Origin of the sequence: Micromonospora sp. URMC 107, assembly GCF_051386315.1 — a bacterium.
Classification (GTDB): Bacteria; Actinomycetota; Actinomycetes; order Mycobacteriales; family Micromonosporaceae; genus Micromonospora.
Map to the genome: position 1 here is coordinate 1 of NZ_JBPQTK010000021.1, position 56,289 is coordinate 56,289.

A 56,289-nucleotide genomic window follows, 5' to 3' on the forward strand; every position below is an offset into this window, starting at 1 on the left:
GGCCCGCCGTGCCCGGCGCAGGGATCAAGCCTGACCGCCCGGAGCCGGGTACGGCGGGCCACACCCCCACCACGACGACCCGCACACGACCCCATCGACCACGCAAGCGGGCACCACGACGACCACGCAACCCACCAGCGGGCACACCGCAACCGGCGGGCGCTGACATCATCTCCCGGTGCACGTGAAGATCCCCCGCGTTCCGCTGGTCGCGACCCTCACCGCCGTGGTCGCCGCCGCGGCCCTCCTCGCCGCCCCCACCCCGCTGCGCACGTCGGCCAACGCCGGCATCGTCCGCATCGCGGGAGTGGGCCGGGCTTCGCAGGCCCCGACAGCACCAGACGCCTCGGCGCCGGCCCCGACAGCACCGGACGCCCCGGAGGCGACGCCCCCCGCCGCGCCCCCGGTGACGGTCCCCGGCGCGACCCCGCCCGGAACCAGGCCACCCGTCGTCGACCACGGTCCGCGTACGGGGAACAAGGTGGCGCTCACCTTCGACGCCGACATGACGGACGCGATGCGGTACCAGCTGCGCAGCGGCGCGGTGCGGTCGTACGCGAACCTGAAGATCATCGACCTGCTGGAACGGGAGGGGGTGCCGGCCACCTTCTTCCTCACCGGCAAGTGGGTGGAGCAGTACCCGGACGTGACCCGCCGGATCGCCGGGAACCCGCGCTTCGAGCTGGCCAACCACACGTACGGGCACCTGGCCTTCACCCCGGACTGCTACGGCCTGCCCCGCATCGCGGAGCGGGAGATGACCTCCGACGTGGCCCGGACGTTCGACGTGGTGGCCCCGTACGGGGGGCGGCAGACCCGGTACTTCCGCTTTCCCGGGTTGTGCCACGACCGGAAGGCCCTGGCCGCGTTGGCTCCGCTGGGGGTGACCGTGGTGGACGGCGACGTGGTCAGCGGCGACCCGTTCGCCAAGTCCTGGCGGCCGGTGGTCCGAGCCTCGCTGGCCGGGGTGCGTCCCGGCTCGGTGATCGTCCTGCACGTGACGGAGGCGAACGCGCCGATGACGGACGAGGCGCTGCCGCACATCCTCGCCGGGCTGGCCGAGCGCGGTCTTGAGCCGGCCCCGCTCTCGGAGGTGCTCGGACTGGAGTGAACCAGGCTCGACAAAAACTACAAAAGCCTAAAATCGGGGCAAGACTCTATAGGAGGTCACCATGACCGCAGCAGTGGAGATGCCCCGCGTCCAGGAATGTGTCGTGGCGGCGTGCTCGTACAACCACACCAACGACTGCCACGCCTTCGCCATCACCATCGGCAGCCCGGACCATGCGCACTGCCACACCTTCGTCGAGATGCCGGCGGTCCGTGGCGGGGTCGACGGCGGCATGACCGCGCAGGTCGGTGCCTGTCAGCGCGCGGACTGCCGACACAACGAGCAGCTGGAGTGCCACGCGCCGTCGATCAGGGTCGGCCCGGACAACGACATGGCCGACTGCATGACCTACGACCAGCGCTGACGGCGCCCGGGGCACGCCGCCGCCGGAGCGCCCCGGGCCGGGGCCGGAGCGCGCCGATGCCGGAGCGCCCGGGGCCGGGGCCGGAGCGCGCCGATACCGGAGCGCCCCGGCCGAGGTCGGAACCGGGAGGAAGGCCCCTCGTCGCGGAGGGGCCTTCCTTTCATCGCAGTCCGTTGGCCTCCCGGACCACGGTGACCAGCTCGTCGATGATCCCGGTCAGGGCGAAGTCCTTCGGCGTGAAGACCCGGGCCACCCCGGCGGCGCGCAGCTGCTCGGCGTCGCCGGCGGGGATGATCCCGCCGACCACCACCGGCAGGTCCGCCCGGCCGGCGGCGCGCAGGCCGGCCAGCACCGCCGGCACCGCGGCCAGGTGTGAGCCGGAGAGCACCGAGAGGCCGACCAGGTCCACGTCCTCCTCCACGGCGGCGGCGACGATCTGCCCGGCGGTCAGCCGGATGCCCTGGTAGACCACCTCGAAGCCGGCGTCGCGGGCGCGTACCGCGATCTGCTCCGCGCCGTTGGAGTGCCCGTCGAGGCCGGGCTTGCCGACGAGCAGCCGCAGCCGGCCGCTGCCCAGCTCGCGGGCGGTGGCGGCGACCCGCTCCCGGACCGCGGCCAGGGTGGCGTCGCCGCCGGCCCCGGCGGCGCCGGCCAGGCCGGTGGGCGCGCGGTACTCGCCGAAGACCTGGCGCAGCGCGCCGGCCCACTCGCCGGTGGTCACCCCGGCCCGCACGCATTCCAGCGTCGCCGGCATCAGGTTCGCCGTGGTCGCGGCGTCCGCGCGCAGCCGGGCCAGCGCCGCGCCGACCGCCGCGTCGTCCCGACCGGCCCGCCAGCGCCGTACGGAGGCCGTGGCCGCCGCCTCGACGGCCGGGTCGACCTGCTCGACGGCCTCGGCACCGGCGGCCGTCAGCGGCGACGGCTCGGTCTCGGTGAACCGGTTGACGCCGACCACCACGTCGGCGCCGGACTCCATCCGGCGGCGCCGCTCGGCCAGCGAGGCGACCAGCGCGCTCTTGAGGTAGCCGGTCTCCACGGCGGCGACCACGCCGCCCATCTCCAGCACCGTCCCCAGCTCGTCCCGGGCCCCGGTGACGATCTCGTCGACCAGCGCGGTCATCACGTGCGAGCCGGCGAAGAGGTCCGGGTACTCCAGCAGGTCCGACTCGTACGCGAGCACCTGCTGCATCCGCAGCGACCACTGCTGGTCCCACGGCCGGGGCAGGCCGAGCGCCTCGTTCCAGGCGGGCAGCTGGACGGCGCGGGCCCGGGCGTCCCGGGACAGGGTCACGCCGAGCATCTCCAGCACGATGCGTTGGATGTTGTTCTCCGGCTGCGCCTCCGTCAGGCCCAGCGAGTTGACCTGCACGCCGTAGCGGAAGCGGCGCTGCTTCGGGTTCTCCACCCCGTAGCGCTCGCGGGTGATCTCGTCCCAGAGCGCGCCGAAGGCCCGCATCTTGGCGATCTCCTCGACGAAGCGCACCCCGGCGTTGACGAAGAAGGAGATCCGCTGCACGACGTCGCCCATCCGCTCGGCGGGCACCTGCCCCGAGTCACGGACCGCGTCGAGCACCGCGACGGCGGTGGAGAGCGCGAAGCCGACCTCCTGCACCGGGGTCGCGCCGGCCTCCTGGAGGTGGTACGAGCAGATGTTCACCGGGTTCCACTTCGGCATCGTGGTCAGCGTGTGCGCGATGACGTCGGCCGTAAGACGCAGCGACGCGGCCGGCGGGAAGATGTGGGTGCCCCGGGAGAGGTACTCCTTGATGATGTCGTTCTGGGTGGTGCCGGAGAGCATCGAGGCCGTCCAGCCCTGCTCCATCGCCACCGTGCCGTAGAGGGCGAGCAGCCACATCGCCGGCGCGTTGATGGTCATGGACGTGTTCATGTCGGCCAGCGGGATGCCGTCGAAGAGGGCCCGCATGTCGCCGAGGTGCGCCACGGGGACGCCCACCCGGCCCACCTCGCCGGCGGCGAGCTCGTGGTCGGGGTCGTAGCCGGTCTGCGTCGGCAGGTCGAAGGCGACCGAGAGCCCGGTCTGTCCCTTCGCCAGGTTGCGGCGGAAGAGCGCGTTGGTCGCCGCGGCCGAGCTGTGCCCGGCGTAGGTGCGCATCACCCAGGGGCGGTCGCGCTCGGGCAGCCGGCCGGGGAGAGCCTTCTCGTCCATGGCGGGAGTCTAAGTTACCGTTCAGTCACCGAAGCTGTGGAAAACCACACAGCTCCATGGAGCGGAAACCCGGGTGCGAAGCGCCCGACATGGGCGCGACCACCACACCCCGGCGGGCCCGCCGCTGCGGCCAGGTCGCACACTTGACGCATGCATGACGAGCTGGCGATCTCCGTCCGGGGGCTGCGCAAGGCGTACGGCGACAACGTCGCCGTGGCGGGCGTGGACCTGGACGTCCACCGCGGCGAGGTCTTCGCCCTCCTCGGCCCCAACGGCGCCGGCAAGACCACCACCGTGGAAATCCTGGAGGGCTACCGGCGGCGCGACGCCGGCGACGTCGACGTCCTCGGCAGCGACCCGGCGAGGCCCGCCGCCGACTGGCGGTCGCGGGTGGGCATCGTGCTCCAGGGCACCGGCGAGTTCGACGAGCTGACGGTCGCCGAGGTGGTGCGCCACTTCTCCGGTTTCTACGCCGACGCGGACGACCCCGACAAGGTCATCGAGCGGGTCGGGCTGGCCGGCAAGGCGAAGGCCCGCACGCACACCCTCTCCGGCGGGCAGAAGCGCCGGCTCGACGTGGCGCTCGGCATCATCGGCCGCCCCGAGCTGCTCTTCCTGGACGAGCCGACCACCGGCTTCGACCCGGAGGCGCGCCGGGAGTTCTGGGAGCTGATCCGGGACCTGGCCGCCGCCGGCACCACCATCGTGCTCACCACCCACTACCTCGACGAGGCCGAGTCCCTCGCCGACCGGGTCGGCGTGATCGCGGGCGGCCGGGTCATCGAGGTGGCCCCGCCCGACCGGCTGGGCAACCGGCGGGAGGCCCTCGCGACGGTCTCCTGGCGTACGCCGGAGGGGTCGCTGGAGACGGCGCAGAGCGCGACGCCGACGGCGCTGGTGGCCGAGCTGGCGGCGCGCTTCGGCGGCGAGGTCCCGGGCCTGACGGTGACCCGGCCGACCCTGGAGGACATCTACCTGACGATGATCGGACACCGATGACCACCACGACGAGGCCGGCCGCGCCGGCCACCACGGCACCGGCCCGGCGGCCCGGCCCGGTCGCCCTCGGCCTGCGTCAGAGCCGGCTGGAGATCACCCAGTTCCTGCGCAGCCGGGAGTCCGTCGTCTTCACGATGGGCTTCCCGGTGATCATGATCCTGATCTTCGCGGCGATCTTCAGCGACGAGATCGCGCCCGGCGTCAAGTACACCCAGTACTTCATCACCGGCATGATCGCCACCGGTTTGATGACGGTCAGCTTCCAGAACCTCGGCATCTGGATCCCGATCGAGCGGGACCGCGGGGTGCTCAAGCGCTACCGGGGCACGCCGATGCCGAAGTGGGTCTGGTTCGCCGGCAAGGTGATCATGGTGGTGGCGATCGGCGTCGCCGAGACCGCGCTGCTGCTCGCCGTCTCGGTCGCGCTGTTCGACCTGGAGCTGCCCGGCACCGCCGCCAGGTGGCTGACCTTCGGCTGGGTGTCGGTGCTCGGCGTGACCGCCTGCACGCTCTGCGGCATCGCCATCTCGTCGCTGGCCCGCACCGCCCGCAGCGGCTCGGCGGTGGTCACCCCGGTCGCGCTGGTGCTCCAGTTCATCTCCGGGGTGTTCTTCGTCTTCACCGAGCTGCCCGCGTGGATGCAGCAGGTGGCGGCGCTCTTCCCGCTGAAGTGGATGTGCCAGGGCCTGCGTTCGGTCTTCCTGCCGGAGAGCTTCGGCGCCCGCGAGCCGGGCGGCTCGTTCGAGCTGGACCGGGTCGCCCTGGTGCTCCTCGCGTGGTGCGTGATCGGCCTGGTGCTCTGCCTCACCACGTTCCGCTGGACGACCAAGCGCGACGGCTGACCCGGACGGGGGCGGGTCACCGCCCCCGTCCGGCACCCGACCTCAGTACGTGTAGAAGCCCTTGCCGCTCTTGCGACCCAGGTCGCCCGCGGTGACCATGCGCTGGAGCAGCTCCGGCGGGAAGAACTTCTCGTCCGCCGTGTCGGTGTAGATGTTCTTCGAGGCGTGCAGCAGCACGTCCACACCGGTCAGGTCCGTGGTGGCCAGCGGGCCCATGGCGTGACCGAAGCCGAGCCTGCAGGCGGTGTCCAGGTCCTCGGCCGACACCACGCCCGACTCGACGAGCTTGACCGCCTCGACGACCAGGGCCGCGATCAGCCGGGTGGTGACGAAGCCCGCGATGTCCCGGTTGACCACCACGACGGTCTTGCCGATCTCCTCGGCGAACGACTTCGCCGTGGCCAGGGTCTCGTCGCTGGTCTTGTAGCCGCGCACCAGCTCGCAGAGCTTCATCATCGGCACCGGCGAGAAGAAGTGGGTGCCGACGACCGCCTCCGGCCGCTCCGTCACCGCGGCGATCTGCGTCACCGGGATGGCCGAGGTGTTGGTCGCGAGCACCGCGTCGGCCTTGCAGATCTTGTCCAGCGCGCGGAACACCTCGTGCTTGATCTCCAGCCGCTCGAAGACCGCCTCGACCACGATGTCCGCGTCGGCCGCCGCCTCCAGGTCGGTGGTCGGGGTGATCCGACCCAGCGTGGCCTCGACCTCGGACGTCTCGATCTTGCCCTTCTCGGCGAACCTGGTCAGCGACTTCCGGATGCCGTCCATGCCCCGCCCGGTGGCCGCGTCGTCCAGGTCCCGCAGCGTCACCTGCCAGCCCGCCTGCGCCGCCACCTGGGCGATGCCCGAGCCCATCAGCCCGGCCCCGACGACCGCGAGTCGACCCGCCATCTGCTTCTCCCTCGCCTGATTGAGTGTCTGTCAGCACCCTAGTCGGCGAGCCTGAACGGATGCTAAGGCGTCTGGCCGAAGGCGACGGCCCTGGCGGGGTCCCGGAGCCTCGGGGGCCGAGGCCCCGGGCAGGCGCCGCGGGCTCAGATGGTCAGGTCCGGTTCCTCCGGTGCGGTGCCCCGCTCCACCTCGACCCCGAGCGCGCGCAGGTCGGCCGCGAAGTCCGGGTAGCCCCGGTCCACGTGGTGCACGTGGGAGACCTCGGTGACCCCCTCGGCGCAGAGCCCGGCGATGATCAACCCAGCCCCGGCCCGGATGTCGGTGGCGCGGACGGGCGCGCCGGAGAGCCGGTCCCGGCCCCGGACCACCGCGTGGTGGCCGTCGGTCTTGATGTCCGCGCCCAGCCGCATCATCTCGTTGGCGAACATGAACCGACCGTCGAAGATGTTCTCGGTGATCAGGGAGGCGCCGTCGCTGACCGCGGCGAGCCCGATCGCCATCGGCAGCAGGTCGGTGGCGAAGCCCGGGTACGGCAGCGTGACGACGTCCACCGCCTTCGGCCGGTCGTCCATCCGGATCCGGAACGTGTCGCCCCGGGTCTCCACCAGGCCCCCGGCGGAGACCAGCTTGTCGAGCGCGACCTCCAGGAAGGTCGGCTCCACCCCGGTGACGGTGACGTCCCCCCGGGTCATCGCCGCGCCGAACGCCCAGGTGCCGGCCACGATCCGGTCCCCCACCGTGGCGTGCCGCACCGGCCGCAGCCCGGGCACCCCCTCGATGTGCAGGGTGGAGGTGCCGGCGCCGGAGATCCGGGCGCCCATCTGGTTCAGCATGGTGCAGATGTCGACGATCTCCGGCTCCCGGGCGGCGTTGTCGATGATGCTCGGCCCCCGCGCCAGCACCGCCGCCATGACCAGGTTCTCCGTCGCCCCGACGCTGGGGAAGTCGAGCACGATCTCCGCGCCGTGCAGCCCGTGCGGCGCCGACGCGATCACGAAGCCGTGTTCGCCGGAGATCTCGGCACCCATCCGGGTCAGCCCGGAGACGTGCATGTCCAAACCCCGCGAGCCGATGGCGTCCCCGCCCGGATGGGCCACCCGCACGTACCCCCGGCGGGCCAGCAGCGGGCCCAGCACGCAGATCGAGGCGCGCAGCCGGCGTACGAGGTCGTAGTCCGCCTCGGCGCCGGGCCGCTCGGGCACGTCGATGGCGACCGACCGGGACCGGGCCACCCCGCCGTACGTGACCATGGGGTCGACCGGGTCGTCGGCGTCGAAGTGGACGCCGCAGCCGAGCCGGCGGAGCACCTCCCCCATGATCGCGATGTCGGTGATCCGCGGCACGTTGGTGATCACGCTGCGGCCCGGGGCGAGCAGCGCGGCGGCCATCAGCTTCAACGCCGAGTTCTTCGCGCCGACGACGTGCACCGTGCCGGTCAGGCGCGCGTCACCGCGCACCCGGATGACGTCGAGGTCGTGGACCGCCGGGTCACCGGCGGCGCCGGGACCCACCCCCGCCGTGCGGACGGCGGTGCCGCCCGGGCGCTCCGGGATCGTCAGGTCCGGTATCCGTAGGCTGTGCGTCATGGCCGTCCACCTCACGCGCATCTACACCAAGGCCGGCGACGCCGGCATGACCAGGCTGAGCAACAACGAGCAGGTGCCGAAGACCGATCCGCGCATCTCCGCGTACGCGGATGTCGACGAGTGCAACGCCGCGATCGGTGTGGCGCTCGCGCTGGGGCAGCTCGACGACGAGCTGCGGACCGTCCTGGCGTCGATCCAGAACGACATGTTCGACGTGGGCGCCGACCTGGCCACCCCGGTCGAACCCGATCCGAAGTACCCGCCGCTGCGGGTCACCGAGGCGTACGTCGAGCGTCTGGAGGGCTGGTGCGACGAGTACAACGCACGCCTGAGCAAGCTCGACTCCTTCATCCTCCCCGGCGGCACCGCGGGTGCGGCGCTGCTGCACGTGGCGCGGACGGTCGCCCGACGCGCCGAGCGGGCGGCGTGGGCCCTGGTCGCGCACGACCCCGATCGGACCAGCTCGCTCCCGGCAAAGTATCTCAACCGGCTCTCTGATCTGCTCTTTATCCTGTCAAGAACGGCAAATCCGGACGGAGATGTGCTATGGGTGCCCGGCGGTAACCGCTGACCACGCGGCCCTCGTGCCCGCCGGAGTCCCCGGTGGGCACGCTGCACCACGTCGAGGTCTGGGTGCCCGATCTGAGCGCCGCCACACGCGGCTGGGGCTGGCTGCTCGGCGAGCTGGGCTGGACGCCGTTCCAGGAATGGCCGGCCGGCCGCTCCTGGCGGCTCGGCCCGACGTACCTGGTGCTGGAGCAGTCGCCGGCGCTGCGCGGGCGGCGGCACGACCGGTCGGCTCCCGGCCTCAACCACCTGGCCTTTCACGCAGGCCCGCCGACGGCCGTGGACCGGCTGGTCGAGGCCGCGCCGGCACACGGGTGGACGCTGCTCTTCCCCGACCGCCATCCGCACGCCGGCGGCCCCGACACGTACGCCGCCTACCTCACCGACAACCAGGGGTACGAGGTCGAACTGGTCGCCTCCCCGAACCGGTAACGGTGCAAGCTCGAACCCCGCCCGTCCGACGGACCGCAACACGGGGAGGGTTTCCGCCGGGGCCCGCCCGCGGAGGGATCAAGCCTGACCGCCCGGAGCGAGTGGGCCCCGGCGGAAACCCCGACGGCGAGGCATGGTCAGGCGGCGGGCCAGTCCTGGGAGGCCATACGCGGCGAGACCGCCCCCGGAGGGGCGGCCTCGAGCCAGGAGAGGAATCCGGTGACGGTGGACCGGGCCATGGCGATCTCCACCGGGGCGTGGTCACTCGTACAGCGGAGGATGACCCAGTCGGCGGGCATCGAGAGGCGCTCCTGCCCCTCGGGGAGCCGCCGCCGCTCGACGGCCAGCGCCTTGCGGGAGAGCACCCGGGTGGGTCGGATGGCAAAGCTGAACAGCCGGTACCAGCGGAGTTCGTCGCCGACGAAGCGGCCGAAGCCGGGAGACCAGCCGCGGCCGTCGAGCATGGTGGAGGTCCGGACACCGAGCCGGATGATGCCCCCGCTACGGGTGACGACGGCCCGCCGGGCGAAGAGGATCAGAAGTGCGCCGAGGATGACGGCGACGCCGATTCCGATCCCTTCGACGATCTCCATCGGCGTTTCGGCTCAGCGGCTCTGCGCGGCGGAGGTCGGGGTGGCGCTCTCGGCCAGGACGGTGACGCCCTCGCCGGTCACCGACAGGAAGCCACCGGCCACCTCGTAGGAGACCTGCTCGCCGCCGGGAAGCTTGATGCGCACCTGGCCGGGCTCGGCAAGCTGGCCGAGCAGGGGCGCGTGCCCCGCCAGCACACCCAGCTCGCCCTCGGTCGTGCGGGCGACGACCATCTCGGCCTCGCCGGACCAGACCTTCTCCTCGACGGCTACGAGCTCGACGTGAAGCTGCTTTGCCACGCTGTCTCCTTGCTGCGGCGGCGGATTGTCGAAAGTCTAGTCGTGCCGCCGACCTGCCCCCAACGCGGGTGGCGAGACCTGCGCCACGGCTACTTCGTCTTGTTCTGGAAGTCGGGGTGCTCCACCAGGAACGCGTCCAGCTGCCCCTGCCGCAGGGCGGCGAAGAAGTCGTCCACGGCGGGCTGGAACCGCTCGCCCCGGTACGCCCCGTTCTCGGTGACCGAGCCGCCCGGCAGCTTGATCATCTGGATCGTCTCCGGCCGGATGTTCTTGAGCGCCAGGCCGAAGTCGATCACGCTGTTGCCCCGGCCGCTGAAGATCAGCGACTGCCCGGCCGCCCGCAGCACCCGGTCCAGCTTGACCGGGTTGGTCACCACGTCGGCGCTGAGCGCCTGGCCGGCCATCGCCTTGACGAACTGCTGCTGGTGCCGCTGCCGTCCATAGTCGCCGTCGGGCACGCCGTTCTTCGGGTAGCGCTGGCGGACGTAGTCGAGCGCCTGCCAGCCGCTGAGGTGCTGGTTGCCCTTCTTGTAGACCGCCTGCGGGCCGACGTAGCCCTCCCCGTTCGGGTTGCCCTTGCGGTGCTTGCCGTCCGGCTCGCGGTGCTCGGAGCGCACCTCGCGCTCGATGTACATGTCGACGCCGCCCATCGCGTCGACGATCTTCTTGAAGCCGTTGAAGTTGATGATCGCGCCGGCGTCGAAGCGCTCGATGCCGGTGACGTTCTGCACCGTCGTGGCCAGCAGCTCGAAGCCGCGGGCCGCGTCCGGGTTGCCGCCGGGCACCCGGCTGCCGTACGACATCGCCGCGTTGAGCTTGTCGGTGCCGCCCTTGAACTCCGCCCGGCTGAACTCGGGGATCTCCACGATGAGGTCGCGCGGCATCGAGAAGAGGTAGGCCCGGTCCATCTCCACCGGCACGTGCAGCACCATGACCGAGTCGGCCAGCGGCGGCATCTCCGGGTTGCGCGGGTCGATGCCCACCAGCAGGATGTTGAGCGGGCCCTTGATGTCGCTCCTGCGCTCCTTCGCCCCGGCGGCCTGGTCGCCGAAGAGGTCGGCCTTGCCGACGGCGCCCTCGTAGCGGGCCATCAGCGCCTCGGCGCCGACCAGCACCGCACCGCTGAGCAGCATCAGGACGGCACCGAACACGGTGCAGACCCGGGCCCAGCGCGGCACCCCCGACCACCTGGACGACTTGCCGCCGCCCTTGTCGGCCTTACCCACGATCATCTCCGTTCGTCACGCCCACGATCAGGAGACGGGCGCATGCAGCCGATTCGTTGCAGATCGACGCCCACGCGGTGCGTGGGCGGGTCGACGGTACCTCGCGTACGACATGATCGCCGAGCGGGCGGAACCGGGCAGTGGCGATCTCACGGCCTGAAGACGGACGAAAGGCCGCCCCGGCGTTGCCGGGACGGCCTTCGTTCAGGACCGACAGGTCAGCCCTTCATCAGCTCCGCTGCCTTGCGCTCCAGGTCCTCCAGACCACCGCACATGAAGAAGGCCTGCTCGGGGAAGTGGTCGTACTCGCCCTCGCTGATCTTCTTGAAGGCCTCGATGGTCTCCTGGATCGGGACCGTCGAGCCCGGCACGCCGGTGAACTGCTCCGCCGCGTAGGTGTTCTGCGACAGGAAGCGCTCGATCCGCCGCGCGCGCTGCACGGTGATCTTGTCTTCCTCGGAGAGCTCCTCGATACCGAGGATGGCGATGATGTCCTGCAGGTCCTTGTACTTCTGCAGGATCCGCTTCACCTCGGTCGCCACCGCGAAGTGCTCGGCGCCGACGAACTCCGGGGCGAGGATCCGGGACGAGGACGCCAGCGGGTCCACGGCCGGGTAGATGCCCTTGTCGGAGATCGACCGCTCCAGGTTGGTGGTCGCGTCGAGGTGGGCGAACGTGGTGGCCGGGGCGGGGTCGGTGTAGTCGTCCGCCGGCACGTAGATCGCCTGCATCGAGGTGATGGCCTGGCCCCGGACGGAGGTGATCCGCTCCTGGAGCTCGCCCATCTCGTCGGCCAGGGTCGGCTGGTAGCCCACCGCGCTCGGCATCCGGCCGAGCAGGGTGGAGACCTCCGAACCGGCCTGGGTGAAGCGGAAGATGTTGTCGATGAAGAGCAGCACCTCCTGCTTCTTGACGTCGCGGAAGTACTCCGCCATGGTCAGCGCGGAGAGGGCGACCCGCAGCCGGGTGCCCGGCGGCTCGTCCATCTGGCCGTAGACCAGCGCGGTCTTGTCGATGACGCCGGACTCGGTCATCTCGGCGATGAGGTCGTTGCCCTCGCGGGTGCGCTCACCCACGCCGGCGAAGACCGAGGTACCACCGAAGTTCCGGGCGACGCGGGTGATCATCTCCTGGATGAGCACCGTCTTGCCCACGCCGGCGCCACCGAACAGGCCGATCTTTCCGCCCTTGACGTACGGGGCGAGCAGGTCGATGACCTTGATGCCGGTCTCCAGCATCTCGGTCTTCGGCTCCAGGTCCGCGAAGGCCGGGGCCTTGCGGTGGATGCCCCAGTGGTCGTCCGGCTGGAGCGTCTCGCCCTCGGTCAGGTTGAGGCACTCGCCGATCGCGTTGAACACGTGGCCCTTGACCGTGTCGCCCACCGGAACGGTGATCGGCGAGCCGGTGTCGCGCACCTCGGTGCCGCGGACCAGGCCGTCGGTCGGCTGCATCGAGATGGCGCGGACCATGTTGTCACCCAGGTGCTGGGCGACCTCCAGGGTCAGCGTCTTCTCACCACCGGAGAGCGTCACGTTGACGTGCAGGGCGTTGAACAGAGCCGGCATGGCGTCGCGCGGGAACTCGGCGTCGACGACCGGGCCGATGACCCGGACCACGCGACCCGTGGCCGTCTTGGTCTCTACTGGGGCAGTCATCACACTTCACTTCCCGACGCGGCCAGCGCGTTCGCGCCGCCGACGATCTCACTGATCTCCTGGGTGATCCCGGCCTGGCGGGCCGAGTTCATCTCACGCGTGTACTTCTCGATCATGTCTTCGGCGTTGTCGGTGGCGCTCTTCATCGCCCGCCGACGGGCCGCCGACTCGCTCGCCGCCGACTCCAGCAACGCCGCGTAGATCCGCGTGTTGATGTACTTCGGCAGCAGCGCGTCGAGCAGCGCCTCCGCGTCCGGCTCGAAGTCGTAGGCCGGCAGCGCGCCCTCGGCGCGCGGCCGGTCCTCGACCTGCATCGGGCCGATGACCTTGGTGACCGGGGTCTGGGTCATCAGGGAGTGGAACTCGGTGTAGACGATGTGCAGCTCGTCGACGCCGAGCACCCCGTCCGCCCCGGCGCCGCCGTCGACGTCGTCCGCACCGGCGGTGAACGCCTTGATCAGCGTCTCGCCCACGGTGCGGGCGTCGGCGAAGGTCGGCTGCTCCGAGAACCCGGTCCAGTTGGCCTCGATCGGCCGGTCGCGGAACCGGAAGAACCCGACGCCCTTGCGCCCGATGACGTAGAGCACCGGCTCCTTGCCGTCGGCCCGGAGCCGGGCGATCAGCGACTCGGCCATCTTGATGGCGTTGGAGCTGTAGCCACCGGCGAGGCCACGGTCGGAGGTGACCAGCAGGACGCCCGCCCGCCGCACCCGCGGACGCGGGGTGAGCAGCGGGTGGTCGATCCGCGCGTTGGACGCCAACGCCGTGAGCACACCGGTGACCGCCTGGGCGTACGGCAGGGACGCCTCCACCCGGGCCTGGGCCTTGGCGATCCGGCTCGTCGCCACGAGCTCCATCGCCTTGGTGATCTTCTTCATCCCCTTCGCCGAGCGGATCCGTTGACGAAGAACGCGTACCTGGGCCGCCATGAATCAGCCCTTACTGGTTCTCGACCGGGCGGTCGCTCGTGCCGTCACGGAAGCGGGTCACCGTCTCGCGGTTCTCCTCGCCCTCCAGCGGCGCGGCCGGGGCCTCGTTGATCCGCCGCTCGTCGGCCTTGCCGAGGAAGACCTGCTTGAAGTCGGCGATGGCGGCGTCGAGCGAGCCGATGATCTCGTCGTTCCACTTGTGGTCGGCGATGCCGGCCAGGACGCCCTCGTGCTTGTGGCGGAGGTACTGGAGGAACTCCGACTCGAAGCGGCGGATCTCCCCGACCGGGATGTCGTCCAGCTTGCCCTCGGTGCCGGCCCAGACCGAGACGACCTGCTCCTGCACCGGGTACGGCGAGTAGTTCGGCTGCTTGAGCAGCTCGACCAGGCGGGAGCCGCGGTCCAGCTGGGCGCGGGATGCCTTGTCCAGGTCGGAGGCGAAGGCGGCGAACGCCTCCAGCTCGCGGTACTGGGCCAGGTTGAGCCGCAGCGAGCCGGCGACCTTCTTCATCGGCTTCACCTGCGCGGCGCCACCGACCCGGGAGACCGAGGTGCCGACGTTGATGGCCGGCCGCACGCCCTGGTTGAACAGGTCGGTCTCGAGGAAGATCTGGCCGTCGGTGATGGAGATGACGTTGGTCGGGATGAAGGCCGAGATGTCGTTGGCCTTCGTCTCGATGATCGGCAGGCCGGTCATCGAGCCGCCACCCATCTCGTCGGAGAGCTTCGCGCAGCGCTCCAGCAGGCGGGAGTGCAGGTAGAAGACATCACCCGGGTACGCCTCGCGGCCCGGCGGGCGACGCAGCAGCAGGGACACGGCGCGGTACGCCTCGGCCTGCTTGCTCAGGTCGTCGAAGACGATCAGGACGTGCTTGCCGCCGTACATCCAGTGCTGCCCGATGGACGAGCCGGTGTAGGGGGCGAGGTACTTGAAGCCGGCCGGGTCGGAGGCCGGGGAGGCGACGATGGTGGTGTACTCCATCGCGCCCGCCTCCTCCAGGATGCCCTTGATCGAGGCGATCGTGGAGGCCTTCTGGCCGATGGCGACGTAGATGCAGCGGACCTGCTTCTTCGGGTCGCCGGAGCGCCAGTTGTCCCGCTGGTTGAGGATGGTGTCCAGCGCGACGGTGGTCTTGCCGGTCTTCCGGTCGCCGATGATCAGCTGACGCTGACCGCGGCCGATCGGGGTCATGGCGTCGACGGCCTTGATACCGGTCTGCAGCGGCTCGTCGACGGACTGCCGGGCCATCACGTTCGGGGCCTGGAGCTCCAGCTCGCGGAAGCCCTCGTTGGCGATGTCGCCGAGCCCGTCGATCGGCTGGCCGAGCGCGTTGACCACGCGGCCGAGGAAGGCGTCACCGACCGGCACGGAGAGCACCCGGCCGGTGCGCTTGACGCGCTGCCCCTCTTCGAGCTTGGCGGAGTCACCGAGAACGACGACACCGATCTCCCGGACGTCGAGGTTCAGCGCGACACCCAGGGTGCCGTCCTCGAACTCCAGGAGCTCGTTGGTCATGGTCGAGGGGAGACCCTCGACGTGGGCGATGCCGTCGCCGGTGTCGGCGACGGTGCCGACCTCCTCGCGGGAGAGTTCGGACGAGTAGGAGGAGACGTAGCGCTCCAGGGCGCCGCGGATCTCCTCCGTCGAGATGGTCAGCTCGGCCATCCTCTGCTTCCTTAAGTATCAGGGGCCCGGGATACCTAGTACCGACCGGTCCGAATGGCGTCTAATCACAGTCGCTGGGCGGCGGGGCCGCGTCAGCGCTTCGCGAGCGCGTTGCGGCTCTCGTTGAGGCGGCGCAGGACGGTGCCGTCGTACAGGTCGGAGCCGACCCGCACGCTGACGCCACCGAGAACCGAGGGGTCGACCGTCTGCTTGACGGAAACCTCTCGACCGTATATCGCGGAGAGACTCGCGCCCAACCGGCGCTCGTCCTCTTCACTCAACGGGGCCGCGGCGGTCACGTACGCCACCTGCCGGTCCCGCCGGTCGGCGGCGAGCTCGACCAGCCGGGTGAGCGCCCCGGTGAAGGAGCGTCCCCCGAACCCGCTCAGCGCCACCTCGACGAGGTTGACGGTGACCGGGCGGGCCTTGCCGGCGAGCAGCTCGCGGGCCAGACCGGCCCGCTGCCCGATCGGGGCGATCGGGTCGGCCAGCGCGTTGGAGAGCGCGGACTGACCGGCGACCACCTGGCCGAAGCGGAACAGCTCGTCCTCGACCTCACCGAGGTCGCCGGCGGAGTCGGCGCTGGCCAGCAGCGCCTCCACGCCGAGCCGCTCGGTGCCGTCGAGCAGCTCCGACGGCGCCGACCAGCGGCCGGCGACCAGCGAGGCGATCAGGTCCAGCGCCTCGGCGCCGACCTTGCCCCGCAGCAGCTCGCCGAGCAGGCCGGCGCGGTCGGCACCGGAGCGGGCCGGGTCGGAGAGCGCCCGGCGCAGCCGCGGCTCGCGCCGCAGCAGGTCGGCGACGGAGAGGATGTCGGCGGCGGTGGTGGCCACCGCCGACGGCTCCGCGCCGCGGACGTACGTGTCGAGGCGCTCGGCCGCGACCCTGTACGACTCCCGGCTGGCGGCCTGCATCAGCGGGCCCCCGCGCTCTCGAGGTTGCTCAGGAACCGGTCGACGGTGCCCTTGCGGCGCGCCTCGTCGGCGAGGGACTCCCCGACGATCTTGCTGGCCAGGTCGACCGCGATCGTGCCGACCTCCGTGCGCAGCTCGCGCACGATGGTGGCCCGCTCGGCGGCGAGCTGCTCCTTGCCGGCCGCGATGATCCGGTCGGACTCCTCCCGCGCCTTGGCGAGGATGTCCTGGCGGATGCCCTCGGCGTCGGCCCGGGCGTCGTCCCGGATCCGGGCCGCCTCGGTACGCACCTCGGCGAGCTGTGCCCGGTACTGCTCGAGCACCTGGTTGGCCTCGGCCTGGGCGGCCTCGGCCCGCTTGAGCCCGCCCTCGATGGCGTCGACCCGCGCCTGGTACATCGCCTCCATGCGGGGCATGACGAACTTCAGCAGGACGAAGCAGAGCAGGGCGAAGGCGATGGTCCCGACGACCATCTCCTGCCAGATGGGCAGGATCGGGTTGTGCTCCACACCTTCTGCGGCGATGAACATGTCAGACCTCCGGGTCGGGAGAGAACTCTCGTCAGCCGCCGACGGCGAAGGCGAGCACCAGGCCGAAGAGCGCGAGCGCCTCGACCAGGGCGAAGCCCAGGATCAGCCAGGTCCGGTTGTAACCGGCGGACTCGGGCTGACGCGCGCTCGACTGGATGTAGGCCGCGAAGACCAGGGCGACACCGATACCGGGGCCGATGGCGGCGAGGCCGTAGCCGATGGTGTTGACGCTACCGCCGATCTCGGCAAGAACAGTCATTGCGGGTATTCCTCCTGTTCGACGCGTGAGGTCTCACGCGTACGCGGGTCGGTACCAGAAGCTTGGTCGGGCCGGGCGGCCCGCCGAGCCCGATCAGTGCTCGTCGGCGAGCGAACTTCCGATGTAGTTCGCGCTCAGCGTGACGAAGACGTAGGCCTGCAGCACGGCGACCAGCACCTCGAAGAAGGCCATCACGATCGCCATCAGGAAGGAGAAGATCGAGGTCACCTGGATGAACAGGCTGCTCGAGTTGAGCATCACGAAGCCGCCGATGGTGAAGACCAGCAGCAGCAGGTGGCCGGCGAACAGGTTGGCGAAGAGCCGCAGCGCCAGCGTGACGGGCCGGACGATGAACGTCTGCATGAACTCGATCGGGATCAGCAGGATGTGCATGGGCCACGGCACGTTCGGGATGATCAGGCTCATCTTGAGGTACCTGCCGAGGCCGTGCTTGCGGGCGCCGATGTACAGGTACATCACGTAGGAGATCGCCGCGAGCACGATGGGGAACGCGATGTGCGAGTTCGGCGAGATCTGCAACCCGGGCACGATGGCGAACAGGTTGGTCAGCACGATGAAGCTGAACAGCACCGTGAAGTAGGGCGCGAAGCGGATGCCCGCGTTGCCCATCTGCTCGCGGGCGATGTTGTCCCGGACCAGGCCGTAGACCGACTCCGCGTACCACTGGGCCTTGCCGGGGACCAGCTTGGGCTTACGGTAGGCGAGCATGAAGAAGACGATCAGCAACGCGACCGCGAGCCAGACCATGATCCCGAACTTGGTGACCCAGGGGCCAGCCACGTCCGGCGGGTAGAAATCTCCGACGCTGGGGGGCCAGGGAAGCCCCTCGGCGGCGACGAGCTGTCCACTCACCGTGTCATCCTCCGCACTCGACAGACCCGCGCGTGCTGGCACTCAAGCACTGAGCCTCTTCATGATCAGGTAAATCGCTCCGGCCGCGCCGAAGATCATGCCGAGGGCGACCCCGACGCCGGTTCGCAGATCGAGAAGTCGCTCCGCCAACCACCCGAGGAAGCCCCACACCACGATGCCGGCGAGTAGGTAGCCCAGAACGGCCCCTGCCGCGCCTTCCGACGAAGGGTCGTCGGACCTGCGGGGGTGTGGGTCTTCGGCCATGACGTGGCGAACAATATCAGCAGGGACGCGCGGGAGTGTGCGGCACCCCCCACACTGCGGACAGCGTGCGGGCCGTGGTGCGGGCGCGAAAGTCGTTGGTCAGGTTACTCCCGTGCGGCCCGCGGCGGCAGCCCGAAATGCCGGACACAGATCCGACAGAACGCTCACTCACCGCGTCGCTCGAATGTGGGCAGCGGCGTGCGCAGGGCCCACGTCAGGTGGACTCCCGTCCAGACCACCACGGCCGCAATGATCGCCACCCCCATGTCCGGCAGACCGGGCCAGCCGGTGGCCGCCACGGCGGCCATCGCCACCCCGAGCACCACGATCTTCGTGGCGTAGGTGACCAGCCCCACCGACATGATCATCCGTGGGTTGACGGCGTCGGCCCAGGCCACCGAGACGCCGGAGACCAGGTAGCTGACGACGACCAGCGCGATCCCGGCGGCCACGCCGGCCGCGCCGGTGCCGCCCCGCAGCACCGCGGCGGCCGGCACCGCGACCAGCGCGAGCACCGCGCAGGCCAGCAACGGCAGGCGCAGGTGCGGCAGCCGGGACCGGATGGCGCCGGGCTCGCCCGCGCGCGGCTCGCTCATCGGGGGTACGCCGGGAAGGCGGCGACCAGCTCGGCGACCTCGCCGGCGATCCCGGCGAGGGTGTCGGCGCCCCCGGGGGCGGCGGGATCGGTGCGCACGGCGCGGGAGATCAGCGAGGCGACCTGGCGCATCTCCGGCTCGCGCATGCCCTGGGTGGTGACGCTCGGCGTGCCCACCCGGATGCCCGAGGCGACCATCGGCTTCTGCGGGTCGTACGGGATCGCGTTCTTGTTCAGCGTGATGGCGGCGGCGTCGCAGCGCGCCTCGGCGTCCGCGCCGGTCACCCCGACCTCGCGCAGGTCGACCAGGGCGAGGTGGGTGTCGGTGCCCCCGGAGACCGGGCGCATCCCCTCGTCGGCCAGCCCGGCGGCGAGCGCCCGCGCGTTGGCCACCACCCGGTCGGCGTAGGCCCGGAACTCGGGCTGGGCGGCCTCGCGTAGCGCGACCGCCTTGGCGGCGACGGCGTGCATCAGCGGGCCGCCCTGGGTGAACGGGAAGACCGCCTTGTCGATGCGCTGGGCCAGCGACTCCCGGCAGAGGATCATGCCGCCGCGCGGGCCGCGCAGCACCTTGTGCGTGGTGGCGCAGACGACGTCGGCGTGCGGCACGGGCGACGGGACGGCCTGCCCGGCGACCAGCCCGATGAAGTGCGCGGCGTCGACCATCAGGTACGCCCCGACCTCGTCGGCGATCTCGCGGAACCGCGCGAACTCGATCAGTCGGGGGTACGCCGTCGCGCCACAGATGATCATCTTCGGCCGGTGCGCGAGGGCCAAGTCGCGCACCTCGTCGTAGTCGATCAGCTCGGTGTCCCGCCGGACGGTGTAGCCGACCGTGTGGAACCACTTGCCGGAGAAGTTGACCCGGCTGCCGTGGGTGAGGTGGCCGCCGTGCGGCAGGTCCATGGCGAGCACCGTGTCCCCCGGCTGGACCAGCGCGGCGTACGCGGCCAGGTTGGCGCTCGCCCCCGAGTGCGGCTGGAGGTTGGCGTGCTCGGCGCCGAAGAGCTCCTTCGCCCGGGCGATGCCGATCTCCTCGGCCCGGTCGACCTCGGCGCAGCCGCCGTAGTAGCGCCGGCCCGGGTAGCCCTCGGCGTACTTGTTGGTCAGGGTCGAGCCGAGCGCGGCCAGCACCGCCGGCGAGGTGAGGTTCTCGCTGGCGATCAGTTGCAGCCCGCCCCGGAGCCGGTCCAGCTCGCCGAGCACCACCCCGGCGATCTCCGGGTCGGTCGTGCGGAGCTGGTCGAAGTCCGGCCCCCAGAAGGTGCTCGTCTCAGTTGCCACAACGCCAGAGTCTATTGGGCCGCACACTGGAGACCGTGAGATGCCTGGTCACCGGAGCGACGGGTTACATCGGCGGGCGACTCGCGCCCCGGCTGCTGACCGAGGGGCACACGGTGCGCTGCCTGGCCCGCAAGGCGGGACGGCTGCGGGACGTGCCGTGGGCGGCGCGGACCGAGATCGCCGAGGGCGACCTGCGCAGGCCGGAGACGCTGCCGGCCGCGTTCGAGGGCGTGGACGTCGCGTACTACCTGGTGCACTCGCTCGGCCAGGCCGGCTTCGAGGCCGCCGACCGGGAGGCCGCCACCGGGTTCGCCGAGGCCGCGCGGGCCGCGGGCGTACGCCGGATCGTCTACCTGGGCGGGCCGGAGCCGGCCGCGGACCGGGAGGTCCCGTCGGCGCACCTGCGCTCCCGGGCCGAGGTCGGGCGGATCCTGCTCGACAGCGGGGTGCCGACGGCGGTGCTGCGGGCCGCGGTGATCATCGGGTCCGGCTCGGCCTCGTTCGAGATGCTGCGCTACCTGACCGAGCGGCTGCCGGCCATGGTCACCCCCCGCTGGGTCCGCAACCGCATCCAGCCGATCGCCGTCCGGGACGTGCTGCGCTACCTGGCCGGCTGCGCGAGCCTGCCGCCGGAGGTCAACCGTGCCTTCGACATCGGCGGGCCGGACATCCTCACCTTCGAGGACATGATGCAGCGGTACGCGCGGGTGGCCGGGCTGCGTAGGCGGGCCATCGTGCCGGTGCGACCGCTGACGCCGTCGCTCTCCTCGCACTGGGTCGGGCTGGTCACGCCGGTGCCGAACGCGATCGCCCGGCCACTGGTGGAGAGCCTGGTGCACGAGGCCGTCGCCCACGAGCACGACATCGCCGCCTACGTCCCCGACCCGCCGGAGGGGCTGACCGGCTTCGACCAGGCGGTCGCGGCGGCCCTGACGAAGGTCCGCGACGGCGAGGTGGAGACCCGCTGGTCGACCGCGAGCGGCCCCGACGCGCCGGCCGAGCCGCTGCCCAGCGACCCGGAGTGGTCCGGCGGGACCGCCTACACCGACGTCCGCGAGCGGGCGGTGCACGCCCCGCCGGAGGCCCTGTGGCGGGTCGTCGAGGGCGTCGGCGGGGAGCACGGCTGGTACTCGTTCCCGCTGGCCTGGTCGGTCCGGGGCTGGCTGGACCGGCTGATCGGCGGCGTCGGGCTGCGCCGCGGCCGGCGCGACCCGCACCGCCTCCAGGTCGGCGAGGCGCTGGACTTCTGGCGGGTGGAGGAGATCGTGCCCGGCGAGCTGCTGCGGCTGCGCGCCGAGATGCGGCTGCCGGGCCGGGCCTGGCTGGAGATGCGGGTGCTCCGGGTGGACGGCGGCGGCAGCCGCTACCAGCAGCGGGCGGTGTTCCTGCCGCGCGGGCTGCCCGGGCACGCGTACTGGGGCGCGGTGGCGCCCTTCCACGCGGTGGTCTTCGGCGGGATGGCCCGCAACATCGCCCGCCAGGCCGAGCAGGCGGCCCGCCGGGCGGTCGCCGCGTCCCCGCGCCGCTGAGGCGCGCCGGCTCAGTTGCCGGCGCGGGCCCCGGTGAGCCGGAAGGCGGTCGTCTCGCTGGGCGGCACGAAGTCGCGGACCGGCTCGTCGCGCAGCGCGAAGGCGAGCACCTCCCCCACCGCCTCGACCAGTTGCCGCTGCACCCGCTGGCCCACCGCGTCGCGCGGGTCGTCGGGGTTCGCGGCGATCGAGGCGACCGCCAGCTGCGGGGTGAAGGCGACCACGGTCTCCGTCGCGTACCCGTCCGAGCTGCCCGTCTTGCCCGCCACCGGACGGCCGAGCTGGTGGCGCAGCACCTCGGCGGTGCTGCGGGCGCACTGCCCGTACATCGACTGGTCGCCGACCGCGCAGCGGGCCGCGTCGGCCGCCGCCCGGGCCACGTCCACGTCCACCGCCTGCCGGCAGTTCGGCCGCGCGGCGGCCACCGGCCGGCCGGCCGCGTCGGCGATCGAGACGACCGGCAGCGGCGCGCACCACGAGCCCTCGGCCGCCACCGCGGCGTACGCGCCAGCCAGGTCGAGCGGGGTGGTGGCGGAGACGCCGAGGGTGAACGGCCCCCACTCGCGCGCGCCGTGGCGGGCCAGCCGCGCGTCGTCCTCCGAGCGGAAGACGATGCCGAGCCGCTCGGCCATCTCCACGACCCGGTCCGCGCCGACCCGCTCGGTCAGCCAGGCGAAGTACGTGTTGACCGACTCGCCGAAGGCGGTCCACATGCTGTGCCGGCCGTCCATCGAGGCGTTGGCGTTGCGCGGGCACCAGTACCCGTCGCAGCTCGCCGCCCCGGTCGCCGAGTAGTCGGTCAGAATCCGCTCCGGCGCGTCGAACTCGGTGCTCAGCGGCAGCCCGGACTCCAGCGCCGCCAGCATGGTGAAGACCTTGAACGTGGAGCCCGCCTGGTAGCCCTCGATCGCCCCGCCCCCGGCGACCAGCTGGTTGACCGTGTTCGGGTGGTTCTTCTGCCCGGCCGGGTTGGCGGCCACGCCGTAGTTGCGGTTCACCGCCATCGCGAGCACCCGGCCCGTGCCGGGCTGGACCACCGCCGTCGGCGCCGCCCGGCGGTCGTCCACGGAGTAGATCCGGCGGACCTGCTCGCTGGTGGCGCGCTGCACGGCGGGATCGAGCGAGGAGACGATCGAGAACCCGCCCCGGCGCAGCGTGAGCTGCCGCTCGTCGACCGTCGCGCCGAACGCCGGCTGGGCGTTCCACCAGCGGGTGAACCAGTCGCAGAAGAAGCCCCAGTCGTTGTGCTCCGCCGACACCGCCGTGCAGTCGTTCGGCGTCTGGCTGGGCCGCAGCCGCAACTGCTCCGCCCCGGCCCGGGCCGCCGCGTCGGCCGGCACCTGCCCGGACTCCACCAGCCGGTCGAGCACGTACGCCCGGCGGGCGAGCGCGGCGTCCGCGTCGCCGTTGATCGGGTCGTCGGTGTGCGGGGAACGGACCAGGCCGGCCAGCAGCGCCGCCTCGGCCAGGGTGAGCTCCGCCGGCGGCTTGGAGAAGTAGCGCCGGCTCGCGGCGGCCACCCCGTACGCGCCCGCGCCGAAGTAGGCGATGTTGAGGTAGCGGCCGAGGATCTCGTCCTTGGTCAGCTCCCGCTCCAGGGCGAGCGCGTACCGCATCTCCTGGATCTTGCGCGCGGTGGTCAGCTCGGTGGCGGCGGCGCGCTGCCGCTCGCTCAGCCGGGGGTCGTTGCTGAGCACGTTGCGGACGTACTGCATGGTCAGCGTGGACGCGCCCTGCCTCGTCGTGCCGTCGCGCTGGTTGACGGTGAAGGCCCGCACCACGCCGCGCAGGTCGACCCCGCTGTGCTCGTGGAACCGGGCGTCCTCGGCGGCGATGATCGCCTGCCGCATCACCGGCGCCACCTCGGTCAGCGGCACGTCCACCCGGTCCTCCTGGTAGAAGGAGGTGATCAGGGTGGTGCCGTCGTTGGCGTAGAGGTTCGAGCGCTGCGGCGTCGGCGGCGTACGCAGCGTGTTCGGCAGCTCGGAGTACGGCGCGGCGAGCGCCGAGAACCCGATGCCGAAGACCAGCGCGGCCGGGAGGGCCGCCACCGCGAGCGCCAGCCCGGCCAGCACGCCGGCGATCAGCACGGTGAACAGTTTGTCGAGGCGTGCCCGGGTCATCAGCTCTCCCCGCAGGAGCCGGTCAGGACCCACCCAGAATGACCCGAAAGCCCCTCTCGACCGCCCCTTTCCCCCAAACCCGCAGGAAACTCACGCGCGGGGGTTACTCGGGCGGGTTACGGCAGGAGCACGGCGGCGAGGGGGTGGACGGTCTCCTCGATCTCGTCGGCGACCCGGCTGAAGCACTGGTCGCCGCGCCCCCACGGGTCGTCGAGATCGTCGGTGGGCAGCGAGGTGGCGCCCAGGCGGGCGGCGTGAGCGGCCTCCACCAGGGCCACGCCCCGCGCGTACACCGCGTCGGGGGTCGCCTCGGCCGGCGGCAGCCCGGCGGCGTCCACCCCGGCGAGCAGCCGGCCGAACTCGCCCAGCACGAACGTGCGCGCCGCGGCGTCGGGGCGCAGCGCCACCACGTACTCCTGCTGGTCGGCGGTGGCGGTGAGGACGAGGTCGGCGGCGTCGATGTGGTCCGACCGGAGCTTGCGCGCGGCGAAGTCGTCGGCGCTGCCGCCCCGGGCGGTCACCTGGCGCGACGCCGGCGGGTTCATCTCCTCGCCGGCGTGCCAGCCGCCGGTGCCGGCGCTGTGGCTGTGCAGCAGCTCGTCGGCACGCGCCGGGTCGACCTCGCGGCGGGCCAGCCGCTCCCGGACGGCGAGGGCCAGCAGCCGCTCCGCCATCGGAGACCGGCAGATGTTGCCCATGCACACGTGCAACACGGTGAACGGAGGCACTCAGACCCCCTGGCCGGCGAGGATGTCGGGCACCACGTCGCGGAGCTTCTCCAGCCCGACGGCACCCTGGCGGAGGACCTGCGGCACCTCGCCGGTGAGGTCCACGATCGTGCTCGGCACCGGATCCGGGCAGGGCCCGGCCTCCAGGTAGGCCCGCACCGAGTAGGCGAGCTGGTCGCGGGCCTCCTCGGCGGTGAGGGCGGCCGGCTGGCCGGTCTTGTTGGCCGAGGCGACCGCCATCGGGCCGGTCTCGCGCAGCACCTCCAGCGCCACCGGGTGCAGCGGCATCCGCACCGCCACCGTCCCGGAGGAGTCGCCGAGGTCCCAGCGCAGGCTGGGTGAGTGCGCCACGATGATGGTCAGCGCCCCCGGCCAGAACGCCTCGACGAGGTCCCGGGCCGCCTGGGGCAGCGAGTAGACCAGGCCGTCGAGGGTGTGCCGGGAGCCGATCAGCACCGGCGGCGGCACCTGACGGCCGCCCTTGGCGTCCAGCAGGGCCTTGACCGCGTAGGGGGTGAACGCGTCCGCGCCGATCCCGTAGACCGTGTCGGTCGGCAGGACGACGAGCTCGCCGTTCTTGACCGCCTCGATGGCAGCGGCGATGCCGCGGTCCCGGTCGGCGGGCGACCGGCAGTCGTAGAGCATCACGAGGAGTCAGTCTGCCACGTCGCGCCGGCGGCGGCGTGCTGGCCGTCCGCCCGCCGGGACGCGGTCGCGAAGCGGGGCCGCCCGGTGAGGTCCGGATGGTCGGCGACCGCCTCGAACCGGCCGTCCCCGGCGAGCAGGTCGGGCACCGCCGCGCCGTGCGTGTCGTCGTGCTCGACACCGAACACCCCGCCGGGGCGCAGCAGCGCCGCCGCCCGGGCGATCACGGGGCGGATCACCGCAAGGCCGTCCGCGCCACCGAAGACCGCGTTCGCCGGATCGTACCGGCCCACCTCCGGGGGCACGGCCACGTCCGACGGCACGTACGGCGGGTTGCAGAGCAGCACGTCGACCCGGCCCACCAGGTCGGCGAGCAGGTCGGCGGCGGTGACGTCCGCCGCCACCACCTCGATCGGCCGGTCCCCCGCGGCGGCCCGGGCCGCCGCGTTGCGCCGCAGCCAGGGCAGCGCCGCCGCCGAGCGTTCCACCGCCACCACCCGGGCCGCCGGCAGCTCCTGGGCGACCGAGAGGGCGATCGCCCCCGAGCCGCTGCACAAATCCACCACCAGCCCGGCGCCCAGCCGCCGGCCCTGCGCGATCCCCCAGCCGGCGAGCAGCTCGGTCTCCGGCCGGGGCACGAAGACGCCCGGCCCGACGGCCAACTCCAGGTGCCGGAAGCCGGCGCTGCCGGTGAGGTGCTGCAACGGTTCCCGCCCGGCCCGCCGCGCGACCAGCTCGTCGAACCGGTCGAGCTGGTCGGCGGTGAAGTCGTCGGCCAGCGCCAGCCGCCCCCGGGGCACCGCCAGCACGTACGCGGCCAACTGCTCCGCCTCGGCCCGGGCCGAGGCGATCCCGGCGTCGGCGAGCGCCCGGGACGCCCGGGCCAACGCCACGGAAGGACGCTGCCGTCTCGTCCCTTCGGACGGGTGTTGCGGCACGGTGGTCACGAGATAATCATGGGGCGTCGCGCTGGACATCACGAGCGGATGCGTCCGGACGCACACCGACAGGAGGTCGCGGTGGGTTGGCTCGACCGGGTCACCGACCAGGTTGACGCCCTGACGCGGGCGCGCGCCCTCCAGGAGTCCAGCCGCTCCGCCGAGGCGTACGCGATCCTCGACCGGGTCGCGGCCACCACCACCGACCCGTACGCGCGGGCCGACGCCCTGGTGCAGCGCCTCTCCGCGGTGATCAACCTGGGGCGGACGGCGGAGTACACCCGGGCCGTCGAGGAGGCCTCCACCGCCGTCCGCGACCTCGCCGAGCCCTACCTGCTCGGGCACCTCAACGCGCTGGCCGCCCTCGCCGCGCACCACCAGGGCGCGCTGGACCGCTGCGTCACCCACCTCGTGAAGGCCGCCCGGGCGCTGGGCGCGGTGGGCGACCCCGACCGGGACACCGCGTGGGGCTGGCACGACCTGGCGATGGCCTACTCGTACCTCAGCTTCCACGGCTACGCCCTCGGCGCGATCGAGCGGGCCCGGCAGCTCGGCAGCGCCGCCGAGATCCCGGAGGAGACCTTCGCCGCCCCCGGCATCCGGCTGCGCAACGCCGTGGCGCTGGACCACAACGGCGACAGCGACGGCTGCCTGCGGGTGCTGCGGGACGTCGCCGCCGACCTCGACCGGTTCCTGCGCAGCGGGCGGGCCGGGAAGCTGCGCCCGAGCAGCCTGGCCGCGTACGGCTACGCCGCCGCCCGGCGGGCCGCCCTCGGCGACCGGCTGGACGTCGACACGGAGGCCGCCCCGGCCCGGCTGCTCGGCCACGGCGGGGACAGCGCCCGGGCCCGCGACATGCGCCAGCTCGGCCAGGTCTGCCTGGCCGTCGCCGAGGGACGGCCCATCGAGGCCGTCACCCGGCTGGACACCGTGCGGGTCTCCACCGAGACACTGGGCGCGGCCGAACCGGCCCGGCTGCGCAGCGTCGCCCTGGCCCGCGCCGGCGACCACGCGGGGGCGCACCGGGCCGACCGGCTGGCGTTCCGGCTGGCCGCCCAGCGCAACGACCGGCTCCGGGACGTCTACATCGACGGCATCGCCGCCCGCATCGACCACGAGGAGATGCGCCGCGAGGCCGCCCGCTTCGAGGGCGAGGCGCTGACCGACCCGCTGACCGGCCTGCCCAACCGGCGGCGGCTGGAGCGCTACATCGCCACCCTGGTCGCCCACGGCGACCGGGTGGTCATCGGCGTCTGCGACCTGGACGGCTTCAAGGCCGTCAACACCCGGCACGGGCACCACTCCGGTGACCTGGTCCTCCAGCGCGTCGCCGGGGTGATCAACCGGGTGATGCGCCGGGGCGACTTCGTGGCCCGCTACGGCGGGGACGAGTTCGTGGTGGTGCTGCCCGGCGCCGGGATGGCCGAGGCAGCCGAGGTGGGCCGCCGGATCGACGCGGCGGTGCGCACGGAGGACTGGGAGTCGCTGGTGCCCGGCACCCCCGTCGGCGTCAGCGTCGGCTTCGCCGAGGTGGGCGCCACCGGCCCGGGCCTGCGCGACGCCCTCGGCACCGCCTTCGAGGCCGCCGACCGCGCGATGCTCCGCGCGAAGGCCCGCCCCCGGGCGTCCTGACCCCGTCGGCGGGCGGGGGTCAGCGGCGGGCCAACTCGGTGTCGCCAGCGAGGCGGGCGGTGCGGTCGGCCTCCACGAGCGCGTCGAGGACGCCGTCCAGGTCGCCGGCGAGCGCCAGGTCCAGGTTGTACGCGGTGTAGCCGATCCGGTGGTCGGTGATCCGGTTCTGCGGGAAGTTGTAGGTGCGGATCCGCTCCGAGCGGTCCACGGTGCGCACCTGCGCCTTGCGGGCGTCCGAGGCGGCCGCGTCGGCCTGCTCCTGGGCCGCCGCCAGCAGCCGGGCGCGCAGGATCCGCATCGCCTGCTCGCGGTTCTGCAACTGGGACTTCTCGTTCTGGCAGGAGACCACGATGCCGGTCGGGACGTGCGTGATCCGGACCGCCGAGTCGGTGGTGTTCACCGACTGGCCGCCCGGTCCCGACGAGCGGAACACGTCGATGCGCAGGTCGTTCGGGTCGATGGTGACGTCGACGTCCTCGGCCTCCGGCAGCACCAGCACGCCGGCGGCGCTCGTGTGGATGCGGCCCTGCGACTCGGTGACCGGGACGCGCTGCACCCGGTGCACGCCGCCCTCCCACTTGAGCCGGGACCAGACGCCGTTGCCGCCCTCGGGCACGCCCTTGGTCTTGATCGCCAGCGAGACGTCCTTCACCCCGCCCAGGTCCGAGTCCTGGGCGTCGAGCACCTCGGTGACCCAGCCGCGCCGCTCGGCGTACCGGGTGTACATGCGCAGCAGGTCGCCGGCGAACAGCGCGGACTCCTCGCCGCCCTCGCCCGCCTTGATCTCGACGATCACGTCCTTGGCGTCGTGCGGGTCGCGCGGGATCAGCAGCTCCGACAGCCGCTGCTCCAGCGCCGGCAGGCTCGCCGCGATCGACTCGGCCTCGGCGGCGAAGGACGCGTCCTCGGCGGCCAGTTCCCGGGCGGCGGCGAGGTCGGCGCGGGCCTGCTCCAGCTCCCCGGCCGCCTTGTGCAGCGGCACCAGCTCGGCGTACCGGCGGCCGACGCGGCGGGCGGCGCCCTGGTCGGCGTGGATGGCCGGGTCGGCCAGCCGCTTCTCCAGCTCGGCGTACTCGTCGAGGAGGGCGGCCAGACGCTCACTGCTCATGCGGGGGAGGCTCCTTCGACGACGCGGGCGGAATCCGGGGAGATACGGACGACGCCCGCGTCCGGCACGAAACCGGGCGCGGGCGTCGAACGAGGAGTTACTTGGCCTTCTTGGCCTGAACCTTGGCGTACTTCTGCTGGAACTTGGCCACCCGGCCCGCGGTGTCCAGGACGCGCTGCTTGCCGGTGTAGAACGGGTGGCAGGCGCTGCAGGTCTCGACGTGGATCGAGCCGCCCTTGGCGGTGCTGCGGGTGGTGAACGTGTTGCCGCAGGAGCAGCTGACCTCGGTGGTCACGTACTCCGGGTGGATGTTGGACTTCATCTCGCCTCGGTCCTCTCGTGGGTGGTCGCCGGGTCGCCGTCGGTGTCCGTCGCGGCGCGCGACGGGCTCGGGCGTGAACCGGAACCGGTGGCCGATTGACCAGTGTGCCATGGGCGTGCGCCGACCCGGCAATCGGGCCGCACGGCTGGTCCGGCATCGACAACGCACGCCCCACCTCCCGCATTCCCGACGCCGGGCCGGGCATTCACCCGACACGGCCGCCGTCGGCGTGGTGCCCCGCCCGGGGCACGCGCCGCAGGCGCCGCGACCGCCGACGCCGTACGACACGGAGGACCCGATGGCCCGCCTGATCGCCACCCGGGGACTGCCCGCCTCGGGCAAGACCACGTTCGCCCGGACGCTCCAGCCGTCCGTGGTCCGGGTCAACCGGGACGACCTGCGCCGGATGCTGCACGGCGAGCGGCTGTTCACGCAGTGGGCGGAGTGGCAGGTCACCGTCGTGCAGCGGGCGCAGGTCGAGGCGCTGCTGCGGGCCCGGGCCGACGTCTGCGTCGACGACACCAACCTGCGGTCGCGGACCCTGCGCGACTGGGCCGACCTGGCCGCCCGGCACGGCGCCGAGTTCGAGGTGCACGACTTCACCGACGTGCCGCTCGCGGAGTGCCTGCGCCGCGACGCCGCCCGCCCCGAGGCCGAGAGGGTCGGCGAGGCGTGGATCCGCCGGCTGCACGAGCGCTACCTGGAGGGCCGTACGCTGCCGCTGCCCGTGCCGCAGGCCCGGCCGGGGCGGCCCGCCACGGTGCACGCCCCGTCGACCGAGCCGCCGGAGATCGTCCTGGTCGACATCGACGGCACGGTCGCGCTGAACGTCTCGCGCAGCCCGTACGACATGGCCCGGGTCGGCGAGGACGAGCCGAACCCGGCGGTGATCGCGGCGGTCCGGGCGATGCACGCCGCCGGGTACGGGGTGGTCTTCTGCTCGGGCCGGGACGCCACCGCCCGCGCCGCCACCGAGGCGTGGCTGGCCCGACACGTCCGGGTCCCCCACCTCGGGCTGCACCTGCGCGCCGTCGGCGACAGCCGGAAGGACTCCGTGGTCAAGCGGGAGATCTACGAGCGCGAGATCGCCGACCGCTACCGGGTGGTCGGCGTCTTCGACGACCGTCAGCAGGTGGTGCGGATGTGGCGCGCCCTCGGCCTCACCGTCTTCCAGGTGGCCGAGGGCGACTTCTGAAAGGCCCGCACCGGGAACCGGTGCGGGCCTTCAGAGCGACGTCGGGAGGGGCGCCTTCCACACGCCGGGCGTCGGAAGGTGCCCCTCCCGCGCCTCAGGCGGCGGGAGCCGCGGCGGCGGCCGTCAGGGTGACCGTGGCCTCGGCCTGGGCCCCGTTGACCGCGACGGCCAGCTTGACCTGCGCGCCGGGGCGCAGGGCGGTGAGCTTGCCGGTGGCCGGGTCGAAGCGGGCCACGTGCCAGGGCTTCAGCCCGAGGACCGAGCCGACGTGCACGTTCGGCGAGGCGGACCAGTCCGCGCTCACCGGCGCGGCCACCGGCACCGTACGCCCGCCGGGCTGGGTCACCGTGGCGGTGACCGTCGCCGGGGCGCCGACCGGGACGCTGGCCGGGGCGGCCAGGGCGAGCGCGTCGACGTGCGCGTGGAACTCGGCGGCGACCCAGCGCGGGCCCTCGACGAGCGGGTTGCGCCGGGCCCGGTCGGCCTCGGCCGGGCTCACCGGGTCCACCCCGAACTCCGTCCACCCGGTGAAGCCGCCCTGGTCGGCCGGGGTGGAGGGGTTCTTGCCCGCGTTGCCGTTGATCAGGTACGGCACCCCGTCGACCCGGTCGGCGTGGAAGGTGCCGACGTGGCCGCCGACGAACGCGGCCCCCTTGCCGGTGCGGTGCTGGAAGTCGGCCAGCCACTGCTCCAGCAGCGCCGCCTCCTTCCGGTCGCCGAGCTGGCTGGCCTTGGCCGGGCTGGGGTCGCGCGGCGGGTGGTGGTGCAGCACGACCACCGAGCCGACGCCCGCGTCACCGGCCGCCGAGTCGAGCGCCTCGCGCAGCATCCGTACCTGGTCGAAGCCGCCGCCGCGCAGCGAGCCGGTCGACGAGTTCAGCGTGACGAAGCGGGTGCCCTTGTGGTCGAAGGTCCGCTCGGTGTCGCCGAAGGCGGCCTTGAAGTTGGCGATCGGGGCGCCCATGATCTCGTGGTTGCCGGGCACGTAGTAGTACGGCAGTTCGCCGCCGAGCTCCTCGTCCAGCAGCCGCTTGGCCAGCGCGAAGTCCGCCGGGTAGGCGGTGTCCACGAAGTCGCCGTTGATCACCAGGAAGTCCGGCTTCGCGGCCTTGACCTCGCGGAGCGTACGGCGGGCCTGGGCGACCAGGTCGCTGTCCGGGTTCGCCGCGACGAACTGCGCGTCGGACATCACCGCGAAGCGCCAGGGCGCCCCGTCCACCGTGCCGTCGCGCAGCACCACCCGGTCGGTACGCGGCGTCTCGGCCGGCGCGTCGACCGTCGGCGGCACCTTCGCCACCAGGTCGTCGATGACCACCTCGCTGCGGTACTGCGCGGCGGCGTTGGTCTCCGCCACGTAGAACCGGCGGACCCGCACCGGGTACTGCACCCCGGCGGGCACGGCCAGCTCGACGTACTTCCAGCCCGTCCAGGTGATCAGCGGGCCGCGCAGGACGTGCTGGGTGTTCTGCGCGTCGTGCAGGTGCAGGCTGGGCCACTCCCCCGTGCCGTTGCCGTGGATCCACATGCCGAACGCCTGCGGCTGGCCGGCCACCTCGATCCAGGCCGGCGGGTCCGCGTACGCGGCCCGGGTGCCGGTCGACTGGCTGAAGTCGTACGTCATCTTCAGGCCCGTGCCGGTGCGGCCCGGCGCGGGCGCGACCGCGCCGCTGGCCCGGGCCTGGCTGAACTTCCAGGCCGCCGCGTCGTCGAAGGTGGCCACCGGCACGTCGGTGAGCCCGACGGTGACCGGCAGGACGGTGCTGCTCCGGCCGACGTGGACGGTGACCAGCGCCGAACCGGTGTCCCGCAGGGCGGTGACGGCGAGGTTGCCGTCGGCGGTCGGGACGATCCGGAGCAGGTCCTTGTCGTAGTCGAGCTTCAGGTCGGCCGGCTCGATCGGGGCGGTGTTGCCCTCGGCGTCGTAGCCGACCACGCCGAACAGCGCGCTGCCCTGCGCGCCGGTCAGGCCGACCCGGTCCACGGTGGAGTCGACCCGGGCCAGCGGCCCGAGCACGGTCAGGTCGAGGGTGCCACTGGCCTCGTCCCGCCAGGCGGTGACCGTGGTGCGCCCGGGCAGGCCGGCCCGGAAGCGGCCCTTGTCGTCGACGACGCCGTGCACCGCCGGGTTGGCCCGCCACTTCGGCGCGCCGGCCGCCGGGCCGTACGTCTCGTCGTGCCCGGCGGCGGTGAGCCGTCGGGTCAGGCCGGGGAAGACGCGGTCGGGCCGCCCGCCGCGCACCGGCGCGACGCCCGGGGCGCTGGTCGGGTCGCTGGCGGTCTCCAGCCAGTACCCGGTGAGCCGGCCGCTGCCCTTGGGCGCGTAGATGGCCAGGCCGTTGGGCACGGCACGCTCGCTGCCGTCGGACGGGCTGTTCTCCACCTGCACGGCCGCCGCGCCCGGCTCCCGGGCGAGCAGCGTCGAGGAGCCGCCGCCGTCGAGGTTGAGCGCGTGGTGCGCGCCGAGTTCGGCCATCATGCGGCCCATCTCGGTCTGGGTGACGCCGCGGCTGTCGACCTGCCGGCCGTCCACGGTCAGCATGATCATGCGACGCCCGTCGGCGGAGAAGCCGACGGACGTGCGCGGAGCCAGCGACGCGTCCGCGATGCTCTGCACCACGCCGTCGCGGACCAGCACGTTGCCGCCGCCGACCGCCGCGTGCAGGGTGCTGCCGTCGGCCGGCTTGGGCTGGTAGGCGACGGTCACCGGGTCGCCGGGGCGCAGCCCGGCGAGGGCGTCCGCGCCGGCGTCGCGGCCGAGCAGCACGGTGGTGCCGGCCGGGACCGCCCCGCTGCCGGCCGTGCCGCCGACGGTGGCGACGCGGCCGTCGACCACCGTGACCTCCGTGACGCGGGTGGCGCCGGCGACCGCACGTTCCCGGGTGTACGACCCCCAGAGCGCGGTGAACACGCCGATCCCGTTCGCCTGGATCATGTTGTTGAACTGGGTCAACGTCACCGGACCGGTGGGCAGCGTCGCGGTGCCGTCGAAGTTCACCTCGATGACGCGGCCGAGCCCCTCGGTGGTGATCGCGACGGCGTTGCGGTGCCCGTTGACCGCGGACTGGACCAGCTGGCCGTCGCGGACGCCGACGCCCTGGGCGGCACCGGAGTTGTTGATGTCGAAGAAGTCGCCGTTGACCGCGGCGACCGCCCGGGCCGCGTCGACGGCGCCGCGCAGGGGCTCGGCCCGGCTGACCGCGCCGGAGTTGACGTAGTCCACGGTGAGGCCACCGGTGAGGTCGGCGGTGAGCGCGTCGGCGCGCAGCCAGCCGTCGGCGTCGTACCGGTCGAAGGAGGTCAGGGCGAGGCCCGGGGCGACCGGGCGGGTGGTCTTCGCGGTCTCCAGCCCGCCGGCCGGCTCCAGGCCGGTCGGGGCCGCGGCGGCCGAGGTGCTCGCGGCCGGGTCGCCGGCGAGCGTCACGGAGCCCGTGGAGTACGAGGAGGCACGCGGTGCGTCCTCGGCCGCGGTGGCGGAGGGGTCGGTGGCCGGAGCCGGCGCACCGGCGTTCGCCGGCACGGTGCCGGCCAGGGTGAGCAGCGGCGTCAGCAGCAGGACGCCTGCGAGCCGGGCGGATCGTCTGCGGGTACGCATGGGCGACAGTCAACCGGACGGTGAATAGAAGTTTCAATACCTGTTGCCCAAAGCGAAGGAAAACTCCACCCGTCCGGCTGCCGTCGCCGTCGCGTCGCCGCCACCCGCGGACCACACCGTGGCGCACGCGGCCGGGCCCTACCGCGTTCACCAACGCGCCCACGGGCCACGACGGCGCCGCATCCGGTAACCGAGAGTGGACGGTCCCGGCCGGCCTTCCCCACCCCTGGCTCCGTCCCCTTTGCTCTGCAGCCATATCGGCACCGGGCACGCCGCGTGAGCGGTGCGCATGTGGATGCAGAGCAAAGGGAGCGTGAAGGATACGGCGGCGGGAGCGCACCTTCCGGCAGAATCCCTGTTCAGCAGGCACCCGCGGCGGCGACGCAGGAAGGCAGGCTAGCCGGGCCGCCAAATTCGCTCACGTAGCGTCATGTCGTGGGCGAGTCGAGGGCCGGTCACGGATCGTCACCGACGCGGGCCGGCAGCACCACCGCACCGGAGCCCGGGACGCGAGAAGGGCACGGCCTCGTGGCCGTGCCCTTCTCGCTCGTCTCACCCGGGGAGGGTCACTCCCCCGGCGTCGACTTGGCGATCTGCATCAGGAACTCGATGTTGGTGCGGGTCTGCTTGAGCTTGTCGAGCAGCAGGTCCAGCGCCGCCTGCGAGTCCAGCGAGTGCAGGACCTTCCGGAGCTTGTGGATGATGGCCAGCTCCTCCGGCGCGAGCAGGATCTCCTCCTTGCGCGTGCCGGACGGGTGGATGTCGATGGCCGGGAAGATGCGCTTGTCGGCGATCTTCCGGTCCAGCTTCAGCTCCGCGTTGCCGGTGCCCTTGAACTCCTCGAAGATGACCGTGTCCGCCATGGACCCGGTCTCCACCAGCGCGGTGGCGAGGATGGTCAGCGAGCCGCCGTTCTCGATGTTGCGGGCCGCGCCCAGGAAGCGCTTCGGCGGGTAGAGCGCGGTGGAGTCGATACCACCCGACATGATCCGACCGCTGGCCGGCGCCGCCAGGTTGTACGACCGACCGAGGCGGGTCACCGAGTCGAGCAGCACGACCACGTCGTGGCCCAGCTCGACCAGGCGCTTCGCCCGCTCGATCGCCAGCTCGGCCACCGTGGTGTGGTCCTGCGGCGGACGGTCGAACGTCGCCGCGATGACCTCACCCTTCACCGACCGCTGCATGTCGGTGACCTCTTCGGGCCGCTCGTCCACCAGCACCACCATCAGGTGGCACTCCGGGTTGTTGTGCGTGATCGCGTTCGCGATGGCCTGGAGCACCATCGTCTTGCCCGCCTTCGGCGGCGACACGATCAGCGCACGCTGGCCCTTGCCGAGCGGCATGACCAGGTCGATGACCCGGGTGGTGAGGATGTGCGGCTCGGTCTCCAGCCGCAGCCGCTCCTGCGGGTAGAGCGGGGTGAGCTTGTAGAACTCCGGCCGGCGCCTCGCCTCGTCCGGCTCCATCCCGTTGATGGTGTCCAGCCGCACCAGCGGGTTGTACTTGTCCCGCCGCTGCTCGCCGTCGCGCGAGGAGGCGCGCACCGCACCGGTGATGGCGTCACCGCGACGCAGACCGTACTTCTTGATCTGCGACATCGAGACGTAGACGTCGTTCGGGCCGGCCAGGTAGCCGGTGGTCCGCACGAAGGCGTAGTTGTCGAGCACGTCGATGATGCCGGCCACCGGGACGAGGACGTCGTCCTCGCCGACCTGCGGCTCGCGCTCGCGCCCGCCGTCGCCGGTGCCACCGCCCTCGGCCCGCTCACCGCGGCCACGGCGGCGGTCGCGGAACCGGCTGCGCCGGCCGCGCCGGCCGCCGCTCTCGTCGTCGTCGTCGTTGTCACGCTCGACGCGCTGGCCCCGGTCGCCGCGCTCGTTGCGGTCGCCCCGCTCGGCGCGCTCGCCGCGTTCGTTGCGGTCACCGCGCTCCGCACGCTCGCCACGGTCGCCCCGCTCGTTGCGGTCGCCGCGCTCGGCACGCTCGCCGCCGCGCTCGGCACGGTCACCGCCGCGCTCGGCACGGTCGCCCCGCTCGGCACGGTCGCCCCGCTCGGCTCGGTCACCGCGCTCAGCACGCTCACCGCGCTCACGGCCACGGCCCTCGCCCCGGTCGGCGCGGTCGCCAACCTCGGCCTCTTCCACACGGGTCTCCGCCGGACGGGCCTCGGCCGGGCGCGTCTCCGCCGGACGGGCCTCCGCGGCCCGTGCCTCGGAGGCGGCGGTCCGGCTGCGCCGGGTCCGGCCACGGGGCTCCGTCTCGACCGCCGCCGGCTCCGCCGGAGCCTGCTCCGCGGTGCGCCGCTCGGCCGCCGGCCGCTCGGTCTCGCGGACCTCGGCGCGGGCCTCCTCACGGGTGGCAGCGGCCGCGGCCTCGGCCCGCGGTCGAGGGGTCCCGGCGGCGGCGCCGCCCTGCCGCTCGGAGATCGCGCTGATCAGCTCGCCCTTGCGCATGCGGGCCGTGCCCGAGATGCCGAGCGAGGCGGCCAGGCTCTGCAGCTCCGGCAGCAGCATTGCCGACAGGCCGGTGCCGCTACGCCGACGACGGGCGGGGGCGGCGGCGGTGGTGGCATCGCCAGCGACGTTGGAAACATCCGACGTCACGTCGGTGGTGTCGCTCAATGGATTCCTTCCCTCGATAGGCCGGGACTGCCCGGAGTCGAAAAGCCAGGTGGCCGGGCGGCCTCGGTGCACCCGCCTCGCAAGGACGCGTCGCGGGAGTCTGTGACACAGCAGCCGGTCGGTTTCCCGACTCACCAAACGTCGGTGAGCGGGTCTCGCCGTTTGCGGCGACCTGTGAACACTGCGGTGCGGCGTGGGCCTAGGCAGGGGTGACGGGCTGACCGCCGAAAGCTTCGGGGGTGCGCCGACCCGCAGGGAGATCGCATGCTTCGCGGCTGTGCTAAGTCTAGAGCGTAATCAACTCTTCCGACCTGCGGCAACAGGGTCCCGCTCTGCGTGTCCCAGTCTACCCCGGGTGACCTGTGCTCCGCTCCCGTCTGGATCCAACCGCCAGACCTGCCAACCTGTTCCCGCCGCGAGGCCCTCGGGTGGGGCGGTCAGGGCCAGGACGGTCGGCCCCGCACCGCTGATCACAGCGGCCACACCGGCCCCACGCAGCGCTTTCACCAGTTCGGCACTGCCCGGCATGCCGTCGGCGCGGTAGTCCTGGTGCAGCCGGTCGACCGTGGCCGGGAGCAGCAGACCGGGGTCGGCGGTCAGCGCGTGCACCAGCAGCGCGGCGCGGCCGGCGTTCAGCGCCGCGTCGGCGTGGGGCACGGTGGCCGGCAGCGCGGCCCGCGCGGTCGCCGTCAGGCCGCGCTCCGCCGGCACGAAGACCGTCGGTCGTACGCCGTCGGCGACCGGCAGCGACACCGCCCGGGCGCCGGAGGGCTCGGTCCAGGCCAGGGTGAAGCCGCCGAGCAGGCACGGCGCCACGTTGTCCGGATGGCCCTCGATCTCGGCGGCGAGGCGCAGCGCGGCGGCGTCGTCGAGGCGGTTCTCGCCGTCGGTGACCAGCGCACGGGCCAGCAGCACGCCGGCGACGATCGCCGCGGACGAGGAGCCCAGCCCACGGGCCTGTGGGATGCGGTTGACGCACTCCACGGCCAGCCCGGGCGGCTGCCCGCCGAGCACGTCGAAGGCCGCCCGCATGGCGCGGACGACCAGGTGCCGGTCGTCGGCCGGCAGCTCCCCGGCGCCCTGCCCGGCCACGGCCACCGTGACGCCCCGCGCCGTCACCTCGGCGGCCACGTCGTCGTGCAGCGTCAGGGCCAGCCCCAGGGCGTCGAACCCCGGCCCCAGGTTGGCGCTGGTGGCGGGGACCCGGACCCGGACCGGGCCGGAGGTGAAGTTCGTCGGCACGGGCCCATGCTAGGGCTCCGCACCGACGACGCGGGTCTCCGCCCGCCGGATCGGGACGGGGCCGCAGGGCCGCCTCCGCAAAACGGTGGGCACCCCCGCCGGTCCGTTAGCCTGACCCGACGGACGGCGGCGGGAGGCAGGGATGCGCGAACTCGGGTACGTGGCGACGGTGGCCGCCTTCCAGGCGCCCACGGCGCTGGTGCTGCTGGTCGGCCTCGTACTGGCTGCGACGGCGGGACGGCGGCTGCCCCGAAAGCCCCGGTTGCTGGCACTGTCCGGGCTCACTGTGCTGCTGGTCAACGCGGTGCTCAGCGTGGCCTGGACCCTGCTGCTGCCCCGCGCGTTCGACTTCGACTGGGGGCGCTCGAACTTCCAGCTGATGAACCTGGCCTACGGCGGGCTGCAGTCCCTGACGTACCCGATCGGGACGGGTCTGCTGATCGCGGCCGTGCTGGCCGGGCGGCGGGCGGGCGGCGCGGCGGCCGGCCCGTTCGGCGGGCGACCGCTCGCCGGCGGCGCGCCGGTGCCGACCATCGCCCCGGCGCCGACCGGTCAACCGGTGCCGACCGCCGCGCCTGCGCCGCCGACCGGCCCGGGGTGGACCGCGGAGGGCGGCGCCGACGTGCCGGCGCAGTGGGGCGGCCGATCCCGGCCGGACGCGCCGACGGACACCGGGACCGACCGGCCCTGACCGACGCGCGGGTCAGCGGGCGCCGCCCGGAGCGGGCCGCGGCTGACCGCCGGCCGCGCGGGCGGGTCAGCGACGCCCGGAGCGGGCCGCGGCTGAGGGCCGGCTGCCGGGCGGGTCAGTGGGCGGCGCTCGGGGTCGGCTGCGGGGCCGGGTCCGTGAGCGAGAGCCGGCGGGTGGCGATCCGCCAGCCGACCGCGTAGACCACCGTGACGAGGCCGCAGCTGGCCAGCACCACCCGCTCGTCCACGGTGTCCACCACGGCGGCCACCGCGAGCTGGCTGATCGAGACGGCGAGGGTCGCCAGCATCATGTCGGTGGCGAAGACGCGGCCGCGCAGCCGGTCCGGCACCTCGCCCTGGAGCGCGAAGTTCGACATCACCCAGTTGCTGCCGCCCGCGAAGTGGGCGACGAAGACCAGGGCCAGCACCAGCGGGAACCAGTTGGCGACCGAGGTGCCGAGGTAGGCCAGGCCGTAGAGGGACATGGACAGCGCCAGCCCGGGCAGCAGCCAGGCCCGGTTGGTCAGCACCCGGCGCATCAGGATCGGCCCGACGAGCGCCCCCGCCCCGCGGACGGCGAAGAGCAGCCCGGTGCCGATCGGACCGACCCCGTACACCGCCGCGAGCAGCGGGAACACGGTCAGCACGCCGTTGCCGAGGCCGACCGCCGACTTCACGGTGACCAGCGCCAGCACCCTCGGCCGGTGCCCGATGTAGCCCAGCGCCTCGCGGATCGCTGGCCAGGTCCGCTGCACCGCCAGATCCGCGTCGCGGGGCGCCTGCAACGGCCGGCGGATCAGCGTGGCCAGGCCCGCGGCGGCCACCAGGCCCACGGCCGCCACCCAGAAGCAGGCGTACGGGCCGACGGCGGCGCTGAGCACGCCACCCAGGGAGGCACCGACGACGGTCATGGTGCCCCAGGCCGAGCCCGCGACGGCGTTGCCGGCGGCCAGCTCGTCGGGGTCGAGCACGTTCGGCAGCGCCGCCTGGGCCGCCGGGGAGTAGAACGCCTTGGCGACCGCCACCACCCCGATCCCGACCATCGCCAGCCAGGCGGTCCCGGCGCCGCGCACCCCGAGCAGCAGCAGCACGCCGAGCAGGGCCGCGACGTTCGAAATGATCATGATCTTGCGTCGGTCGAACCGGTCGGCGACCGTGCCCGTGTACGGCAGCAGCAACGCCACGATGCCGGTGTCGACGGCGAGCACCAGCGCGCCCCACACGCCACTGCCGGTCAGGTCGGGCAGCAGCACCAGCAGCGGCACCATGACGAACCAGTCGGCGCCGAAGACCACCAGCTCCGCGAGGAAGAGATTGCGGAAGTTCCGGTTGCGGGTGAGGACCGAGACGGTGGACGGCACGTCCGGATACCCTACCCGGCGGCGACCGGCGGGCCGGGCGTACGGCGGCTACCTGACCGAATGCGAACGCCCCCGGCGGACGGGACCGTCGGGGGCGTTCGCGGACGTACCGCTACTCGGTCGGCGGCAGCGGGGACGTGCGGCTCTTCGGCAGCCGCAGTACCTCGAACTGGTCGGTGCCGTCCACCAGCGCGCCCGACGGCTTCGGCCGGGACGCCGGGGCGTCGGTGGCCTCCGCGCCGGCGGTGGCCGGGGCGCCCGCGGCGGGCACCGGGACCGGCTCGGCGGCGGGCGCCCCGCCGTCGTCGCCGGCCGGCTCGCCGTCGCCCGTGCCGGTGGCCGGGGCCGCCCCGCCGGAGCGGCGGGCCCGGCGGGCGCGGAACGACTCCTTGGTGTTCTCCGCCATGGCGTAGAGCGTCGGCACCAGGATCAGGGTGAGCAGCGTCGAGCTGAGCAGCCCGCCGATCACCACGATCGCCAGCGGCTTGGAGATGAAGCCGCCCTCCCCGGTGAGGCCGAGCGCCATCGGCAGCAGCGCGAAGATCGTGGCGATCGCGGTCATCAGGATCGGCCGCAGCCTGCGCCGGCCGCCCTCGACCACCGCCTCCTGGACCCCCATGCCCTGGGCCCGGTACTGGTTGACGAGGTCCAGCAGCACGATCGCGTTTGTCACCACGATGCCGACCAGCATGAGCACGCCGATCAGCGCCGGCACGCCCATCGGGGTGCCGGTGGCGAGCAGCAGGCCGATCGCGCCGGTCGCCGCGAACGGGATGGAGATCAACAGGATCAGCGCCTGGACCAGGCTCCGGAACGTCGCCACCATGATCAGGAAGACGATCGCGATGGCGGCGAGCACGGCCAGGCCCAGGTCGGCGAAGGCCTCCTCCTGGTCGGCGCTGACCCCGCCGATGGCGAAGGTCGCCCCCGGCACGTCGATGCCGTCCAGCCTCTTCTGCAACTCCTGAGTGATGGCGCCGAGGTTCGAGCCGGTGGCCGTACCGGTGACGGAGACGCTGCGCTCGCCGTCGATCCGGCTCACCTGCTGCGGGCCCTCGGTCTGGGTGACGTCGGCGATGGCGTCGAGCGTCACCGGCCCGACCGGCATCGCGCGCAGCTCCTCCACCGTGGTCGGCGGCTTGCCCGCGAACCGCAGCACCACGTCCCGCTGCCCGTCGTCGAGCGTGACCTGCCCCAGGGGCGCGCCCCGGAACGCCTGGGCCACCAGCTGGCCGACGGCGGCCTCCGTGAGCCCGACCCGCCCGGCGGCGACCCGGTCGACGGTGACGTCGACGCGCGGCACCCGCGTGGCGAGGCTCGTGGAGACGTCCTCGACACCCGCCAGCCCGGCCATCGCCGAGCGGACCTCCTCGGCGGCCCGGGTCAGCGTCTCCGGGTCGGCGCCCTGCACGACCACCTCGATCTGGTTGGCGGCCGCCCCGCCCTGACCGGCGCCGAAGCTGATCTCACCGACGCTCTCGCCCAGGGCGTCGAACTCCCGGCGCAGCTTCTCCCGCATCTTCTGGGCGTCGGTGCCCTCGCCGAGGGCCAGCGACCAGCTGGCGACGTTGTTGCCGCCGCCGCCGGCGAACGGGTTGTCCCCGCCGCCCGCCGTGACCTGGTACGTCTCGACGTCCTCGGTGCGCTCCAGCACCGCCTCGAGCTGGCGGGCCGCCGCGTCCGTGCCGGCCAGCCCGGTGCCCGCCGGCAGCTCCTGGGTGATGCTCAGGGTGTCCTGGCCGGAGTCGTCGATGAAGTTGGTCTCCAGCTGCCGGGACAGGCCGAAGGTGCCGAACAGCACGAGCACGCCGAGCCCCAGCGTGATCCACCGGTTGGCCCGCTTGCGGGTGGCGAACCCGATCACCGGCAGGTACGCCCGCTGCAACGGGTTGCGCAGCTCCTTCTCCTCCGCCGCCCGGCGCACCGCGGCGTCGTCCGCCGTGTCGCCGGGGGGCTTCAGGAACCAGTACGCGAGCACCGGAATGACGGTCAGCGAGACCAGCAGCGAGGCGAGCAGGGCCACCGTGACGGTGATCGCGAACGGCGCGAAGAGCTGCCCGACGAAGCCGCCCACCAGCGCGATCGGCGCGAAGACGGCGACCGTGGTGAGGGTGGACGCGGTCACCGCGCCGGCCACCTCGCGCACGGCGGCGAGGATCGCCTGCCGCTTCGGCTCGCCGTACTCCAGGTGTCTCTTGATGTTCTCCAGCACGACGATCGAGTCGTCGACCACCCGGCCGACCGCGATGGTGAGCGCGCCGAGGGTGAGCAGGTTGAGCGAGTAGTCGCCGATCCAGAGGGCGATCAGGGCCACCACCACCGAGAGCGGGATGGAGACCGCGGTGACCACGGTGGAGCGGACCGACAGCAGGAAGACCAGGATGACCACGACGGCCATGACCAGGCCCAGCAGGCCCTCGGTGGTCAGGCTCTCGATGGACTTCTCGACGAACGGCGCCTGGTCGAAGACGACGGTCAGCTCGGCGCCGGAGGCCTCCCGCAGCTCGGCGAGCCGGTCCCGGATCTCGTGCGAGATCTGCACCGCGTTGCCGTCCGGGGAGGCGGTGATCGCGATGCCCAGGCTGTCCTTGCCGTTGGTGCGGGTGATCGCGGTGGCCGGGGCGAGCTGCTGCTCGACGGTGGCCACGTCGCCGAGGCGGACCGGGGCCGCCCGGCCCGTCGCCGGCGCGACCACGACGCCCCGCAGGTCGTCCAGCGTGGCGAGCCGGGTACCGACCTGCACCGGCAGCGCGCGGGTGCCGTCGGTCACCGCACCGGCCGGCACCGTCACGCCGTTGGTCTGCAACGCCGCGCCGAGGGCGGTCGGCTGGAGCTTCGCCGCCGCCAGCTTGGCCGGGTCCGGTACGACCACCACGACGTCGTCGCGGGCGCCGGTCAGGTCGACCGTCCGCACCCCCTCGATCGCCTCCAGCTCGGGCACGACCGCGGCGCGCAGCTTCTCGACGAGGACCCGCTGGTCGGCACCGCCGGAGGCCGCGAGCACCACCGCGGGCAGGTCGTCGGTGCTGCCGGCGACGACCTGCGGGTCGACTCCCTCAGGCAGCTGCGCGTCGATCCGGTTGAGCGCGGTCTGCATCTTGTTGACCACGTCGTCCAGGTCGGTGCCGAACTCGTACTGGACCTGGACGGTCGCGGAGCCCTCGCGGGAGGTCGAGGTGACCTGGTCCAGCCCGGGGATGCCCTGGAGGGCGTTCTCGATCGGCTCGGTGACCTGCGACTCGACGACCTCGGGCCCGGCACCGGGATAGACCGCCACGATGAACGCGGCCGGGAACTCCAGCGACGGCAGGAGCTGCTGCTTCAGTGACGGTACGGCGAACGCCCCGAACAGCGTGGTCACCACCGCGATGAGGGCGATCAGCCCTCGGTTGGCGAGGCTGAATCTGGCGAGCAGCGACATCGGCGTGACTCACTCCTGAAAAGGCGATTGGCGGGGGTTCGGATTCTCCCCCACCCGGCCTGACCGACCCCGGTCGGCCCTGCCCGCGTCCTATGCACAGGACTCGCCTCGGCCGCGCCGGCTCACTCCCCTCGGCGTCGACCGGTGCCGATCCGCCGGCGGCTCAGGCCAGGTCGAGGCAGCGGGCGGCGGCCAGGGGGTCGTTGGCGATGGTGGTCGGCACGGGCGCGGTGGAGATCGCCCACTCCGGGTCCTTCAGGCCGTGGCCGGTGACCGTGCAGACCACCGTCGAGCCGGCCGGGATCCGACCGGCGGCGGCCTGCTGGAGCAGGCCGGCCACGCTGGCCGCGCTGCCCAGCTCGACGAAGACCCCGACCTCCCGGGCCAGCAGCCGGTACGCGGCCAGGATCTCCCGGTCGGTGACGGCGGCGATCAGGCCGCCGGAGGAGTCCCGGGCGTCGAGTGCCCTGGTCCAGCTCGCCGGGTTGCCGATCCGGATGGCGGTGGCGATCGTGGACGGCTCGCGGACCACCTGCCCGCTGACGATCGGGGCGGCGCCGGCTGCCTGGAAGCCGTACATCTTCGGGGCCCGGGTGGCGTTGCCGTCCCGCAGTTCCTCCGAGTAGCCCATCCAGTAGGCGGAGACGTTGCCGGCGTTGCCGACCGGCAGGCAGTGGATGTCGGGCGCGTCGCCCAACGCCTCGACGATCTCGAAGGCGGCCGTCTTCTGGCCGTGCAGCCGGTCGATGTTGACCGAGTTGACCAGGGCGACCGGGTAGTCCTGGGCGAGCTTGGCGGCCAGCGACAGGCAGTCGTCGAAGTTGCCGGTGACCTGGAGCAGTCGCGCCCCGTGCACGAGCGCCTGGGCCAGCTTGCCCAGCGCGATCTTGCCCTGCGGCACGAGCACCGCGCAGGTCAGGCCGGCGCGGGCCGCGTACGCCGCCGCGGAGGCGCTGGTGTTGCCGGTGGAGGCGCAGATGATCGCCTTGTTGCCGGCCTCGACCGCCTTGGAGACCGCGAGCGTCATGCCCCGGTCCTTGAACGAGCCGGTCGGGTTGGCGCCCTCCACCTTCAGGTGCACGTCGCAGCCGAGCCGGGCGGAGAGCACGGGCGCGGGCAGCAGCGGGGTGTTCCCCTCGTGCAGGGTCACGACCGGGGTGGCGTCGGTGACCGGCAGCCGGTCCCGGTACGCGTCGATCAGACCCCGCCACATGTCGTTCTCCCTCGCCTCTACCGCCCCGCCGCGCCGGGTACGCCTCCAGCCTGGACCAGCATCGCCCGGTGCCCGTCGGCGCACCCGCAGTTAACCATCAGGCGAGACGCGCAAGCGCCCGCCCCGCCGGGGCGGCCCGGAAACCGGTCACCGCCCGCACCTGCCGTGGCGACCGCGAGCCGCCCGGGCGGGGCCAGAGACTGTCACAGCCCGCCCTCCACCCGCAGCACGCTCGCCACCGAGCGGACGATGTCCAGCCCACGCAGCTCGCGTACGGTGGCGGCGAGCGCCGCGTCGGGCGCCACGTGGGTGACGATGACCAGGTCGGCGTCCTCGCCCCGGCCGGCCGGGCCCCCGCCCGCCGGGCCCTGCCGCACGGTGGCGATCGACACGTCGTGCCGGGCGAACACCCCGGCGACGGCCTCCAGCACACCCGGCCGGTCGGCCACGTCCAGGCTGATGTGATAGCGGGTCAGCGCCTCCCCCATCGGCCGCACCGGCAGGTCGGCGTACGCGCTCTCGCTGGCCGACCGCACCCCGGCGAGCCGGTTGCGGGAGACCGCCACCACGTCGCCCAGCACCGCGCTGGCGGTCGGCGCGCCGCCGGCACCCCGGCCGTAGAACATCAGCGGCCCGGCCGCCTCGGCCTCGACGAAGACCGCGTTGAACGCGTCGCCGACGCTGGCCAGCGGGTGGCCCAGCGGGATCATCGCGGGGTGCACCCGCACGCTGACCGTCTCGCGGCCGGCGGCGTCGGCGCCCCGCGCGGCGATGCAGAGCAGCTTGATGGTGCACCCCATCGCCTTGGCGCTGGCCACGTCGGCCGCGGTGACCTCGGTGATGCCTTCCCGGTGCACGTCGGCCGCGCCGACCCGGGTGTGGAACGCCAGCGAGGCGAGGATGGCCGCCTTGGCCGCCGCGTCGAAGCCCTCCACGTCGGCGGTCGGGTCGGCCTCGGCGTAGCCCAGCTCGGTGGCCTCCTCCAGCGCCTCCGCGAAGCCGGCGCCGGTCGCGTCCATGGCGGAGAGGATGAAGTTGGTGGTGCCGTTGACGATGCCGGTGACCCGGTTGATCCGGTCGCCGTGCAGCGACTCGCGCAGCGGGCGCAGCAGCGGGATCGCCCCCGCCACGGACGCCTCGTAGTAGAGGTCGCCGCCGCCCTCGGCCGCCGCGTCGTGCAGGGCGGCGCCGTCCTCGGCGAGCAGCGCCTTGTTGGCCGTGACCACGCTCTTGCCGGCCCGCAGCGCCTCCACCAGCCAGCCCCGCGCCGGCTCGATGCCCCCGACGACCTCGACGACCACGTCCACGTCGTCGCGCTTGATCAGGCCGAGCGCGTCGGTGGTGAACAGGGTCGGGTCGACCGGCAGGTCGCCCCGGTCGCGGCCGAGACGGCGTACGGCGATGCCGGCGATCTCCAGCGGGGCGCCGATCCGGGCGGCGAGGTCGCCCGCCTGCTCGTGCAGCAGCCGGACCACCTCGCTACCGACCGTGCCGCAGCCGAGCAGTGCCAGGCGCACAGGTGACGTCATCCCACATCCAATGCCAGCAGGTCCTCTTCGGTCTCCCGCCGGACGATCAGGCGCGCCTGGCCGTCGCGCACCGCGACCACCGGGGGGCGGGGCACGTGGTTGTAGTTGCTGGCCATGCTCCGGCAGTAGGCACCGGTGCCCGGCACCGCGACAAGATCTCCGGGCTGCACGTCGGCGGGCAGGAATTCATCCTTCACCACGATGTCCCCGGACTCACAGTGCTTTCCCACCACGCGGGCGAGCATCGGCTCGGCGGTCGACGCCCGGGACGCCAGCGTCGCGGAGTAGGACGCGTCGTAGAGCGCGGTACGGATGTTGTCGCTCATCCCGCCGTCGACGCTCACGTACGTCCGGATCCCGTCCACGTCCTTGACCGTGCCGACCTCGTAGAGGGTGAACACGGCCGGCCCCACGATCGCCCGGCCCGGCTCGATCGACAGGTGCGGCACCGCCAGCCGCTCCGCCGCGCACTCGGACTCGACGATCCGGCGCAGCCGCTTCGCCAGGTCCTGCGGGGTGGCCGGGTCGTCCTGGGTGGTGTACGCGATGCCGAAGCCGCCACCGAGGTCCAGCTCGGGCAACTCCACCCCGCGCGCGTCGCGGATCTGCGCCTGGAGGCCGAGCACCCGGCGGGCGGAGACCTCGAAGCCGCTGGCGTCGAAGATCTGCGAGCCGATGTGCGAGTGCAGGCCGCGCAGCTCCAGCACGCCCTCGTCGAGCACCCGGAAGGCCGCCTCGGCCGCCGCCCCGCCCGCGAGGGAGAAGCCGAACTTCTGGTCCTCGTGGGCGGTGGCGATGAACTCGTGGGTGTGCGCCTCGACGCCGACCGTGACCCGGATCATCACCCGGGGGCGGACGCCCCGCTCGCGGGCGAGCGCGGTGAGCCGGTCGATCTCGTCGAACGAGTCGAGGATGATCCGGCCGACCCCGGCGTTGAGCGCCCGGGTCAGCTCGGCCACCGACTTGTTGTTGCCGTGGAAGCCGATCCGCTCGGGCGGCATCCCGGCCGACAGCGCGGTGGCCAGCTCGCCCCCGGTGCACACGTCGAGGTGCAGGCCCTCCTCGGAGATCATCCGGACCACCGCGCGGCAGAGGAAGGCCTTGCCGGCGTAGTAGACGTCGACGCCGTCGAAGCCGGTGCGGAAGTCGCGGCAGCGCGAGCGCAGGTCGTCCTCGTCGAGGACGTACACCGGGGTGCCGAACTCGTCCGCGACGTCGCGGACGCCGAGCCCGGGGACGGCGAGCACGCCGTCGCCGTCGCGCGTCACGTTGCGCGGCCAGAGCTGCGGCACCAGGGCGTTGACGTCGACCGGGGGACGCAGCCACGCCGGCCCCCGGCTGCCGATGTCGCCGTGCAGCGCACCGGCCTCGTGAGCACGCATTACCGCTCTTCCCTTCGCGCCTGCGGGGCTCGCAAGCTCACTCCTCGCGCTCGCATGGGTGAGCTACATCCTCTCGGGGGCCGATACGCCGAGCAGGCGCAGGCCGTTGGCGATCACGGTGCGGGTGGCGTCGTTCAGCCAGAGCCGGGCCCGGTGCAGGTCGGTGACCTCCTCGTCGCCGCGCGGCAGGATCCGGCACTCGTCGTAGAACCGGTGGTAGGCCCCGGCCAGCTCCTCCAGGTAGCGGGCCACCCGGTGCGGGCCGCGCAGCTCGGCCGCCGCGGCCACCACGGCGGGGAACTCGGCGAGCGCCTTGAGCAGCTCGTTCTCCTTCTCGTGCCCGAGCAGCTCGGGGCGGAACGCTTCGGCGTCGCCCCGGGTCAGCCCCACCTCGGCGGCGTTGCGGCCGACGCTGGCCGTCCGGGCCGCCACGTACTGCACGTAGTAGACCGGGTTGTCGCGGGTGGCGCGGGTCCACAGCTCCACGTCGATGTCGATCGGGGAGTCGCTGGAGTAGCGGGCCAGCGCGTACCGGGAGGCGTCCACGCCGATCGCGTCGACCAGGTCCTCCAGGGTCACCACGGTGCCGGCCCGCTTGCTCATCCGGACCGGGGCGCCGTCGCGGACCAGGTTGACCATCTGGCCGATCAGGATCTCCAGGTTGCGCTCCGGGTCGTCGCCGAAGCACGCCGACATCGCCTTCATCCGGCCGATGTAGCCGTGGTGGTCGGCGCCCAGCATGATCACGACCCGGTCGAAGCCGCGCTCCCGCTTGTCGAGGTAGTAGGCGCAGTCGGCGGCGAAGTAGGTCCACTCGCCGTTGGACTTGCGCAGCACCCGGTCCTTGTCGTCGCCGAAGTCGGTGGTGCGCAGCCAGGTCGCGCCGTCGGACTCGAAGATCCGGCCCTGCTCGCGCAGCCGCTGGAGGGCCAGGTCCAGCTCGCCCCGGTCGTGCAGGTCCTTCTCGTTGAAGTAGGTGTCGAACTCGACCCCGAAGCCGCGCAGCGAGGACTTGATCTCGGCGAACATGAGCTGCACGCCCTCGACCCGGAAGACCTCCTGCGCCGCGTCGTCGTCCAGCTCCAGCACGTCGGGGCGGATCTTCCGGACGGCGTCGACGATCTCGGAGATGTACGCCCCGGCGTAGCCGTCCTCGGGGGCCGGCTCGCCCTTGGCGGCGGCGAGCAGCGAGCGGGCGAACCGGTCGATCTGGGAGCCCGCGTCGTTGAAGTAGTACTCCGTGCCCACGTCGGCACCCGTGGCGCGCAGGAGCCGGCTGAGCGCGTCGCCGACGGCCGCCCAGCGGACGCCGCCGATGTGCACCGGGCCGGTCGGGTTCGCCGAGACGAACTCCAGGTTCATCCGCTGGCCCGCGAGCCGGTCGCTGCGGCCGTACGCCTCACCGGCCTCGACGATCGCCCGGGCGAGCTGCCCGGCGGCGGCCGCGTCGAGCCGGATGTTGAGGAAGCCCGGGCCGGCGATGTCCACCGACTTGACCCCCGGGGCCCGGCCGAGCTGGTCGGCCAGCGCCGTGGCCAGCTCGCGCGGCGGGACGCCCACCTTCTTGCTGAGCTGGAGGGCCAGCGTGGAGGCGTAGTCGCCGTGCTCGGGGTTGCGGGGTCGCTCGACCACCGTCCGCTCCGGCAGGGCGGAGCGGTCCAGGCCACGCTCGGTGAAGACGGCGTGGGCTGCGGATAGGACGACCTCGGCGAGTTCTGCGGGAGTCACCGATCCATGTTATCGGGGGTAGACTCGGCACCCGCGGCGGCGACCCAGTGTGTGAGACCGGCCCGCCGGATCCCCTGACCGACCGACCTGACGAGGCACCATGAGCATCAGCACCCCGGGCGGCCCTGAGCGCCGTCCGAACGTGGTCAGCACCGGCAAGAAGCCGGCGGCGGGCCGGCCGGCCGCCGGCGCCAAGGCCGGGTCCGGCGCGGCCAGGACCGGATCCACCGGCGCCAAGGCCGGGTCCGGCAAGCCGACGGGCACCCGTCCCGGCGCAGGGGGCAAGGGCCGCAAGCCCATCGCCCCGGTGAAGGTGAGCCAGGGCCGCTCCTGGGGGCCGATCGCGCTCTTCGTCGCCGTGGGTGTGCTGGCCGTGGCGATCATCGGCTACGGCGCCTGGGCGACGTTCCAGGGCGCCAAGCCCTGGGAGGACCGGGCGGACGCGATCGAGGGCATCGTCAACTACCGCGAGAAGGACAAGGACCTCGTGGCCGGCGGCAACCACAAGACGGGGCCGATCACCTACACGGTGCTGCCGCCGGTGGCCGGCCCGCACAACGCGGCCTGGCAGAACTGCATGGGTGACGTCTACCCCGCCCAGATCGCCAACGAGCACGCGGTGCACAGCCTGGAGCACGGCACGGTCTGGATCACCTACCGCCCCGACCTGCCCGCCGACCAGGTGACGAAGCTCGCCGACAAGGTGCGGGGCAAGGAGAAGCTGATGCTCAGCCCGTTCGAGGGGCTGGACAAGCCGATCTCGCTCCAGGCGTGGGGCTACCAGCTCAAGGTCGACAACGCCGACGACGGCCGGATCGACGAGTTCATCAAGACGCTGAAGGTCAACGCCTCGGTCGAGGGCCCGACCGCGCTGTGCAGCCAGGGCATCACCGCCACCGGCACCACGCCGCGTGACGACGCCCAGCAGATGCCGCAGGGCTGAGGAGAGCGATGAGCATCCCGACCATGATCGATACGAGCGAGCCGGCCAGCCCGGCTCCGGAGGAGCGGCGCCCGCCGGTCCGCTGGGGCACGGCCGCGCTGGCCCTGGCCGTCGTGGTCGGGCTGCTCCTCGGCTACGCCGGTGGCCTGTTGACGCCCCGGCTGACCCGCCCGGGCGACGCCTCGGCGGAGGCGGGCTTCGCCCGGGACATGATGACCCACCACGCGCAGGCGGTGGAGATGGGCCTGATCGCCTTCGACGAGGGCGCGGACCCGGAGGTCCGCAGCATCGGCGGGGACATCGCCACCGCCCAGCAGGGCGAGATCGGCACCATGCACACCTGGCTACGCTCGTGGGGGCTGGACCCGGCGGGCAGCCAGCCGTCGATGTCGTGGATGTCCGACGGCGCCGGGCTGGTCAGGAACGGGCTGATGCCGGGCATGGCCACCCCCGAGGAGATGGCGAAGCTGCGCGCGGCCGAGGGCCGGGAGCTGGACGTCCTCTTCCTGCAACTGATGATCAAGCATCACCTGGGCGGCATCCACATGATCGACGGCATCCTCGACGTGAGCGACGAGCCGGACGTGGTCAGGACCGCGCAGACCATGAAGAACACCCAGCGCAACGACCTCACCAATCTCCAGAACGCGCTGCAGCGGCTGGGCGGCTGACCCCGCCTCCGCCGTCCGTCGAGAGGTCCGCGTCGCCGCCGGTTCACCCGGCCCGACGCGGACCTCTCGCCGTTCCCGGCCCGAGGCCGAAGCGACTTCCCGCCCCCGGTGACCGGCCCGACCGTCGCGCCCTGCCCACCCTCGGGCCGCTCTCCGTCCCTGCGGTGCACCACGCCGGGACCGCTCGGCGGTCCGGCTTGGCGGGCACGCGACCCGATTGACCGGAACGCCCGATTCTGACGCTAAGGGAGTTTTCTCCACACATATCGTGACCAGTTGCGATTCGGGCTCGTTGCGCAGGACGTGGGGGTTGCACTGAGAGACGCACGGCGCTCGGTCACCAGCTGGTGCCGGCGCCACACCATCGGCGGTGACGGGGCGGTGGCAGCCGTCCGTCGCGGACAGCGGCAGGGCGAGCCGGGAACGCTCAGCCGCGAACAGGAGCTCGAACTCATCGACGTCCTGCGGGGCGTCTACCCCGACGAGCTGGGGCTGGACGAGGAGCTGTGGACGCGACAGAGCCTGCACGCCCTCATCCAGCGCCGCTTCGAGGCGCCCATGGACGCCGGGGCGGTCGGGGCGTACCTGCGGGCCTGGGGACTGGGCCCGCGGGAGCCCCGGGAGCGGGCCTGCGGCCTCTGCGTCGGCGCGGTGGAGCGCTGGGTGCGCAGCGAGTACCCGGCCATCACCCGGGCGGCCCAGGAGCACCTCGCCGAGGTCTACTGGATCGGCCGGGTACGCCTGCGGGGCACGATGCCGGCGGCGGACGTCATCTCCGCCGTCTCGTCCCGCGGCCGGGTGCGTTTCATGATCACCACACCGTCGGTCGACCCGCCGCTCCCCCGCGACTTCGTGCTGCGGCTCAGCGGCGAGGAGCAGCGGACCGTGCACCTGATCGTGGACGGCTCCTGGCCCCGCAACGAGTGGCCCCGGCGTCTGCCCCGCCGCATCGTGCTGCACCCGCTGCCCAGCTGTGGCCGCGCCGTCGCCGCCTGACCACCCACACCTCCGGCGCCGTACGCCCGACGTCGGGTGCGCCGGGCCCGGCCGACCGCGGCCCGGCGGCCGAAGCGGCCGGCGGGCATCGACGAGTGGAACGCCATGGTCGCGTCGGACGACGGGACACCACCGTGGGGTTCCACTCGTGCCGCCCGAGGGCGTCCGCCCTCCCTTGGAGCGGCGCGCCGCGCGGGCGGCACCGGGCAGGGCGACACGAGGGCGGGCACCGGATACCGATTCGGCGTTCCGGGGAGGCGTTTGCTAGTCTTCTCGAGTCGCTGAGCCCCCGTAGCTCAGGGGATAGAGCACCGCCCTCCGGAGGCGGGGGCGCAGGTTCGAATCCTGCCGGGGGCACCACGATGAGCACGATCAAGGCCGTTGACCAGGGCACGCCCGGGCAGCGGCCTTTGTCGTACGCTCGGCCACGTTCGGCTCTCAGCGGCCCGTGACGGACGCCTGCACCCGATGCGTGCCGAAGCTCGGCGCGGTCATCGCCTGGCGGGCGCCCAGCCTCACTCGACAAGCCTGTCTCCCACGAAACGCATCCGCTTGACGATCTTCCCCTCCTTGCTCTTTTCATAACTGGAGTACTCCTTCTGCGGGTCGGCGTCCGACCAACCGATCGCCGCAATGAGATCGTTCTTGTGGTGCTCCATCCGGTCCGTGCTCAGGTAGCCCTCGTCCGGCTGCCAGTTCCTCGGCAGGTCGTCGCTCTCCCGGTAGAAGTACATGTGGAAGAAGCGGGTCTTCCCCGCCGCCGCTTCGATCTCCCCTTCGACTGGGTGCTCCTTGCCGTACTTCTCGACCAGTTCCTTCAGTTCCGTCAGCTCCTGGGGTGGGTTCAGGATCATGTAGTGCTTCCTGACGGTCACGGCGTCTTCGTCCTTCCTGCCGAAGACTTCCTCCGTGTTCTGGATCTCGAAGATCCTGGTCTCCCCCGAATCCTCATTCCTTGCGCATCCGACCATGATCGACGGGACGAGAAGCACGCCGACGATCAAGGCCAGGGTTCTCGCATGGGCTCTGATCACCAGATCCTCCTCAGAGCTGGACTGGCCGCGGCACGGGTGGCGGCGGAGCGGGCCGCGGGCGCCGCGGGCTCGCGCATGAACGCGAGGCGAGGCAGCGCGATCATGAGCGGAAGACTACCTAGTGGATCATGGGTCGCCAGCAGAGAGGCGAGGCCGCCGACCAGGTTGCCCGGTCGACGGCCTCTCCTGTGCTCCGGTCGCCGCCCGGTCGGGGCGGGCGGAAGTGCGTCGGGCGTTCCGTCAGGTCCGAGGGGCGGTCGCGCGGGCCCAGCGCAGCAGCGCGGTGAACGCCAACGCGGCCGTCACCGCCCCACCCACCAGCCGCACCCGGTGCCCGGCGACGAACTCGGCCGCGACCTGACGCAGGTACTCCGGGGAGTGCGTGCCGACCGGGTCGACGAACATGATCTCGTTGCGCGGCCAGAAGAAGAAGACCGAGAAGAGGAACTCGCAGGCGACGAAGACCACGGCCGCGCCGGCGATCCACCAGCGCAGCCGGCGGTCGCGCCAGGTGAGCACCGCCGCCGCGAGGCAGGCGAGCACGACGGTAGCGCCGAGCGGCGGAAAGTAGTCACTCGGGCCGCCCGCGACCAGGAACTCGCGGGCCCGGTCCAGCGACGCCGGGGGGTCGCCGAAGATGTTGGGGTAGAGCATCACGGTCTCGGCGGCGACGCCGCCGAACGACATCATCGCCGTCCACACCAGAGCGATGAGCACCGTCCAGGTCAGCCTGTCGCGGGTCATGGGTCCTCCTGCCGATCCAGTCGACGCCGTGCCGGCGCCGTCCGCTGGGGTCGTCGTCGACGCTAGGGCGGCCGCCGCCGCCCGTCTGCCGCCCGACGGCGCGAACGCGGGGTCGACTCTGGACGTACGGCGGCACGGAGCGGTCGCCCGCCCGCGCGGTCGGGCGTCGCTTCCCGACGTAGCCCGAGGTGGCCGACAGGCATGGCCGAAGGAGGCCCCACGCCAGGCGGGACCGACAGGCGACGGAGGGCCGACAGGCGACAGGCCGACGGGTGGCCGGCGACAGGTGACCGAAGGGGTCCGGGGGGCGGTGGGCGTACGTCAGTCGGCGGCGCGGCGGGCGCGGGCCCGGCGCTTGCCCTCGTGCATGGCCTGCACGCGGGCGACCGGGATGATGTGGCCCTCCGCGACCAGGTCCGCCGGGAGTCGCTGCGGCGCGGGCAGCCGCTCGGCCCAGGGATCGCGCTCGGCGACCAGCGCCGGGGCGGTACGGATCGTGAAGTCCGCCGGGGTCACGTCGCCCAGGTCGGCCCAGTCGACCGGGAAGGAGACCGGCACGCCCGGCCGCAGCCGGGGGCTGTAGGCGGCCACCACGGTCGCCCCGCCGGCCCGGGTCGAGTCGACGAACACCTTGCCGCCCCGGTCCTCGCGGATGAAGGCGGTGGTGGCCAGCGCCGGGTCCAACCGTTCGGCGCGGGCGGCCACCGCGCGGGTCGCGGCGGCCATGTCCTCCACCGTGGCGCCCCGCGCCACCGGCACGAAGACGTGCACCCCCTTGGCCCCGCTGGTCTTCACCGCACCGGCGAGCCCCGCGTCGGCGAGCGCCTGCCGGACCAGCCGCGCGGCGGCGACCGCCAACGCGAAGGAGTCCCCCTCCGGGGGGTCGAGGTCCAGCACCAGGTGGGTGGGGCGGTGCAGGTCGTCGACCGTGGCCAGGGTGGGGTGGTACTCCACCGCGCGCTGGTTGGCGAACCAGAGCAGGGTGCGCCGGTCGTCGCAGAGCGCGTACGAGATCTCGCGGTGCGACGCCTCGGCCCAGACCGGGATGCGGGCCACCCAGTCCGGGGTGTACTTCGGCAGGTTCTTCTGCATGAACGGCGGCTGCCCCGGCCGGACCCGGATCACCGACAGCGGCCGGCCGCGCAGCTGCGGCAGGATCCGCTCGCGCACCGCGTCGAGGTAGTCGACCAGATCCCGCTTGGTGGCGTCGGCGCCGTCGAACAGCGGCTGGTCGAGGTTGGTCAGCGACACCCCGTCGCGGGTCTCGTCAGCGCCACTCATCCGACCACCTTCGCCGCCCGGGGGCCGGCGGTCAACCGGACGCGGCGGGGCGGGCCGCGACGAACGGATCGGAGCCGGCCGCGACGAATGGGTCGCCGCCGGCCGCGACGGCGTCGAGCAGCCGCTGGGTGTGCCCGCGCGCGGCGGCGTACAGGCCCCCGCCGTAGCTGACCCGGGCGACCCCGAGCGCGGCCAGCTCCGACACCGCCGGCGCGCCGGGCCGGGCGAGCGCGTTCACCGCGCCGGGCACCGCCGCCACCAGCGCGGACAGCGCCCCCGGGTCGGCGAGCAGGATCGGGTAGACGCAGTCCGCGCCGGCGGCGAGGTAGCGGATGGCCCGGCGGACCGCCTCGGGGAGCCGGGCGGCGGGGTCGCCGCCGGCGTCGAGGAAGACGTCGATCCGGGCGTTGAGCACCACGGGCACCCCGGCAGCGTCGGCCGCCGCCCGGACCTCGGCCAGCAGGTCCGCCTGTGCCCCGGCGTCGAGCAACCGGCCGGTACGCGGGTCGGAGTCCTCCAGGTTGAGCCCGACCGCCCCGGCGTCGAGCAGGCGCTCCACCAACTCGGCGGGGCGCAGCCCGTACCCCCGCTCCAGGTCGGCGGTGACCGGGACGGCGACGGCGCGGGCGACGCGGGCCACGGCGGCGAACATCTCCCCCGGCGGGGTGGCCTCGCCGTCGGCGTGACCGAGCGATTCGGCGACGGCGCTGCTGCTGGTCGCCACGGCCGGGAAGCCGGCGGCGGCGACCTGGCGGGCGGAGCCGGCGTCCCAGGCGTTGGGCAGGGTCAGCGGGTCACCGGGCCGGTGCAGCGCGCGCAGCGCCGCCGCCCGGCCGGCAAGGTCGTCGGTCATACGCCGATTCTCGGCCGGCCGACGCCCGACTCCAAGCTCCAATGCCGTGCCGATGGACTGGGCCGCTTTCGGCGTCGACCCGCATCTGGAGCTGGACGCGTCGGCCGGGCGCCGGACGGGGCTGGAGCGGCCGCTGCGCGACGCGATCCGGGACGGCCGGCTCGCCCCGTCGGCCCGGCTGCCCGACACCCGGGCGCTCGCCGCGCAGCTCGGCCTGTCCCGGGGCACGGTCAGCGCCGCGTACGACCAGTTGGCCGCCGAGGGGTGGCTGGTGGCCCGGGTGGGCTCCGGCACCGAGGTGAGCGCGTTGCGGCGCGGCCCCGCGCCGCCGGCCACCCCGCCGCCCGGCCCGGCCGCGCCCCGGTACGACCTGCGCACCGGCAGCCCCGACGTGGGCACCTTCCCGGTCGCCGACTGGCTGCGCGGGCGACCCGCCGGGCGCTGGCCGCCGCCCCGGCGTCCGCCTACGGCTACGGGGACCCGCGCGGGCGGATCGAGCTGCGCGCTCGCCGGCTACCTGGGCCGGGGCCGGGGCGTGCTGGCAGACCCGGACCGGATCGTGGTGACCACCGGCTACGTGCAGGCGCCGGTCCTGCTGGCCACCGTGCTGCGGGACGCGGGCCGGCCGGTGCTGGCGATGGAGGATCCGGGGCTCGCGTTCCACCGGGAGGTGGCCCGCCGGCAGGGCGCCACCCCGCACTCGCACGCCTACCCGGCCGCCCTC

At 73.2% G+C, this 56,289-nt stretch carries 49 protein-coding genes and 1 tRNA gene (1 of these 50 only partly in view); 15 read left to right on the plus strand and 35 right to left on the minus strand.

Translation table 11 applies throughout. The annotated features are described in order from the left end of the window. Positions 1-178: 178 nt before the first annotated feature. Together ACSNN9_RS07560 and ACSNN9_RS07565 are read left to right on the plus strand one after the other, a co-directional pair. Complete coding sequence (locus ACSNN9_RS07560) at positions 179-1,111, plus strand: polysaccharide deacetylase family protein (RefSeq protein WP_436672078.1); 933 nt, start codon at positions 179-181, stop codon at positions 1,109-1,111. Positions 1,112-1,172: 61 nt separating this feature from the next. After that, the gene (locus tag ACSNN9_RS07565) at positions 1,173-1,475 is read left to right on the plus strand and encodes a DUF1540 domain-containing protein (protein ID WP_358081468.1); all 303 of its coding nucleotides are present in this window, start codon (positions 1,173-1,175) and stop codon (positions 1,473-1,475) included. A 160-nt stretch (positions 1,476-1,635) separates the two neighbouring features. On the opposite strand, the gene ACSNN9_RS07570 is transcribed toward ACSNN9_RS07565, so the two are convergent. Then, positions 1,636-3,642, minus strand: coding sequence for a protein meaA (locus ACSNN9_RS07570; protein WP_436672081.1), 2,007 nt, complete (start codon positions 3,640-3,642; stop codon positions 1,636-1,638). 150 nt (positions 3,643-3,792) lie between these two features. On the opposite strand from ACSNN9_RS07570, the gene ACSNN9_RS07575 reads away from it, so the two are divergent. Both ACSNN9_RS07575 and ACSNN9_RS07580 read left to right on the plus strand, forming a co-directional pair. Continuing rightward, the gene (locus ACSNN9_RS07575) at positions 3,793-4,641 is read left to right on the plus strand and encodes an ABC transporter ATP-binding protein (RefSeq protein WP_358081464.1); all 849 of its coding nucleotides are present in this window, start codon (positions 3,793-3,795) and stop codon (positions 4,639-4,641) included. Continuing rightward, positions 4,638-5,483 carry an ABC transporter permease gene (locus ACSNN9_RS07580; protein WP_358081462.1) on the plus strand — a complete coding sequence of 282 codons (846 nt, stop codon included), beginning with the start codon at positions 4,638-4,640 and terminating at the stop codon, positions 5,481-5,483. The genes ACSNN9_RS07575 and ACSNN9_RS07580 overlap by 4 nt, the downstream gene beginning before the upstream one ends. Before the next feature lie 42 nt (positions 5,484-5,525). Here ACSNN9_RS07580 and ACSNN9_RS07585 read toward each other — a convergent pair whose 3' ends face one another. After that, positions 5,526-6,374: a 3-hydroxyacyl-CoA dehydrogenase family protein gene (locus tag ACSNN9_RS07585; RefSeq protein ID WP_436672083.1), complete on the minus strand. Its 849-nt coding sequence runs from the start codon at positions 6,372-6,374 to the stop codon at positions 5,526-5,528. Between the two features lie 143 nt (positions 6,375-6,517). After that, the gene (gene murA, locus ACSNN9_RS07590; protein ID WP_436672085.1) at positions 6,518-7,960 is read right to left on the minus strand and encodes a UDP-N-acetylglucosamine 1-carboxyvinyltransferase; all 1,443 of its coding nucleotides are present in this window, start codon (positions 7,958-7,960) and stop codon (positions 6,518-6,520) included. Here murA and ACSNN9_RS07595 point away from each other — a divergent pair. Both ACSNN9_RS07595 and ACSNN9_RS07600 read left to right on the plus strand, forming a co-directional pair. Continuing rightward, complete coding sequence (locus tag ACSNN9_RS07595; protein WP_436672087.1) at positions 7,959-8,531, plus strand: cob(I)yrinic acid a,c-diamide adenosyltransferase; 573 nt, start codon at positions 7,959-7,961, stop codon at positions 8,529-8,531. The two genes, murA and ACSNN9_RS07595, sit on opposite strands and share 2 nt — an antisense overlap. Positions 8,532-8,563: 32 nt before the next feature. Beyond that, positions 8,564-8,959 (plus strand): VOC family protein, encoded by a 396-nt coding sequence (locus tag ACSNN9_RS07600; RefSeq protein WP_436672089.1) that lies wholly within the window; start codon positions 8,564-8,566, stop codon positions 8,957-8,959. A gap of 137 nt (positions 8,960-9,096) precedes the next feature. On the opposite strand, the gene ACSNN9_RS07605 is transcribed toward ACSNN9_RS07600, so the two are convergent. The 13 genes from ACSNN9_RS07605 to glyA all read right to left on the minus strand — a co-directional run bounded on the left by ACSNN9_RS07605 (position 9,097) and on the right by glyA (position 20,044). After that, a complete protein-coding gene (locus ACSNN9_RS07605; protein WP_357870780.1) occupies positions 9,097-9,552 on the minus strand; it encodes a DUF2550 domain-containing protein in 456 nt (151 codons plus the stop codon). A gap of 12 nt (positions 9,553-9,564) precedes the next feature. Next, positions 9,565-9,849, minus strand: a complete 285-nt coding sequence (locus ACSNN9_RS07610; RefSeq protein ID WP_436672091.1) for a F0F1 ATP synthase subunit epsilon — start codon at positions 9,847-9,849, stop codon at positions 9,565-9,567. Positions 9,850-9,938: 89 nt separating this feature from the next. Continuing rightward, entirely contained in the window at positions 9,939-11,081 is a 1,143-nt protein-coding gene (locus ACSNN9_RS07615; protein WP_436672093.1) for an LCP family protein, read from the minus strand. 212 nt (positions 11,082-11,293) lie between these two features. Then, positions 11,294-12,730, minus strand: coding sequence for a F0F1 ATP synthase subunit beta (gene atpD, locus ACSNN9_RS07620; RefSeq protein WP_357095003.1), 1,437 nt, complete (start codon positions 12,728-12,730; stop codon positions 11,294-11,296). Continuing rightward, entirely contained in the window at positions 12,730-13,659 is a 930-nt protein-coding gene (locus ACSNN9_RS07625; protein WP_436672094.1) for a F0F1 ATP synthase subunit gamma, read from the minus strand. The genes atpD and ACSNN9_RS07625 overlap by 1 nt, the downstream gene beginning before the upstream one ends. 10 nt (positions 13,660-13,669) lie before the next feature. Continuing rightward, on the minus strand, positions 13,670-15,325 hold the full coding sequence (gene atpA / locus ACSNN9_RS07630) for a F0F1 ATP synthase subunit alpha (RefSeq protein WP_436672096.1): 1,656 nt from the start codon (positions 15,323-15,325) through the stop codon (positions 13,670-13,672). Positions 15,326-15,417: 92 nt separating this feature from the next. Continuing rightward, entirely contained in the window at positions 15,418-16,239 is an 822-nt protein-coding gene (locus ACSNN9_RS07635) for a F0F1 ATP synthase subunit delta (protein ID WP_436672097.1), read from the minus strand. Then, a complete protein-coding gene (locus tag ACSNN9_RS07640) occupies positions 16,239-16,769 on the minus strand; it encodes a F0F1 ATP synthase subunit B (RefSeq protein WP_088998661.1) in 531 nt (176 codons plus the stop codon). The genes ACSNN9_RS07635 and ACSNN9_RS07640 overlap by 1 nt, the downstream gene beginning before the upstream one ends. 31 nt (positions 16,770-16,800) lie before the next feature. Next, on the minus strand, positions 16,801-17,028 hold the full coding sequence (atpE, locus tag ACSNN9_RS07645; protein ID WP_088998660.1) for an ATP synthase F0 subunit C: 228 nt from the start codon (positions 17,026-17,028) through the stop codon (positions 16,801-16,803). 93 nt (positions 17,029-17,121) lie between these two features. Beyond that, the gene (gene atpB, locus ACSNN9_RS07650; RefSeq protein ID WP_436672099.1) at positions 17,122-17,943 is read right to left on the minus strand and encodes a F0F1 ATP synthase subunit A; all 822 of its coding nucleotides are present in this window, start codon (positions 17,941-17,943) and stop codon (positions 17,122-17,124) included. Then, positions 17,944-18,165, minus strand: a complete 222-nt coding sequence (locus ACSNN9_RS07655) for a hypothetical protein (protein WP_088998658.1) — start codon at positions 18,163-18,165, stop codon at positions 17,944-17,946. Positions 18,166-18,329: 164 nt separating this feature from the next. Then, on the minus strand, positions 18,330-18,761 hold the full coding sequence (locus ACSNN9_RS07660) for a hypothetical protein (RefSeq protein WP_436672101.1): 432 nt from the start codon (positions 18,759-18,761) through the stop codon (positions 18,330-18,332). Further along, a complete protein-coding gene (gene glyA / locus ACSNN9_RS07665) occupies positions 18,758-20,044 on the minus strand; it encodes a serine hydroxymethyltransferase (RefSeq protein ID WP_436672104.1) in 1,287 nt (428 codons plus the stop codon). Before glyA ends, ACSNN9_RS07660 begins: the two co-directional genes overlap by 4 nt. Before the next feature lie 35 nt (positions 20,045-20,079). Here glyA and ACSNN9_RS07670 point away from each other — a divergent pair, with 35 nt between their 5' ends. Further along, positions 20,080-21,573: an SDR family oxidoreductase gene (locus tag ACSNN9_RS07670; protein WP_436672106.1), complete on the plus strand. Its 1,494-nt coding sequence runs from the start codon at positions 20,080-20,082 to the stop codon at positions 21,571-21,573. 11 nt (positions 21,574-21,584) lie between these two features. On the opposite strand, the gene ACSNN9_RS07675 is transcribed toward ACSNN9_RS07670, so the two are convergent. From ACSNN9_RS07675 to prmC, 4 genes are all read right to left on the minus strand, one after another. Beyond that, positions 21,585-23,696, minus strand: a complete 2,112-nt coding sequence (locus ACSNN9_RS07675; protein WP_436672108.1) for a transglycosylase domain-containing protein — start codon at positions 23,694-23,696, stop codon at positions 21,585-21,587. A gap of 116 nt (positions 23,697-23,812) precedes the next feature. Next, positions 23,813-24,424: a phosphotyrosine protein phosphatase gene (locus tag ACSNN9_RS07680; RefSeq protein WP_436672111.1), complete on the minus strand. Its 612-nt coding sequence runs from the start codon at positions 24,422-24,424 to the stop codon at positions 23,813-23,815. Further along, on the minus strand, positions 24,425-25,069 hold the full coding sequence (locus ACSNN9_RS07685; protein WP_357870843.1) for an L-threonylcarbamoyladenylate synthase: 645 nt from the start codon (positions 25,067-25,069) through the stop codon (positions 24,425-24,427). Beyond that, a complete protein-coding gene (gene prmC, locus ACSNN9_RS07690; protein WP_436672164.1) occupies positions 25,069-26,007 on the minus strand; it encodes a peptide chain release factor N(5)-glutamine methyltransferase in 939 nt (312 codons plus the stop codon). The genes ACSNN9_RS07685 and prmC overlap by 1 nt, the downstream gene beginning before the upstream one ends. 81 nt (positions 26,008-26,088) lie before the next feature. Here prmC and ACSNN9_RS07695 point away from each other — a divergent pair, with 81 nt between their 5' ends. Beyond that, positions 26,089-27,639, plus strand: coding sequence for a GGDEF domain-containing protein (locus tag ACSNN9_RS07695; RefSeq protein ID WP_436672166.1), 1,551 nt, complete (start codon positions 26,089-26,091; stop codon positions 27,637-27,639). A gap of 19 nt (positions 27,640-27,658) precedes the next feature. On the opposite strand, the gene prfA is transcribed toward ACSNN9_RS07695, so the two are convergent. Together prfA and rpmE are read right to left on the minus strand one after the other, a co-directional pair. Next, the gene (gene prfA / locus ACSNN9_RS07700) at positions 27,659-28,747 is read right to left on the minus strand and encodes a peptide chain release factor 1 (RefSeq protein WP_436672112.1); all 1,089 of its coding nucleotides are present in this window, start codon (positions 28,745-28,747) and stop codon (positions 27,659-27,661) included. Between the two features lie 97 nt (positions 28,748-28,844). Continuing rightward, the gene (gene rpmE / locus ACSNN9_RS07705; protein WP_088998650.1) at positions 28,845-29,069 is read right to left on the minus strand and encodes a 50S ribosomal protein L31; all 225 of its coding nucleotides are present in this window, start codon (positions 29,067-29,069) and stop codon (positions 28,845-28,847) included. Between the two features lie 298 nt (positions 29,070-29,367). Here rpmE and ACSNN9_RS07710 point away from each other — a divergent pair, with 298 nt between their 5' ends. Beyond that, the gene (locus ACSNN9_RS07710) at positions 29,368-30,264 is read left to right on the plus strand and encodes an AAA family ATPase (protein WP_436672115.1); all 897 of its coding nucleotides are present in this window, start codon (positions 29,368-29,370) and stop codon (positions 30,262-30,264) included. A gap of 94 nt (positions 30,265-30,358) precedes the next feature. On the opposite strand, the gene ACSNN9_RS07715 is transcribed toward ACSNN9_RS07710, so the two are convergent. The 3 genes from ACSNN9_RS07715 to thrB all read right to left on the minus strand — a co-directional run bounded on the left by ACSNN9_RS07715 (position 30,359) and on the right by thrB (position 37,719). Further along, positions 30,359-33,856, minus strand: coding sequence for a phosphodiester glycosidase family protein (locus ACSNN9_RS07715; protein WP_436672118.1), 3,498 nt, complete (start codon positions 33,854-33,856; stop codon positions 30,359-30,361). Positions 33,857-34,422: 566 nt separating this feature from the next. After that, positions 34,423-36,477: a transcription termination factor Rho gene (rho, locus tag ACSNN9_RS07720; protein WP_436672121.1), complete on the minus strand. Its 2,055-nt coding sequence runs from the start codon at positions 36,475-36,477 to the stop codon at positions 34,423-34,425. Between the two features lie 297 nt (positions 36,478-36,774). After that, a complete protein-coding gene (gene thrB, locus ACSNN9_RS07725) occupies positions 36,775-37,719 on the minus strand; it encodes a homoserine kinase (protein ID WP_436672123.1) in 945 nt (314 codons plus the stop codon). A gap of 142 nt (positions 37,720-37,861) precedes the next feature. Between thrB and ACSNN9_RS07730 the strand changes: the two genes are divergently transcribed. Next, entirely contained in the window at positions 37,862-38,410 is a 549-nt protein-coding gene (locus ACSNN9_RS07730) for a hypothetical protein (RefSeq protein ID WP_436672125.1), read from the plus strand. Between the two features lie 115 nt (positions 38,411-38,525). Here the strand turns inward: ACSNN9_RS07730 and ACSNN9_RS07735 are convergent, their stop codons facing one another. From ACSNN9_RS07735 to argS, 6 genes are all read right to left on the minus strand, one after another. Further along, on the minus strand, positions 38,526-39,770 hold the full coding sequence (locus ACSNN9_RS07735) for an MFS transporter (protein WP_436672128.1): 1,245 nt from the start codon (positions 39,768-39,770) through the stop codon (positions 38,526-38,528). Between the two features lie 112 nt (positions 39,771-39,882). After that, positions 39,883-43,191, minus strand: coding sequence for an efflux RND transporter permease subunit (locus tag ACSNN9_RS07740; RefSeq protein ID WP_436672130.1), 3,309 nt, complete (start codon positions 43,189-43,191; stop codon positions 39,883-39,885). Between the two features lie 163 nt (positions 43,192-43,354). Next, positions 43,355-44,404, minus strand: a complete 1,050-nt coding sequence (thrC, locus tag ACSNN9_RS07745) for a threonine synthase (RefSeq protein WP_436672132.1) — start codon at positions 44,402-44,404, stop codon at positions 43,355-43,357. A 203-nt stretch (positions 44,405-44,607) separates the two neighbouring features. Beyond that, positions 44,608-45,921, minus strand: coding sequence for a homoserine dehydrogenase (locus ACSNN9_RS07750; RefSeq protein ID WP_436672167.1), 1,314 nt, complete (start codon positions 45,919-45,921; stop codon positions 44,608-44,610). 8 nt (positions 45,922-45,929) lie between these two features. Then, the gene (gene lysA, locus ACSNN9_RS07755; protein ID WP_436672135.1) at positions 45,930-47,315 is read right to left on the minus strand and encodes a diaminopimelate decarboxylase; all 1,386 of its coding nucleotides are present in this window, start codon (positions 47,313-47,315) and stop codon (positions 45,930-45,932) included. Positions 47,316-47,378: 63 nt separating this feature from the next. Continuing rightward, positions 47,379-49,043, minus strand: coding sequence for an arginine--tRNA ligase (gene argS / locus ACSNN9_RS07760; RefSeq protein ID WP_436672138.1), 1,665 nt, complete (start codon positions 49,041-49,043; stop codon positions 47,379-47,381). 100 nt (positions 49,044-49,143) lie between these two features. On the opposite strand from argS, the gene ACSNN9_RS07765 reads away from it, so the two are divergent. The 4 genes from ACSNN9_RS07765 to ACSNN9_RS07780 all read left to right on the plus strand — a co-directional run bounded on the left by ACSNN9_RS07765 (position 49,144) and on the right by ACSNN9_RS07780 (position 52,013). Further along, positions 49,144-49,986, plus strand: coding sequence for a DUF3105 domain-containing protein (locus tag ACSNN9_RS07765; protein WP_436672139.1), 843 nt, complete (start codon positions 49,144-49,146; stop codon positions 49,984-49,986). An 8-nt stretch (positions 49,987-49,994) separates the two neighbouring features. After that, complete coding sequence (locus ACSNN9_RS07770; RefSeq protein WP_358081381.1) at positions 49,995-50,657, plus strand: DUF305 domain-containing protein; 663 nt, start codon at positions 49,995-49,997, stop codon at positions 50,655-50,657. Between the two features lie 303 nt (positions 50,658-50,960). After that, a complete protein-coding gene (locus tag ACSNN9_RS07775) occupies positions 50,961-51,653 on the plus strand; it encodes a winged helix-turn-helix domain-containing protein (RefSeq protein WP_088998637.1) in 693 nt (230 codons plus the stop codon). A gap of 285 nt (positions 51,654-51,938) precedes the next feature. Further along, positions 51,939-52,013 (plus strand) — tRNA-Arg (locus tag ACSNN9_RS07780). A gap of 155 nt (positions 52,014-52,168) precedes the next feature. Here the strand turns inward: ACSNN9_RS07780 and ACSNN9_RS07785 are convergent. The 4 genes from ACSNN9_RS07785 to ACSNN9_RS07800 form a co-directional block, all read right to left on the minus strand. Continuing rightward, the gene (locus ACSNN9_RS07785; protein ID WP_436672141.1) at positions 52,169-52,687 is read right to left on the minus strand and encodes a hypothetical protein; all 519 of its coding nucleotides are present in this window, start codon (positions 52,685-52,687) and stop codon (positions 52,169-52,171) included. A gap of 240 nt (positions 52,688-52,927) precedes the next feature. Then, a complete protein-coding gene (locus tag ACSNN9_RS07790; RefSeq protein ID WP_436672142.1) occupies positions 52,928-53,431 on the minus strand; it encodes an anthrone oxygenase family protein in 504 nt (167 codons plus the stop codon). Between the two features lie 321 nt (positions 53,432-53,752). After that, positions 53,753-54,712, minus strand: coding sequence for a non-homologous end-joining DNA ligase (ligD, locus tag ACSNN9_RS07795; RefSeq protein WP_436672145.1), 960 nt, complete (start codon positions 54,710-54,712; stop codon positions 53,753-53,755). 31 nt (positions 54,713-54,743) lie between these two features. Next, entirely contained in the window at positions 54,744-55,565 is an 822-nt protein-coding gene (locus tag ACSNN9_RS07800) for an isocitrate lyase/PEP mutase family protein (protein ID WP_436672147.1), read from the minus strand. Positions 55,566-55,617: 52 nt separating this feature from the next. On the opposite strand from ACSNN9_RS07800, the gene ACSNN9_RS07805 reads away from it, so the two are divergent. Next, positions 55,618-56,289, plus strand: the 5' portion of a protein-coding gene (locus ACSNN9_RS07805; protein WP_436672149.1) for a GntR family transcriptional regulator. Its footprint extends 33 nt past the window's final position; 672 of the gene's 705 nt are visible here — the first part of the coding sequence; the start codon lies at positions 55,618-55,620; the stop codon falls past the right edge of the window.

What these genes read in the sequence shown, in the direction of transcription:
- ACSNN9_RS07565 (WP_358081468.1), top strand. Translation starts at nt 1,173, where the DNA reads ATGACCGCAGCAGTGGAGATGCCCCGCGTCCAGGAATGTGTCGTGGCG.
- ACSNN9_RS07570 (WP_436672081.1), bottom strand. Translation starts at nt 3,642, where the DNA reads ATGGACGAGAAGGCTCTCCCCGGCCGGCTGCCCGAGCGCGACCGCCCC.
- ACSNN9_RS07575 (WP_358081464.1), top strand. Translation starts at nt 3,793, where the DNA reads ATGCATGACGAGCTGGCGATCTCCGTCCGGGGGCTGCGCAAGGCGTAC.
- ACSNN9_RS07580 (WP_358081462.1), top strand. Translation starts at nt 4,638, where the DNA reads ATGACCACCACGACGAGGCCGGCCGCGCCGGCCACCACGGCACCGGCC.
- ACSNN9_RS07585 (WP_436672083.1), bottom strand. Translation starts at nt 6,374, where the DNA reads ATGGCGGGTCGACTCGCGGTCGTCGGGGCCGGGCTGATGGGCTCGGGC.
- ACSNN9_RS07595 (WP_436672087.1), top strand. Translation starts at nt 7,959, where the DNA reads ATGGCCGTCCACCTCACGCGCATCTACACCAAGGCCGGCGACGCCGGC.
- murA (WP_436672085.1), bottom strand. Translation starts at nt 7,960, where the DNA reads ATGACGCACAGCCTACGGATACCGGACCTGACGATCCCGGAGCGCCCG.
- ACSNN9_RS07605 (WP_357870780.1), bottom strand. Translation starts at nt 9,552, where the DNA reads ATGGAGATCGTCGAAGGGATCGGAATCGGCGTCGCCGTCATCCTCGGC.
- ACSNN9_RS07615 (WP_436672093.1), bottom strand. Translation starts at nt 11,081, where the DNA reads ATGATCGTGGGTAAGGCCGACAAGGGCGGCGGCAAGTCGTCCAGGTGG.
- atpD (WP_357095003.1), bottom strand. Translation starts at nt 12,730, where the DNA reads ATGACTGCCCCAGTAGAGACCAAGACGGCCACGGGTCGCGTGGTCCGG.
- ACSNN9_RS07625 (WP_436672094.1), bottom strand. Translation starts at nt 13,659, where the DNA reads ATGGCGGCCCAGGTACGCGTTCTTCGTCAACGGATCCGCTCGGCGAAG.
- atpA (WP_436672096.1), bottom strand. Translation starts at nt 15,325, where the DNA reads ATGGCCGAGCTGACCATCTCGACGGAGGAGATCCGCGGCGCCCTGGAG.
- ACSNN9_RS07635 (WP_436672097.1), bottom strand. Translation starts at nt 16,239, where the DNA reads ATGCAGGCCGCCAGCCGGGAGTCGTACAGGGTCGCGGCCGAGCGCCTC.
- ACSNN9_RS07640 (WP_088998661.1), bottom strand. Translation starts at nt 16,769, where the DNA reads ATGTTCATCGCCGCAGAAGGTGTGGAGCACAACCCGATCCTGCCCATC.
- atpE (WP_088998660.1), bottom strand. Translation starts at nt 17,028, where the DNA reads ATGACTGTTCTTGCCGAGATCGGCGGTAGCGTCAACACCATCGGCTAC.
- ACSNN9_RS07655 (WP_088998658.1), bottom strand. Translation starts at nt 18,165, where the DNA reads ATGGCCGAAGACCCACACCCCCGCAGGTCCGACGACCCTTCGTCGGAA.
- ACSNN9_RS07660 (WP_436672101.1), bottom strand. Translation starts at nt 18,761, where the DNA reads ATGAGCGAGCCGCGCGCGGGCGAGCCCGGCGCCATCCGGTCCCGGCTG.
- ACSNN9_RS07675 (WP_436672108.1), bottom strand. Translation starts at nt 23,696, where the DNA reads ATGACCCGGGCACGCCTCGACAAACTGTTCACCGTGCTGATCGCCGGC.
- ACSNN9_RS07685 (WP_357870843.1), bottom strand. Translation starts at nt 25,069, where the DNA reads ATGCTCTACGACTGCCGGTCGCCCGCCGACCGGGACCGCGGCATCGCC.
- prfA (WP_436672112.1), bottom strand. Translation starts at nt 28,747, where the DNA reads ATGAGCAGTGAGCGTCTGGCCGCCCTCCTCGACGAGTACGCCGAGCTG.
- rpmE (WP_088998650.1), bottom strand. Translation starts at nt 29,069, where the DNA reads ATGAAGTCCAACATCCACCCGGAGTACGTGACCACCGAGGTCAGCTGC.
- ACSNN9_RS07710 (WP_436672115.1), top strand. Translation starts at nt 29,368, where the DNA reads ATGGCCCGCCTGATCGCCACCCGGGGACTGCCCGCCTCGGGCAAGACC.
- ACSNN9_RS07715 (WP_436672118.1), bottom strand. Translation starts at nt 33,856, where the DNA reads ATGCGTACCCGCAGACGATCCGCCCGGCTCGCAGGCGTCCTGCTGCTG.
- ACSNN9_RS07730 (WP_436672125.1), top strand. Translation starts at nt 37,862, where the DNA reads ATGCGCGAACTCGGGTACGTGGCGACGGTGGCCGCCTTCCAGGCGCCC.
- ACSNN9_RS07740 (WP_436672130.1), bottom strand. Translation starts at nt 43,191, where the DNA reads ATGTCGCTGCTCGCCAGATTCAGCCTCGCCAACCGAGGGCTGATCGCC.
- thrC (WP_436672132.1), bottom strand. Translation starts at nt 44,404, where the DNA reads ATGTGGCGGGGTCTGATCGACGCGTACCGGGACCGGCTGCCGGTCACC.
- lysA (WP_436672135.1), bottom strand. Translation starts at nt 47,315, where the DNA reads ATGCGTGCTCACGAGGCCGGTGCGCTGCACGGCGACATCGGCAGCCGG.
- ACSNN9_RS07765 (WP_436672139.1), top strand. Translation starts at nt 49,144, where the DNA reads ATGAGCATCAGCACCCCGGGCGGCCCTGAGCGCCGTCCGAACGTGGTC.
- ACSNN9_RS07770 (WP_358081381.1), top strand. Translation starts at nt 49,995, where the DNA reads ATGAGCATCCCGACCATGATCGATACGAGCGAGCCGGCCAGCCCGGCT.
- ACSNN9_RS07790 (WP_436672142.1), bottom strand. Translation starts at nt 53,431, where the DNA reads ATGACCCGCGACAGGCTGACCTGGACGGTGCTCATCGCTCTGGTGTGG.
- ligD (WP_436672145.1), bottom strand. Translation starts at nt 54,712, where the DNA reads ATGAGTGGCGCTGACGAGACCCGCGACGGGGTGTCGCTGACCAACCTC.
- ACSNN9_RS07800 (WP_436672147.1), bottom strand. Translation starts at nt 55,565, where the DNA reads ATGACCGACGACCTTGCCGGCCGGGCGGCGGCGCTGCGCGCGCTGCAC.